Origin of the sequence: Flavobacterium tyrosinilyticum, from assembly GCF_023656565.1 — a bacterium.
Taxonomy (GTDB): Bacteria; Bacteroidota; Bacteroidia; order Flavobacteriales; family Flavobacteriaceae; genus Flavobacterium; species Flavobacterium tyrosinilyticum.
Map to the genome: position 1 here is coordinate 1 of NZ_JAMOKG010000003.1, position 57,671 is coordinate 57,671.

Here is a 57,671-nt window from a genome sequence, read left to right on the forward strand (position 1 = left end):
TGTCTACGAACGTGTCTTATTCTCTTTCCGCCTGTGTTTCAAAGCGGGTGCAAAACTAAAACTTCTTTTTGTTTCCTGCAAGAAAAATTTAAAGTTTTTTTTGAGATCTTTTCAATCCCGTTTTCTCCAATTTTCCTCCCAATCTCTCAATGAACTTTCCGTGTTGCGGGGTGCAAAAGTAGAACCTTTATTTAGTTTTCCAAGCATTCTGAATGAGTTTTTTTCTAACTTTTTCCTATATTTTTCCTAACTAACTGATAACACAATATTTAAATTTAAAAATTTCTTTACTAAAATAAAGTTTTTTCTTACTTTAAAGCTTTTTAAGCAAATATAGAGCCTGATAAAATCCGTTTTTATCAAATATACAGCTTGAAAAAAGCTACTTTCTTTGTCTTTTCAGGAAATGACTTTCCTGTAACTACTATAAATTCATTAATAAATCACTCGAATACGCAGCGAAAGCAACACTTAACTAACATAAATAAAAAAGCCTGAGAAATTCTCAAGCTGTTTTAAACAATTTATTAAAACAATTATTATTTGCTGAAATCGTAACTAAGTACGGCACCAAGTCCAAATTGAAATGTTGATGCATAATCAGTAACCGCTACTGGCCCCCAATAATAGTCCCAATAATAATCATATCCTACGGCTGCCGACATTGATTGCAGATAAGCATTTAGATTAATTGACAATGGTGAATTCGTTTTCACTTTTACACCAGCCTTAATTTCCCATGCAAAATAAGTTCCACTACCACTCTTTGGCGTTTCCAGAATGGCAACTCCTAAACCTGCTCCTAGAAATGGAAGCGCCTTTTGGGAGCTTGAGCCAAAATAATACGTATAATCAGCTAATATATAATTGATGGCACCTTTGTCATCTCCCGCATTTAGCTGAGTTCCTGCAGGAATAGTGTTAGCCCCATTAATTATAGCAACCTTTGTGTACAAAGGCATATTTGTATCAAGTCTGTTATACTTTAATTCTACTGAAGCATTATCCATTATAAAATATTCCAAACCTATACCATATTCAAAACCATCTTCTACTTTTGCGTAAGAGGAATCAAAGTCTACCCTATCAGAAAAGGTATACCCTCCATACAAATTAAGTAAAAATGACTGGGCGCTTTGTGCTGACATTCCCAGCGAAAAGAAAAAAACGACAACTAACAAATGATACTTTTTCATAATTTCAAGATTTAATTTATAATTATTGTTTGCATGGCGGCTACATTCGGGGATTTTTCATGATGTAGCACTTGTAATCTTCATAATCTATTAACTCGTCTCAAAGTTATCTTACAAAAACATTTTAACATAATAAAACAAGTTTTATCATGTTGCAAATTATAAAATGAAACCATTTTTTTTTAACTCACTTTTCCTAAACTAGGACTCAACCGTTGCCACAAAGCATAAGTATTCTATAATTATATCGAATAATATCCTGCTTACCTTACTTTATAAACAAGACTTTATAAACAAGATATGTATTCATAAAAAAAAGAAACAGATTATAGCACAACTACAATCTGTTTCTTTTTTTAGACCTTTTCTCAATTCTATCTATTCATATATAACAGAAAACCTTTTCAGCTGCGATTCCTTACTTTACTGCTTAGCTATTCAATTAAATCTCTTTCAAGTTCACCTCTTTTTTATCGCCATCCTTATCTATAGTCACCCTTTTCTCAATATTGGCTTTATCAGAATAGGATTGTTTTGCTGTACCATAATTTGTTGTAGAACCTTGATAACCATAATAATTGTAGTAGTTTGTATATCCAGATACGTATGAATAATTATAGGAGTTGGTAAAATCAAAGCTAACCATAACAATATAAGTGCCCGGCATTAAATCCATAAACTCGAAATGTCCTTGATCGTCATATACTTTAGTTTTTTTGATAGAATAGCCGAAATCACTATGCAAAGGCACTTCAGGCATTTTATTCTGCTTGCGAATTTTCTTATTGACCTCTGCCCATTCCTCATAATAAGCTGAACTTGGAAAAAGTGTAATTTCTGTACCTCTTGGTGCATATTGCTTCTTAGCTGTATTCACCAACCCGCCCAATCTCTTACCTGAGTCAGATCTTGCATAGGCTGTCCCAATTATAACACTATTACCATTGGAGATTTGCTTTGCAACTTCTTCCTTGTTAAACTTGTTTTTAATAGGCTGATAATCCAACTCTTCGTTAACTGTAATTTCCCACATTCCATTAGCCATAGACATTTCGCGTTGCCATAGGCGATGATCTTTTTTGTCTATAGCATAATTATAAGTAGCGTTGGTGCTTTCTTCCAAAACCGAAACAAGCCATGTCTCGTGCTTACCTGTTCTCGGAGAATTGTAGACAAAACTTTTCACTTCTTTAATAGTGTAGTATTCCACAAGTACATCTGACCCATCATTATAATAAAACTGTGGAAAACGTGCTTTGTATCCAACATCTAACGGTAGTGTTGTAATTAAATGATCGGACCAATTGAAGTCAAAATATTCTTCTTTAGGCTGAAGCTTTAGTTTTTTGTCTTTTTTGGTTTTCTTAGAATAGTAATTACCCGTAATGATTTCAGCAAAGTTCAGGTTTAATTTTGCATTCTTAGTCTCATCGGCATAACTTATAGCTCTAAGCGTTTGCGCATCTGCTGTACTAATACGCGTTGTAGGAGCTCCGTTGTCTTTTGGGGTAAAAGTATTATTCAACGTCAATTGGTTATTAGCCAAAGTAATGTCATAAGTCAATGCTCCCATATTCTTCCACTCTGTCCCTTTAACATAATAAACAGTGTAGAGTGATTTTTCTGGCTTAATATACTTTGTATTAATGTCCTTACCGCCAGGAACAAGTGCTTTTTGTCCGACTGCCATAAATGGAAGCAGAAACAGTACATAAAAAAGCTGTTTTAACAAACTGGATTTCTCATTTTTAAAGAAAACACCTTTTTTTGATGTAATACTATTTGGAATATTGGCTTTCATTGTGATTATTTTGATTGGGAACAAATTTACAGACATCATATACAAAATAAAATACCTGATTTCATGGTAATTTTCTATTGCAACTACCTTTAAATATATACTTATGAAAATATTTTAGCATTTCAATTTATCGAAACTAAAATAATTTTGGTAAGAGATTAATAAGCCCATTATTTCAATACTCATTAAGGCTTCAGATCAAAACAAAACAATAATTTAACGCAACATTATTGCGTTAAATTTTAAAATGTCTTTATTTTACCTTTCACTAAATTTATCTTAATGAACAGACGCAGATTTTTAAAAGGCTCCTCAGCACTAGCAGGGCTATTCACCCTTGGCCCTTCCGTTATCCTAGCAAACGATGTGGAGGCCATAAATAAGAAAGCTAAAAAAGCAAAAAACATCATTTTCCTGATCAGCGACGGAATGAGCTGTGGAACACTTCAAATGGCGGATCTCTACTCTCAACATATTTTAGGCAAAAATACAGAGTGGATCAACCTTTATAAAGAGAATAAAGTCTCAAGAGCCTTAATGGACACAGCCTCTGCCAGTTCTCCAGTTACAGATTCTGCGGCGGCGAGCTCTTCTTTTGGAGGCGGGCATCGCGTTAGAAATGGCGTGTTGAATATTGGTTCAAATGGCGAAAAATATCTTCCGATCTGGCAAAAGTTTAAAAATGCAGGAAAAAAAGCGGGTTGCGTCACTACGGTTACCATTACTCACGCCACTCCGGCAGGGTTTTGTGTGAACTCGGACAGCAGAAATGCCGAAAATGAAATTGCCGAAATGTATGCTGAACTTGGATTTGATGTTATGATGGGCGGAGGCGACGAATTCTTCAATCCATCAAAAAGAAAAGACAAAAAAGATATCTATAAGATCTATGAAGAAAAAGGCTATCAGGTACTAAAAGAAAAATCGGATCTAGACAACATTAAAAAAGGAGGAAAAACTTTAGGTGTTTTCGCTACTGGAGCTCTTCCCTACACCATCGATCGAAATAATATATCAGAATTACAAAAAACGCCTACACTTGCCCAAATGAGCGCTACAGCAATCGACCAGATGAAAGACCATAAAAATGGTTTTGTATTACTCATTGAAGGAGGAAAAGTAGATTGGGCTGCGCACGCCAATGATATTGCTGCGCTGATTCATGACCAGCTTGCTTTTGACGAGGCGGTTAAAACAGCTATGGATTTTGCCGAAAAAGATAAAGAAACTCTTGTAATCATTACAACCGATCACGGAAATGCAAATCCGGGACTTATCTATGGCGCTAATGCAAAAGAAAACTTTGACAGCATTGCAGACTATAAATACACCAACGAGTACATTTTAAATTCTATCCATGCCGATTTCAATCTGCAGCAGATTAAGGATTGGGTTAAAGAAACCAATAAAATTAGCTTGACAGATGATGAAGCAAAGCATTTAAAGGATTTCTATTCTGGCCTCGAAAAACAGGAAGATGGTCTGTATAATTACAAAAAGTTACCTTTTAAAGCCTATTCAGAAATTCAGAAAAAGCATAATAATGTAGGATGGATCAGTATGGACCATTCTGGAGATTATGTTGAGTTGGCCATGTACGGCCCTGGAAGCGAACTATTGAAGCCTTTTGTACAGAATAAAGATCTTCATTATCTAATGCTTGAAGCTTCTATTGAAAAAGAATCTTAAATGGAAAAATCAAAGTTTTGTTGGACACAAGCTTTATTAACGAAATAATATTAAAAACAAAAAGCTTCATAGAAATTTGAAGCTTTTTGTAACTTTCGTAATGATCAATTTTATTTTTTTCCTGTAAAAGGATTTACCAATGTCAGTTCGCGAGAAATATTAAATTCTCATTTACAACTTCCACCTAATTTTTGTTTAACGTTACAATCTTATATAAATGCAGGCAAAGATTACTTTTGAATCTTTATCTTCCAAATATTTTATAGTTTTAAAACGTCACCGATTACTTTAACAAACCCATGTTCCTCAAAACTATTCCAGAGAATCGGTACTGTCAGGTTGTATTCTTTCTCCTTTGCCCATATAAGTCTGTATCCGCTGTCTTCCATATAAATACAACCATAATCTGCTTCTGTAGCTCTGCAAAACTCTTTAAAGTATTTGTCAATTGATTTTGATTTAGCAAAAAGACGACTCATATCACTAGTGACAGCCCAAAATTGAAGTTCGATACAATCCTCTATTTTTGAAGAATAGTCATTAATGTAAATTTCAATATTACCTATCCACCATTTACCCTCTGCGCCTTTGTAAAAATCAATAAAGTCAGATTCATCAGCAGAATTGGGTGTATAATTTTGAGCCAAATCATAGAGATAATACTCTATTATCGTATCATCTTCTTCTACTAAAATACAGGTATCTACCCTCTGATTTATTCCTAAGTTTTCAAGTAATGTTTTGGATATTTCTCCATTAGCATAGCGGTCAATTTTGTGCAGCTGATTGTTGCTTATTTCAAATGATGCTCTCTCTTTTTCTGAATGCTCATAAATGAATTGTAAAGCTCTATTAAGCCTTTCTTTCTTGATGTATATTCTATAGTCGTAATCTAGTCCCATTTTTATAATTCGAATAAAATCAAATGTATTGCTTTTAACTTAAAAAAAATCAAACTTTAATTAATATTGAAGGATGAAAGACCTTACGTACATTAAGCTTAGCTTCAACAAATGTTAAATATTAGTAAAGCCCTGCAAAGTCTGATCTTTTTGCTTATTTTTGTTAGAAGCTCTTCAGAAAAAAGATTTAAAATTTCCTTGTAGTCGCTGATCAGATATTTATCTCCAGCTATCACAAAAGCAAGAAAACTTTATAATCAATTTTAAAAGAGCCAAAAAAAATACCATTACAAATAGCCCCAAGACTATGAAAAAAATTACTCTAATGATCTGTCTGCTACTTGCCGCAGGCGTGAACGCACAGCAGGAAAAGGGAATTATCGGATATGCGAACTGGCTGGACAACTGGACAGAATTCAAGCCGCAGAAAGCGGAGTCTAAAGATGCCAACCAAATACTGGCTGGAAATATCACACAGAACACCAAACTGATGAAAAAAAACGTGTACATTCTTCAAGGAAATGTATATGTAACAAATAACGCCGTTCTGACTATTGATCCAGGTACGGTAATTATTGGCGATGCAGCAAGCAAAGGAACTCTTATTATAACAAAAGGAGCCAAAATTATAGCAGAGGGACAGGAAACTGATCCTATCATCTTCACTTCAAACGCTAGTATGAAAAAAGCGGGCGACTGGGGTGGTGTTGTAGTCTTAGGAGATGCACCTATCAATAAATTTGGTGGAGCTGGATCTTATACTATGGATCTTGATCCTTCTCTTACTGCATATGGAGGAGACAATGCAGCTAGCAGCTCTGGAGTATTAAAATTTATTCGTATTGAATTTGCAGGCCGAAAAGTAAAAGGAGCAGATAGTTTTAATGGACTAACTGTTGCAGGAGCTGGAAACAAAACAGTTTTAGAGAATATTATGGTGAGCTTCTCAGGAGGTGATTCATTTGCTTTTTATGGAGGAGATCTTAATGCTTCTCAATTGGTTTCGTACAAATCTATAAATGATGATTTCAAAATGACGCAAGGAACGCAATGCCGTCTATATAATTCATTGGCAGTTAGATCTTCTTATTTGTCAAGTAACAGAGATGGTTCTAGATGTTTGGAAGTGAAAGCGTATGAAAAGAAAAGCGAAACAGACTTTACAAGAAAATCTACTTTCGTTTCTGCCTCAAACCTAACTCTTATAAATGATAGTGAAAATATCAAAGCCGACGTTCAGGCTGGTCTTATAAAAGAAGCTGTTTATGTAGCAGACAATGCTGCTCTAGAGCTTAAAAGAAGCGTGATTTCAGGATTCAACCCAGCTGTTTTACTAGATAGCCAGACAATAGTAAATGGTGAGAACTTAAAGAAAATCAAAATTGAAGAAATGTTTTTCAACCAGTGTACAGGTAATATCTTTACAGAAAACAAAGCCGACAATTCTGATTTAGAAAATTGGTATGGCAATACCATATTTTCAAATGTGTACTCACAAACCGATAATAAGGAAACTTTTGTTGACATTTATAATGCAAAAAGACCTGACTTTAGACTTCAACTAGGAAAAATTACTGCATCGAGTGGCAAATAATTTTTTTTAAAATATTAGAAATATAAAAGGAAACATCTACTAAGCTGTTTCCTTTTTTTTTGCATCTAAAACTTCCATTGATTACAAAAATTTTAAAAACAGGTAGAAATACTGTACTGTAAATCAAATTCTTGTAATAACTTTAGTATATATTCTCGATAGAAGCAATACTAAAAAGATAAAAGTATGAAAATAGGAATTATTGGCATTGGAAGCCTTACACTAGAACTGGCACAGAGAGCCTCATCTGTGGGTTATGAAATTCTTATAAACCATCCTCGCGGCAACTCCTTCATACAGCAAACGACCGAAAGCATAAGAAATGCTAGGCTAGTTTCGCTTCAGGAAGCAGCATTGGGAGATGTTATCATACTTTTTGTTCCGAGAGAAGATCTCGAGAAAACGATTGGAATGTTGCCGGATATGACTGGTAAAATCATCGTTCATACAAGCGGACTGATTTTTAATCCAAAACTTCTCGTATCAAGCATTACTAGCGCCCTTACTTTTCAGATTACAGCTTCACTGCTACCTAAGGCTTATGTGGTAAAACTTTTCAGCCCAGTAATGCTACAGCCTCAAAAAACGTCGCTCGTAACCAAAAGCAAAGATGAAATCTATTTTGCAGGCGACCATATACCTTCAAAAAATACTGTCAAAACTTTTTTAAAAGATCTCGGATTCGATCCTTTTGACCTTTCTTCAAGATTAAAATCTCAAAAAACTGTCCTCCTTCACAAAAAGAACAGTTTATTGAATGTCTGGTATCAGCATCATTACAAATCAAATTGATTTTTGCCTTGAAGATTTATAAGGCGAAATGAATACTTATTGTCTTAAGGATTTTCAGCATTTGAATGTGATGTGTTCAAAGAATCTTTTTCTCTAGGCCTGCGGCGTTCTGGACGCAAATTTTTCAGTTCACTCTCTTCTGCAAAAGTTGCATCTTCTTTAAACTTACCGGTCGAAATTTCGAAATCATCTGCCGTTCCGGTAATTTTCATCGGAATATTTATAAGTCCCATTGGCGGCAACCCTACACGAAACCCGACATTTATTTTACCATCCATAGTAACCTGACCTTCTAGCTTCGCCCTAAAACCAGCCATTTTCATGGTTGTCGGCGTTATGGTCATTACATTATTCTTTATGGCCGAATGAATGGCAATTTTATTAAAAGTTGCTTTCTCCAAATCAGCAGCATCTGCTTTTTTGGCTACGTGGTTTAAAATCTTGAAATTTTTAAATTTAATATCCTCTAAGGTCAATGTTCCTTCGCCTTCAATAGATTTAAAGTCAATATCCATATTCTGATCGATACTTCCTCCTAGCTGGTAATCAACCGATACCAAACCGTAAGCATCTTTAGCCATACTTACCAATTCGGCAAAAATCGGAATCTCAGCATAAGCACGTTGGATATCAAAATTGCTAGCTTTAAAATTTGCATTGTACTTCGCTAAACGACGATGCTGGGCTTTATAATCACCGGTCATGGCTATTTTAGTTCCAGCCATATTAAAAGCGGCTTCTGTTACCTGAACTTTACGATCATTAACCACTAGAGTTCCAACAAAATCTTTAATCTTATACGTATCAAATTGAAGATTATTGACTTTTGCTGCGATTTTTAGATCGGCGCTACTAGGAATTCTAATTACGTAGTTTTTATTCTTTGCATTGCTGTTTTTAGCAACTGCATTTACAGGTATAGAATCTGTTTTTTGAGCTACTTCTTCTTCGGCTTTTTGGTCTGTATACTTTGCAATCATATCAAAAAACTCGTTTGCATCAATCTGATTGCTCGATAGATTAATATCTGCCTTGAGTTTTTCGTTAGATTCGCGTAGATATTTTCTATTAAAAACATACCTTAAAATATTATGGATGTATCCATTTAATACAATATCAGATTTACCGTAAGTGACATTAAATTCTTCAAAGCGCATCTTATCTTTAAAAAACTTAAATGTCCCTTTAGAAATCTCAAAAGGTTCAGGAAACATAGTGCTTTTAATCACCAAATTGCGTGCTTCGAGCTTGCCTCCATTTTTAATATTCTCATAATTTTTCGCATCTATATCTTTTTTAGATCCTTTAGCAATAAGATTCGTCTGGATAACTCCTGAAATGCTCAAATCTTTAATGGGGAATATTTGAGTTAATTTACCAACGTCCAATGTTCCCTGAGTTTTTATATTGTAAACCAAATCGTAAAGATTACTAACCTCTCCTTGCACTTTAAAAGGAGATCCTGCTAAAACAAATTCCGCTTGTTGCAATTTCACATTTAAATCTTCTCCGGTACCTCTATCACTTGAGACCGTAGCATTTAGATTTATACTTTCAACTGGCATATTAGGAAATTTGAGCGATTTCAAATATCCATTCTTAATACTTGCCACTGCTTTTGACGAGGGATATTTTTTCTGTTTGCGGTTTAAAATTCCATGCATGCTTACCTTTAAATTTAAATCTCCCCTAACTTCTAAACTGTCTACAGGATAAAATTTATGCACTTCTGCCAGATTAATTTTAGATTCCAATTCGGTATCTACAGTAAAAGGATATAACTTATGAAGTTCAAAGCGTCCTCGAACAAAATTGCCAAGAGCTTCAGCATTCAAATTCTCTATTTTAGCCGAAACGTTTCGTAAAATACTATCTTTAGCTGTTACCGCTAGATTTAGGTTGATATTTTTAATTGCATCTTTTTTCTTTATGTTTTGAACATATCCATTTTTTAGGCTAAGATTCAGCTGAAATTTAGGAATGCTTTTAATGATCGTATCTACTTTATTTAAACGCGGACTAAAACCTAAATCTCTTAAAAAAATACCGTCGGCTTTTAAATCCAAGGCGATATCTCCGCGAATATCATTCTCGTTAAGATTTAAAGCCTCTTTTAATTTTGCCAAATCTAAATCAGCTTTTACAGCCGTTTTAATTTTTAGCTTTTTAAAACCTTCAGAATGAAAATTAACTGTCGTTTTCTTGTTATCCAGATTAAATGACAGATTATCTAAATCAAACTTTAATTTATTAATATCTAATTCTTTAACCTCTGCTTTGGCTGATATATTGATATCTTTTACTGGATCTTTTATTCTTTTATAAGCAATTGTACCGTTATTAATTTGTAAATCAGTAGAAACAATTGGCTTTTCTGAAAGGTCTTGCATATACCTTCCGCGCGCAAAAATCCTAAAATCAATATTACCGCTAATGGTCATCTCTTCACGCCACTTATCGTAAGCTGGAGGCACAAGGGAGAGCATTTCTTCTAACGTAGAATTTTTCGACTGCATACGCAGATCAAAGTCATATCCTCCTTTTATAAATGCAAAATGGCCATTAAATGAGAACGGAAAATTTTTAATGCGGATAACATTACGCTCAAATTTAAACTTAAGTGCCTTAGCGTCTATGTAGGTGATAATTTCAGCATTGACGGGTTTATTTCGAACATAATCGACACCGTTTAAGCTAAAATCGAATGATTTTATTTTTACATTAGAATCAAGATCAAATAAATCGGCACTTAAATCACCTTTGCCTTTATAGTTCAAATCCTGAACCTTAAATTTTAAAAGTGCGCTTCTGTCATTGTATGATATATTCGTTTGCTTTATAACAACCTTCTTAATATTAAATTCTGTCTTTGCTGTATCTACAGATTTAGATGGTTTGACAATATTAAAATTGGCGTTTCCTTTAGAGTCTATTTCAAGATTTAAATCTGCTTCATCAAGATATACGGCATCCAAAACAATCTTTCCCTTCAATAAACTGTAAAAATTCAGACCTGCCGACACTCTTCCTGCCTTTACAATACTTAAAGCTTCAAACTGTTTCTTTTTGCTCATTACACTGACATTTTTAGCATAAATGGTCAATGCAGGAAAATGTTTAAAAACGGAAAGTCCAATCTGATCAAAGCGCACTTCAGCATCTAGTTTCTCATTGGCTATACTTTCTAATTTCGCCGTTATTTCGTCTTTAAAAACATACGGAACAATTGTAAGCACAATTATTAAAAGTAGAAATAATGTCGCAATACTTATTGCCGTTTTCTTTAAGAACTTCTTAGTCATTTTTTTGGGGTATCGTTTTAAGATTTTAAAAATATAGATTTAGCTGTCAAGAAAAAATCTTGATTGAGATATTAACTCAAAAATAACAATTAAAAATTTTATTGATTATTCCTCAGGCACGCTTTCAAAAGAACATTTCGCTAAATTAATTATACTCACAGAGCAAGTTCTAGATTTCAACGACTCATTTTGCCTGTTTACCTAAAATCAAATACTCCACATGCATTTTCTGATGACCTTTACATTATAAAACAAAGCTGCAGAGCTTATAACTTAAAAACTTACGATTATGAAAGCAACCATTGGTATTACAGAAAAAAACACAAACGCTGTTTCTAACGAATTAGCAAAACTGTTAGCAGATGAATTTGTACTTTACACCAAAACCAGAAATGCACACTGGAATGTTACAGGCGATAATTTTCATGCGAATCACATCTTCTTTGAAAATCAGTACAAACAACTAGATGAAATCATTGACAGCGTTGCTGAACGTATGCGCAAAATTGGCCACTACGCACCCGCAACCTTAAAGTCCTATCTTGAATTGACGCATCTTACAGAATACAGTGAAAGAACAAACGATGGTTTAGGTTTTATGAAAGATCTATTGCAAGACCATGAAAGCATCATTGAATTTATTCGTGGCAACATTACTCCTTTTGCTGATGATTACAAAGATTATGGTTCAAGCGATTTTATTACTGGTTTAATAGAAATTCATGAAGAAATGGCATGGATGATACGCTCTTACTTTAGATAAAATAACAAGGAATAAGTATATTTGTCTAAACCAAAAACCAAATACCATGAAAGCGTTAATTGTTGATGACAATGATATTGCAAGAACTACTTTATCTCATTTGGCAAAACAAATTCCGAATCTTACTGTGGTAAATGAGTATTCTAACGCCATTGAAGCGTATCATCATTTACAGGAAAATCAGGTAGATTTAATTTTTTTGGATATTGAAATGCCCGAGATGACAGGAATTGAGCTGACAAAAAATCTCTCAGGTAAAGATATCATCATCATTTTTACATCTTCTAAAAAGGAATACGCGCTGGAGGCATTTGAATTGAATATTGCAGATTATATTCTAAAACCAGTTACTCCTGCCCGATTTTTACAGGCAGTAAGTAAAGCACAGTCTATCATTGAGAGCAGAAAAGAAAATATACAATTTGGTAAAGAAGAATTTTTATTCGTTAGAGATTCCAATATTACCAGACGACTAAAACTAGATGATATTTTTTATGCTGAAGCAATGGGAGATTATGTAAAGTTTTACACCAAAGAAAAAATGTTTGCCATTCACGGCAAAATGAAAACTGCCGAAGAACGTCTGCCAAAAGATGATTTCATTAGGGTACATCGTTCTTATATTGTTTCTATTGGTAAAATTGACACTTTACAAGACGGAGGCATTATGATTAACAAAAAATTTATTCCTGTTGCAGATGCTTACAGAAAAGCGCTTAACACTAGGATGAATGTATTCTAAATGTCTTTTTTCTGCTGCGCAAACTAGAATGCTATCTTATTGAATTAAGATCATACAATTTCATTTACACTTATTTATATGATAAATACGTCTACCGTAATGGGTAACAAACGCTTTAGTTATTTTATAATTAGCAGTTTTATTTTATGCAGTATATTATTGATTGCTGTACAAATTAATTCGGCTCAAAATACTAAAGAACTCATACGAAATAATAATACCCTTTTAAACGAATTGCGTTCCAGCAATCATTTAAGAGAAATTGACCGCGATATTCTGGGTGTCGAAAGCAGAATTCGAGCTTCGATCGCTACTAATGACACTACACATTTAGAAGGAATCGACCAAAAGATCAGGCAGATTAGAAATTTTCTCGATTCCCTTTCTGTGGATAATGCCGATCCTGAAGAGGAAAAGTTAATACAAAGACTCGGAGTTTTGGCTCAGGATAAAATGGTAACGAAAGGAAAATTGCTCCACCGTTACGATTCTTTAGGCAATATGGATGATGAGAGCTCCATTGCCAATCCCAAAGCCAGAATAATTTCTAATGAGATTACCGATATTACAGCTAAAATTTACCATAAACGTCAATTGCGCATGGTGGAGTTGCGGAATCTAAGTCTGGAAATGGGCCAAAGAGCAAAACTTTATGACATTTCACTATTAGTTTTACTAGTTTTGAGTGGTGCCGTTATAGGGTATCATATTATGCGCCAATTTAGAAGACAACATTTTCTGATTAAAGAATTGGATATTGCAGAAAAAAAAGCATCAATCGCCGCTCAGACCAAAGAAAATTTTCTGGCTAATATGAGTCATGAAATCAGAACGCCGCTTAGTGGTATTTTAGGATTTACCAATTTATTACAAAAAAGACCTTTGGATGAAACTTCCGCAGAATTTGTGAGTTCTATTCAGCGTTCGGGCGAAAATTTAATGACCATTATTAATGACATACTCGATTTATCTAAAATCGAGGCTGGAATGATGCGCATTACGTCAGGAATATTCAGCATCAACGGATTATTGGATTCGGTTGAAACGCTTTTTTCAGAACGTATAAAAGAAAAAAAATTAACCATTTCCAGTAAAGTCGATAATTCGATTCCTGATACTCTAATTGGTGATGCCACGAGATTAACTCAAATATTGGTCAACCTAATTGGAAATGCCATAAAATTTACCCATCAGGGAACTGTAAGCATTGAGGTCTATAACAAACTCCAACATGAAGATAAGGTTATTGTAGGCTTTAAAATTACGGACACGGGAATTGGAATTGATAAAGAAAAGCTAAATGAAGTCTTTGAAAGATTCAATCAAGGTGAAGATTCTACCACTCGAAATTATGGTGGGACTGGCCTCGGATTATCAATAGTAAAAAAACTGATTTTATTGCAAAACGGTGATATTGAAGTAAAAAGTGAACAAGGAAAAGGAACAACCTTTAGCTTTTATATTCCGTATGATATTGCTAAAGAACAGCTCAATTCTAAACCTATTGCTAATATTAACCACTTTAAAGATATCTCAAATACCGCTTTGAGAGTTTTAGTTGTAGATGACAATGCGATCAATCAAAGTTTAATGAAACATTTGCTTTCTCAATGGAATGTTGATTTTGAAATAGTTTCTAACGGTTTGGAAGCAGTCGAATATCTAAGCAAAAAAGATTGTGATCTGGTATTAATGGATTTACAAATGCCTCAAATGGATGGATATACGGCTGTTCAGCAAATTAGAGAAATCTTAAAACTAGATATTCCCATAATTGCCATGACGGCACATGCACTACCTGGCGAAAGAGAAAGATGTTTGAGCCGAGGAATGAACGAATACATTTCAAAACCTATAAAAGAAGAAGAACTTTTTAAACTGATTGCGGCTTTTGGACTAAAAGAATCAAATTCGGAAGAAACAAACGTTATACAATCTGATCCTTTTTTTCAACATATTGATCTTTCGTATATGCAATCTGTAAGCACTGGCAATAAAGCGTTTGAACAAACTGTCACCAAACAGTTTATTGAGAATGTGCCAATACATTTGGAACAGCTTAGCAAGGCTTATCAAAATCAAGATTTTAAAATGGTGAAACTTAGAGCACATGACTTGCAATCAAGTGCTGCTATAATGGGATTATTGCCACTTTTAGAAGAAAAACTCGATATTCTTGAATTGGCTACAGAACAAAATGCAACTTTACAGCAAATTTTAAATGATGTCGAAAAGATTTTGAATTTATCTCTTTCAGAAGCTAAAGTGCTTTTTGAATCGCTGTAAAATAAATAAGAAAAACAACTCGTTTTTAATAAAACAAATTATCTTACTATATATATATCAATTGAGAGACTGTCCCAAAAAAGGCAGTCTCTTTTTTCATTTTTTCTTTTCTGTTTTAGAACATAAAGTAAGGTCTCAATCTTGGAAAATATATCAAATTTACATTATGCAGATTTAATCTTCTTTGTGTCCCAGTGGTTGAAATCACTGGCTATGTTCTTTCAGATGGAGATTATTTTCCATTCACAACTTAAACATAGCCCGAGGTTTCAACCTCGGGAAACGTATTGAATTCAATTGTGATGATAATTACGTTTCAATAATGTACATAATCATCGTTACGTCCCAGTGGTTGAAACCACTGGTTATGTTCTTTCTGATGGAGATTATATTGTCATTCAATATTTCAAACTCAAAAACACCAAACGATTGATTTCGCTATTTTAACGAGTGCTTTTGCCTATTCGATGAATAGCAGAATGTTTCACCGTTTTATGGAGGTAAATTTACTTCAGTTAAACATTTAAAACCAAGGAATCATGGAAATCCTTCAAACCAAAGAAAATGCATTATCACATTCAGCAGTTACTGCAATTATTAATGCTCCAATAGAAAAAGTAAATATCGCAGACTGGCTTTTAAACCTTCCAGATGCAGAATACCAGCGTTGTTCTACCCAGCATATCGGCGCAGGAATTACGAGCAATTATGAAGGCGAACCAATGTCTATTAACGTAGAAACAATTGGCGACGCTTTAATGGTGCAGCATTATGTGGCAACAGTTCATCGTCCAGATTATTGCCGTATGTTGTCTATCTCAGATTCTATTACTAAAAACGGACGTACTAAAGTTCAGGTTTTATGGGAACTTAAAGTAACCAAAATTGATGAAAACACTTGCCTTTACACCAACGAAATTCATGCAACTGCAACACCAAAAATGTTTGAATACTTAAAAGAACACGGAGTAGATTTAGCCGGCGCTGCTGCTTCAAGACAAGCTGCTTCTGATGCACACAATCATGAAGAAACTCCAAATTTTGCTAAAAGTATAGAAAACAAAGCATTAACTGGAAAATACAATCAGCCTTTTTAATAGTATAGAAATCGAGCGCACCAATGTGCGCTCTTATTATTTTGAGTATTATGAAAAATAATTTGTTTGAAATACTAATCGGTTCTTGGACATTAGTTGAATTGATTGAAGTACCTTTAGGGGACGGAAAAATTACAAATCCGATGGGAACCAAACCAAAAGGCATTATTATTTATAACAGCGACGGCTATATGTCGGCACAAATAATGAATACTGATTTTGAACATTCTGATACAAAAGACAGTCCTCCTTATCTCGCCTATTCTGGTCCCTTCAAAACTGATGATGAAAAACAAATAGTCAGCCATACTATGTCTGTTTCACTTTTTGAAAATTGGAGAAATGAGACACAAAACAGAAAAGTTCTTTTTAAAGATGGATTGCTTCATTTAGAAACAGAGAAACCATTTATAAGCAATTCACGTTGGGTCATTCATAAACTTACTTGGAAAAGAATAGAACAATTAAACAAAAACCATTAATCGCAAACCAAATGAAAGCAATAGTTATAACTCAATTTGGAGCTCCAGATGTACTTAAACTGCAGGAATATCCAACTCCAGAAGTAAGCGGAGACAAAGTATTAATAGAAGTTAAAGCAGCAGGTTTAAATCGCTCTGATATCTTCCAGCGTGAAGGTAATTATCCTGCACCAACTGGAGTTTCATCTGAAATTCCTGGTTTGGAAGTTTCAGGAATTGTAGTCGAATGCGGACTAGATGTTACCGATTTAAAAATTGGTGATAAAGTCTGTGCTATTCTTGCTGGCAGTGGTTATGCAGAATATGTAAGCGTTCGGGAAGGTCAATGCCTGCCAATTCCAGCTGGACTGACTTTTGCCGAAGCAGCAAGTTTGCCTGAGACAGTTTTTACAGTGTGGTCAAATGTTTTTCAGAGAGGAAACCTAAAATCTGGAGAAACTCTTTTGATTCACGGCGGTAACAGTGGCATTGGCATTACAGGAATTCAGATCGCTCATTCGCTAGGCATTCGTGTAATTGTAACAGTAGGATCTGATGAAAAAGGCCAAAAATGTCTCGATCTTGGCGCTGCATCTTATATCAATTACAAAACCCAAGATTTCGAAACCGTTTTGCAGGAAGAAGGAGTCGATGTCATTTTAGATATGATTGGCGGTAATTACCTGAGTAAAAATGTAAATATCCTAAAACCCGAAGGCAGATTAGTCCATATTAATGCCGTAAGCGGCAGTCATGTAGATCTTGATATTTGGAAAGTAATGATAAAACGTTTAACAATTACCGGAAGCACTTTAAGAAGCCGAGATTATGATTTTAAAAAACAGCTAGCCAAAGAAGTGCAAAAAAATGTTTGGCCTTTAATCGAGTCAAAACAATTCAAACCGATTATTTTTAAAACCTTTCCCTTTACCGAAGCTCCTGATGCGCATCGATTATTAGAAGATGGCAGTCATACGGGTAAAATTATTTTAGTTCGATAATTAGTCCGAATAAAACTAAACCTCAACCAAAAATAAATAGTAATATGGAAAATCAAGGCGCATCTGTTGTTATTACGCACCATATTTTGGATGGAAAAGAACAGGAATATGAAAAATGGCTGGATGAAATTGTTCCCATTACCAAACACTCCAATGGTTTTATCGATTTGCAGATCGTACGGCCAATTCCGCATTTAACGTTTGTTTACACGGTTATTATCCGATTTGACACTATTGAAAACCTTAAATACTGGATGAAATCGGAAGACCGCAAAATGCTCATTAAAAAAGCAAATCCATTATTCAGAAAAAATGACAACTACCAGATAAAATCAGGTTTGGATTTTCTTTTTAATGCAGAAAACGAAGGAAACAAAGTTCCTGTTCGCTGGAAACAATTTCTTGTAACATGGTCTGCTATTTATCCATTGTCCCTTTTAATTCCTTTATTGGCACTCCCCTTTTTGAGATTTTTGAAAGTACCGTCAAATCATTATTTTGATGGATTAATAATTTCGGGCATCATAGTCTTTTTAATGGTATTTGTTGTAATGCCCAATTATACCAAACTGATCAAAAAATGGCTTTATAAATAATTAAAACTTCCCTCATTATAAAATCAAAAATCACTGTAGTTTGCAGTGATTTTTTTTTGCTTTAAACTCTAAAAAAACAAATCCTCTATAATCAGAAAGCTTCAAATTATTCCTAAAGTTTCTCTTACTAAATTCAACGACTGATTTTGCCCATTTAACGAATTCAAACTATACTCAGCATATATCTTCAATAGCTTTACAATAGAATTAAAAACCAATACAATTAATCATCAAAAAGCTATTATTATGACTACCGAATTATTAAGTTTCAAATACGAACTAGAAAAAAAAGAACCACGCACCAATGACGGCGGTACAACAAGAGGAGCTTCTGTTAAAGATTTTCCAGCTTCTATTGGCATCGCAGGAGTTTCCATGCGACTACAGCCGGGAAGTATGCGCGAATTACACTGGCACGCAAATGCAGCAGAATGGGCTTATGTTATTTCAGGAACCGTTCGCACCACTATTATTCATCCGAATGGTAAAAGCTACACAGATAATTTTGAACCAGGCGATGTTTGGTATTTTCCAAAAGGATACGGACATTCAATTCAAGCAACGGGAACAGAAGAATGTCATTTTATTTTAATTTTTGATAATGGTAATTTTTCCGAAGATCATACTTTCAGCGTTACCGATTTTGTGTCCTGTATGCCTCCAGAAATTGTTGCTCAAAACTTAGGAATTACTTTGGAAGAAGTGGCAGCATTACCTCAAAAAGAAGCCTATTTCGCAGCCGGAATTGTTCCTGACGAATTATCATTTACTGCCGCTTCACGACCTGAAGAATCAGATATAGAATTAACCAACTTACACCGTTATCCTTTGCATTCTCAACAACCTAGAATAATTCCAGGTGGCGGTTTGCAACGATTGGTAACCAGCAAAGAATTCCCTATCAGCACTACAATGGCGGGATCTATTATAGAATTACAGCCTGGCGCTTTAAGAGAAATGCACTGGCATCCCAATGCTGATGAATGGCAATATTATATTTCTGGTCAAGCCGAAATGTCTGTTTTCTTAGCAGAAAGTACAGTTGTTACCGAACAATTCAACGCTGGAGATGTCGGTTATGTGCCAATGGGTGCGGGACATTATATTAAAAACACTGGAAATACAGTTTGCAAAATCTTAATTGGTTTTAATAGTGGCACTTATCAATCTATTGATTTAAGCGAATGGCTTGCTGGAAACCCGAAAGATGTGGTGGTAACCAATTTTGGTTTGGAAGAAGGCGAAATTGAAAAATTTCCTAAAAACAAACTGTTTATTCAACCGTAATCATAAGTATTGTGGATGCCCAAACACAGTTCATAGATTCGTCTGAACAAACTAGGTCACAGGAGAAGCTAGCCATATTTTTAGCCTTTATTGCAGGCTATCTTGATACTACTGGTTTCCTGAAATGGAAAGTATATGTCTCTTTTATAAGCGGAAACAGCACGCAGTTGGGAATTGCTTTATCCAGTGGCAAACTAAATGTACTTCTTTCGTCTTTAACGGTAATTTGCTGTTTTGTCTTCGGAATATATGCTGGAACCTGCATTTCTTTGTGGAGAGAATCCAAAATTCAGACACTGCCATTTTATATTGTTTCAGTAATATTGATTGGCTACACAATGGCATCCAATTATTATACGATAAACAACGGATTGTCGATACCTATCATTCTATTTTCAACTGGTGTTATGAACACTATTGTAACGTCTGTTGGAAGTCAAAAAATAAATACCGATTTCGTGACTGGAACGTTGAATAGTCTGGCTAGAAATACAGCCATGTTAAGTCTTTCCCGAAATAAAAACAGTCGGAAGTTTTATAAACTCAATGCTCTTCGGCTTTTACTATTATGGATTGGCTTTTTGTTAGGGGCATCTGTTGTGCCACTTATACTTCCGTTATTCAAAAATTGGACACTTATTTTGCCTGCTGCATTACTACTTGCTTGTGCATTATTACTGCCGATTACTGACTTTAACCTTAAAAATAAATCTTATGCTGAAGAAAAATGACGTTGCGCCAGATTTTACCTTATTTGCAACACCCGATCAAAAAATCACTTTATCAGAATTTAAAGGGAAAAACGTGATTTTAGCTTTTTATCCTGCCGACTGGAGTCCAGTTTGCAGCGACCAAATGGCACTTTACAACGAAATGCAGAAATATTTCAATAAATATGATGCTACAATTTTCGGTATTTCTGTAGATAGTAAATGGTGTCACATGGCCTTTTCTCAATCAAGAAATCTGCATTTTCCTTTACTGGCTGATTTCGAACCAAAAGGAGACACTTCAAAAAAATATGGCGTATACAATGAGAAAGAAGGTGAATGCAATCGTGCCCTTTTTGTAATTGACAAAGAAGGAATTATACAATGGAGTTATCTCTCGCCAATGGCTATCAACCCAGGAGCAGATGGAATTCTTGAAGCTTTAGAAAAACTATAAAAACCAATCAATTATGTCACTAAAACCAGCGGTCAGTAAAACTGATCATATACAAGGAAAAAAAGATGCTGATATAGTAATCGTAGAATACGGAGATTATCAATGTCCCTATTGCGGTGCTGCCTATCCAGTTCTTAAAGAAATGATGAAGAAATACGGCAAACAGATAAAATTTGTTTTTAGAAATTTTCCGTTATCAGAAATGCACCAATACGCCCGTCCTGCAGCAATTGCGGCAGAAGCCGCAGCATTGCAGGGAAAGTTCTGGGAAATGCATGATGCTATCTACGAAAATCAGAGAACTTTAAGCGAACCTTTTTTATTAGAATTGGTAGAGAAATTGGATCTAGACCCGCATCAGTTTAATACTGATATTAAAAAATCTGAGCTTGCTGCAAAAGTAGATTCCGATTTTGAAAGTGGCATTTTAAGCGGTGTAAATGGCACACCTTCTTTTTTTGTCAATGGTAGAAAATTTAACGCAGGCGCAGAAGATCTCTTGCAACTGATGAGTGAAATCGTGAAATAAATAGTTCAAAAATTAAATCTAAAAATCGAATAGTATGCTCTCAATTAATGAATGAAAGTATATTTTTTGAATCTATTTTTAATTAAATTTACGTAACAACTTCAATTACAACGCCATGGAAATAAACTATACGGAATTAGTTTCCATCAAACACGTAAGTGTTCAAAGAATAGAAAACAACGAAACCTCATCGTTCTTAGATACGCTATCTGTTGAAGAACCTCTTGAAATCAGGCTTTCTTACGGTTCTAATTCAGAGAGAATTCAAAAGAATATTTCGGTTACCATGCGAACTCCAGGCAATGATATTGATCTTGCGATTGGTTTTCTGTTTACAGAAGGAATTATTACTTCTTTTGAAGATATTCAAGATGCTTTTTCAATAAAAATGAATTGCTTGTCACAAAAACAAAACATTGTTCAGGTTGATCTTAAAGAAGGTTTTACTCCAAATTTGATGCAGACAGATCGAAATTTCTATACGACTTCAAGTTGTGGCGTGTGCGGAAAAAGTTCTATTCAATCTATAAAAACGGTAAGCCCATTTGTAAATTTGATGAGACCGCAGATCCAGATTCATGCATCTATTTTTTATCAATTACCCGAAAAATTAAGAATTGCTCAAAGCGATTTTGAATCCACCGGCGGTCTTCATGCCTCAGGGCTTTTTAATACTCAAGGCGATTTGATTCTTTTAACTGAAGATGTTGGAAGGCATAATGCATTAGACAAATTAATTGGGAGATCTCTTGCTGATCAATCACTGCCACTAAATGAACATATTTTGCTTCTAAGTGGAAGAGCAAGTTTTGAGTTAATCCAAAAAGCGGCAATGGCGGGCATTTCTATTATTGCTTCTATTGGCGCTCCATCCAGTTTGGCCGTCGAACTTGCGACTGAGTTTAATATTACACTTTTAGGATTTCTAAAAGAAAATCGATTGAATATCTACAACTCATCGCAACAAACCGTAATCGTAACACAATAGCCATTAAACCATAATACAATGAAGAAAGATCCACAACAAAAAACAGATGATTTAACCCATAAATTACCTGAAGCAGAAAATCCGTACCAGCTTTCGAAACTTAAACTAACAAAAGTAGAAAAATGGGCTGCCGGCGTTCCTGCGGTTATGGCTGCGGTAAGCGATCTTATAGAAGATAAAACCATTCTAAGAGGCGGAAAAGCTTTATTTAAAATGAATCAAATGGGCGGTTTTGACTGTTCCAGCTGCGCATGGCCAGATCCTGATGATGATCGATCTCCTTTGGGCGAATATTGTGAAAACGGAGCAAAAGCCTTGGCTGAAGAAGCTACAACCAAAAAAGTTGATGCTGCTTTCTTTAAAGAAAACTCTGTGTATAGCCTTTCAAAATTAGACGACTACCAAATTGGAAAAATGGGAAGATTGACTGAACCGATGTATTTGCCTATTGGCGGTACACATTATCAGCCCATAAGTTGGAATGAGGCTTTTAAAAAAATTGCTTCACATTTAAATACGCTTGAATCTCCAAATGAAGCGGCTTTTTATACTTCGGGAAGAACCAGTAATGAAGCTTCCTTTCTTTATCAGCTTTTTGCAAAAGAATTTGGAACCAACAATATGCCAGATTGTTCCAATATGTGCCACGAAACTTCTGGAACAGCTTTGAAAACTACAATCGGAATTGGAAAAGGAACGGTTACTCTAGAAGATTTTTATGATACCGATGTGATTGTGATAATCGGACAGAATCCAGGAACAAATGCCCCGAGAATGCTGAGCGCTTTAGAAAAAGGCAAAAAAAATGGCGCAAAAATTATTGCGGTTAATCCATTGCCCGAAGCTGGTTTAATGGGATTCCATAATCCGCAGGCTATAAAAGGAATAATTGGATCAGGCGGAAAACTTACAGATCTTTTTCTTCCGATAAAAATAAATGGCGATATGGCACTTTTAAAAGCTATTGAACTTTTGCTAATTGAATTGGAAAAGAAAAACCCAGGCGAAGTTTTTGATCATGAATTTATTAAAAACAAAACAACTGGTTTTGAAAATTTTGAGAAACAGTTTGAAAATTTAGACTTAGATCATCTTGCTTTTCTATCTGGAGTTCCCAAAAATCTAATTATAGAAGCGGCAGAAATACTGGCTTTCAAAAAAAGAATTATTGTTTGCTGGGGAATGGGACTTACCCAGCAGCCAAATGGTGTCGATATGATCCGAGAAATTGTCAATATTTTATTGATTAAAGGAAGTATTGGTAAACCTGGCGCAGGAGTCTGTCCCGTTCGCGGACACAGTAATGTTCAGGGAAATAGAACCATGCTTATTGATGAAAAACCTACAAACGAGCAATTAGATCGTCTTCAAAATTACTTTGGATTTAATCCGCCGAGAAATCACGGTTATGATGTAGTTGGAACGATAAAAGCGATTCATGAAGAGAAAGTAAAATTTATGTTCTGCATGGGCGGTAATTTTCTATCGGCGGCACCAGATACGACTTATACCGCAGAAGCATTTCGAAAACTGAAACTGCTGGTGTGTGTATCGACAAAACTCAACAGAGGCCATTTGATACATGGAAAAGAATCACTTATACTTCCTACGCTTTCCCGAAGTGATATGGATATCGTTAACGGCGAAGTGCAGATTATTAGTACAGAAAATTCTATGGGCGTGGTACAGTCTTCAAAAGGTGTGCTTAAACCTATCTCGGATCAGTTGATAAACGAAACTCAAATTGTCTGCCGAATGGCGATGGCGGTTCTTGGAGAAAAATCAGTTATCGACTGGAGGCGATACCACGACAGTTATGATGATGTGAGAGAAACTATTGAAAATTGCATTCCTGGTTTTGAAAATTACAATAATAGAGTTCGCGAAAAAGGCGGTTTTTATTTGCCTAATGCTCCTCGTCATGGTCAATTTACGGCCAAAGAATCTGCTGATCGTGCGGCATTTACTTTGACTGAAATTCCGAATAATGAATTGGAACCAGATGAATACATGATGGCCACAACTCGTACGCATGACCAGTTTAATACTACTATTTATGGTATGGATGACCGCTATAGGGGAATAAAAAATGAACGACGTGTTATTTTCATGAATCAGAATGATATTGATAAAGCAGGATTTAAAGCGGGAGATAAAGTAGATCTCTTTAATTATAATGATGGCATAGAAAGAATTGCACCTTTATTCCTTATTGTTTCTTATCAAATTCCAGAGCGAAATACAGTCACTTATTTTCCGGAAACCAATGTTTTAGTTTCTGTAAATAATGTGGTGAAAGAAAGCAATATGCCAGCTTCTAAATACGTAAAAATAAAAGTAAAAAAACACGATCCTGCCATTTATGAAAAGATAAAACACATGTAATTCTTTTCAAATAAAAAAAAGTTAGCGAAGACTTTTGAGGCATTTATCTAGATTAAAAATAGTAATAGCGCTGTTACAATTCATTACTTAATCTAGGTTAATCGACTGCTCTACTCTTCCTATATAAATTTGTCAAAGAAATCTAAGTCAAATAAAAAATGATAAAAACTTAGAATTTAACGACAATACCAAAATTAGGATACTCTTAATTTTATTAATCTTAAAACCAAAAAAATGAGCACAATTACAGTAAAAGACGGAACAGAAATTTATTATAAAGATTGGGGAACAGGACAACCTATCGTTTTTCACCACGGATGGCCTTTATCAGCAGACGATTGGGATGCGCAAATGATGTTTTTCTTAAAACAAGGATATAGAGTTATTGCTCACGACAGACGCGGACACGGTCGTTCTGGTCAAAGTTCTGAAGGCAACAATATGGAAACGTATGCTGCAGACGTAGCAGAATTGACTGCTGCGCTAGACTTAAAAGATGCGATTCATATTGGCCACTCAACCGGCGGAGGCGAAGTAATTCGTTACGCATCAAAATATGGAAAAGAACGTGTTTCTAAAGCCATTATTATTAGTGCTGTTACGCCAATCATGATCAAAAATGAGGCAAATCCTGATGGTGTCCCATTGTCTGTTTTTGATGAAATTAGAGAAGGAACCGGATTTAACAGAGCACAATATTTCTATGATTTCCCAATCGCTTTTTACGGATGGAACCGTGAAGGAACAACAGTTCAGGAAGGTATCAAACACAATTGGTGGCGTCAGGGAATGATGGGGTCTGTACTAGCTCATTATGAAGGAATTAAAGCTTTCTCTGAATCCGATTTTACTGAAGATTTGAAAAGTTTAGACATACCTGTATTGATTCTTCACGGAGAAGATGATCAGATCGTTCCATATAATCAGGCACCTAAAGCTGCAGCTCTTTTGAAAAATGGAAAATTAATTTCTTATCCTGGATTTCCTCATGGTATGCCAACAACAGAGGCAGAAACTATCAATAAAGATATTTTAGATTTTATCAAAAAATAAGAATCGCAAGTAAAACAGGAATAAAAGGCCATTAGATGTAATGTTTAATGGCTTTTTTATAGCACAAAAAGACATCGTTTGAGAAAATCCCATCATTACATGAATTACTCCTATTCAATGCAAGAAATCTAGCATTTTTACTTTAGAATAATATCGAGAACCCTTTAGTATATTTTATAAATAAATCTATTAAAAGTAGTATCGCGATCAGAACAATAAGAACTAGCAAATATGTAATTGTCTGGGCTTTTCTATTAAATTCAAAAGTTTCCGGATTAATAAAATAGTCCGCATAGACCGTCGGGGAAATCTTAATGTGCGGGCAAAATAAAACGACGCCCTGCAGAAAATGACCAATCAGCAGATATTTATTTTTAGGGATATAAGTCATCCCGTTATCAGCTCTGGAAAAATGAATGGGAATCTGCTTCCCGTCCTTAAATCCAAAAATATAACTAGGCGAATATTTTGTTCCTATTTTTCTATCGATATCACTTACGTAAGCCTCGCTGCTCTTTTCCAGATCCTCATATAGAATGCTTTCGACATTGCCACTATACTGGTGTTGGTGCATTCCGTAACGATCTACAGAAATTGAAATGACCTTCTTCTGTTTCTGACGCTTGTAATTCTTAAATAAAATCCAGATCGCCCAAAGCAGTAGGGGAAAATATATAAGGTCAAAGATTAGCTCTCCTTGAGACAAAGGACTGTTATGCTCCAACTGCATACTCAAAGGTATTGCAATAAATAAAGAAAGCATTGCCAAGCACAATAATCCAAACATCGAATACATTAACAGAGTAGCTGAGATATGGCGTTCCGAAGATACTTTTGGAAAATTTTCTTTATTATAAATCATTTCGTAATAGTGTTAAAAAACTCAAAATCAAAAACTTTTAAAATTAAAACCAAGCCATGCTTTTCTTATACTGCAAAAAAAATTCACTTAAGATTTACAGCGTACTATTTTCGCAGTTTGAAACTCTTCGTAAATTATCCAATCCTCACGAAAATACAAAAAAAAATACCACACGATTTACATTTAACCGCATAGAATATATCTAGTATTAACGTTATCCCCTGCTCTCTTATGCTATGCAAGCAAATGAAAATTCTAGTAATCGATAAGATATTATATAACTCTACAGCAGAATTGTATAACTAAAAAGATTGAAGTGCACATTATTTTTGGCATATACAATTTATAGAAAACAAAATGAATTACATTATGAAAAAAGCAACAGCAATCCTTCCGGTTGTTATATCAGTTTCTCAATCCGGCACACAATCTGACATGAATTTCACAAATACAGCAATTCAGCACAAACAAAATTCAAAGCTTTTAGGCGATTTATACCATAAAAGTGAAGATGAACCGGACTTTGACTGCGAGTTTTTGCATGCAACCCATGACCTAAACGAATACGAAAGCATAATTGATCCAGAATCTGACGATCAACTTTTGGATGAGTTTAATGATAATCAATGGGATGCAGATATCTACGATCCATATGTAGAATCAACCTATTATTAAACAGAAGGGGTAAAAATAAAAAACGACAGAATTATCGGTGGAGAAATCTATACTCAAGCATATTAAACAATTACTGTGTACCATATTGGTATCAGTTTTTTTTCTATAAAACTCCGTTCAGCATCAGAATTGACTCCTATTATTTGTGATCAGCTTTTAATTTTTATCTAGGATTTGTTCGATAATTATTTTTTGAATTTCTTCAGGCTTTTCCATAAGTACAGAATGTCCAACATCTTCAAACAGGAATATTTTCTTCTTTGGCGCTTTGAGATGTTTAAAATAGTCTTCTGCAATCACATGATTAGTCTGGAAATCTTTCTTCCCGATGAAAAAATAAACCGGACAATTAATTTTTGGAAGTTCTTTTGGAAGATTTTGAGTGACGGCCTTATCCCAGGTAGGAAGCCATATTTCAGACCAGCTTTTTAGATACTCTTTGACGGCTGTGGTGTCTTTATCTGCTAATGGGTTTCCATCGTAATGGAACATCCATTTTCTGGAATAATACACCGATTCGTATTTTTCAAAAGGAATTTTAACTCTATTCAACTCTTTTTCAGCTGTCAGATTTCCTTTTTCTTTTGCATCTTCCTTCAGTTTGCTAAGCAGTAATTGTTCACTTCTGTTCTGATTCACTACAGGACTGAAAGCGATATAAGCATTTAGCAGCTCTGGATGTTTTTCAGCCATTTTAAAACCAAGAACGGTTCCCCACGATTCCCCAACAAGATAGAGCTTCTTTTTATTGAATTTTTTCAAAAGAAGCTGTAGGAGTTCATAAGTATCATTTTCCATTAATTCCAATGTAATAGGTACAGACGATTGGTTTAAAGCAAGTGTCCTGCCCGTTTCCCTTTGGTCCCACTGCACAACCGTAAAGTAATTCTGAAGTTTGCCTGAGAAAACATCGGACTGGTTCATTCTGGAACTGCCCGGACCGCCATGTAAAAATAGGATTAAAGGCAAATCATTATTTCCTTTATATGAGATTACCTGTTTTATCTTGCCAATTGACAGAGTATCATAATGGGTCTGTGCAAACGATTTGCCTAACAAAAGAACCATAAGAATGAGTATCAGATTTATTTTATTTTTCATTAGTTTACAATTGGGTTTACTGAATAATTCTTTCCAACTAAAATAATGATTTTTAAGGCTTTAATACATAAAAAAAATAAAAAAAATAATGTTGGTAATAAATTTTTTCATCTTTTTAAAACCAAATTAGTGCTACTGCCCGCCTCCATTTAATTAAAGGATTCTTCACCTGTAGCTGTACAAAAATGAAATTGTTTTTATTTAAAGTTAATTAAAACATAATTTTAAAAAAAACCTAAGTTGCTATTATTTAATAGAGTACATTTGACCAAATTAAATATTTAATATGCAAGAAGGTACAGTAAAATTTTTCAATGAGGAAAAAGGATTCGGATTTATAACTCCTAATGATGGAGGAAACGAAATTTTTGTCCATGCCTCAGGTCTATCGGAAAACATCCGTGAAAACGATTCAGTTCGATATGACATCCAAGAAGGCCGAAAAGGTCCAAACGCAGTAAACGTAATCGTAGCATAATATATACTATAGTACAAGTTTATAAAGCACCTGTCCAAAAACAGGTGCTTTTTTATTTAAATGATTTCTAAATAATTATTATGTGGTCCACAGGAATTTCATTTGTGATTGCAACTTTTTCGCTTAAAAGAGGAGTTACTCACAAATCTCTTTTAAGCATACGGCGAAACTGCTATTCCGGAACGCTGCTGTTTTTAATATCCTCTATAATTTCATCCACGCTTTTCTGATCCGTTGCCCAAGAAGTGATTAAACTTATTGCTGCCCTGCTCTCCTCAATCTCTTTCCAGACATAAAATGCAAACTTTTCATGTAGCGAGGCAATCACAGTTTTAGGTAGAATCGGAAAAATCTGGTCGGTGGCAGATTCGGTTAAAAATTCATAACCGACCTCTTTAATCGCTTCAGCAATCTGCGCAGCATATTTATTGGCTTTTTCAGCCAGAACAAAATACAAATCTTCCTTAAAGAGCTCATAGAACTGGATTCCTAACATCCTTCCTTTTGTCAGAAGCGCACCACGTTGTTTGAGAACATAGTCAAACTCACTGCACACCTGTGAATTCTTAAATACAATAGCTTCACCGAAAAGAGCACCATTTTTTGTCCCACCTATATAAAACACATCAGTAAGATTTGAAACATCAGATAAGGTAAGATCATTAGCTTGAGCAGTAAGCGCATGGCCGAGTCGGGCACCGTCCATAAAAAGAAATAAGTTAAGCTGTTTTTCCAACATTCTTCTGACAATGATCAAAAATATTTTTAAAAATAATATATTAGCTTTTCTATTTTAATGACAATTAGTGATTCTAAAATAATTTAGATTCGATTGTAGCCGATGGAAAAATAGCAATTAAATAAAATCTTTCATAAATGGAAAAAACTTTTGAATTTACTGTTGAAAATTGTGATGGAAAAAGCACAAAAAAAATAATCGATGGAATTATTGAATACAATTTAAGTAAAGTTTCAGCAACTAATCATATTTACACTCCATTAGAATTTACAGTCAAAAATGAAAAAGGAACTGGGATTGGCGGAATATTAGCAGAACTTGGATATTGGAATGACCTTGAAATAAAAGTTTTGTGGGTAGAAGAAAGTTATAGAAAAAGAGGGATCGGAACTTTACTTTTACAATATGCTGAAAAAACAGCAAAAGAAAAAGGAGCCGAAATCTCAATGCTGGATACATTTGACTTTCAAGCAGAAAATTTCTATTTAAAAAACGGATATGAGCCAATTGGTGAAATTAAAGATTTTCCAAAAGGGCATCGAAGGATATATCTATCAAAAAAACTACACTGATAAAAACATGAAAACGAAAGTTTTTTTTGCGAAAGTGCACGACAGAAAAGCTATATTAATCTAAGGTAAGCTCATTTATTCCTACAAATTTAATGAAATAATTTAAGTCTGAAAAAAGATAGATCGAACTTGAAATACAGCTGGATTTTAACCTCTTACAAGTATATACGAATACTCTTTAAAAACAAACATTAAAACACTAAAAATCAATACTTTGAAACATAAAATAGAATAAAAAAAAATCAAGATCTTTTTTGATCTTGATTTTTTTACAATGTTATTTAAAATAAAACCCTATTGATTTACTCTACTAATTCATAATCTCCTTGGTCAACATATTTAAGAACCGCTTTATAGTTGCTTCCTATAATTTGTGCCGTGTTATTGCCATTAGCCAGTACCACAGGATTAGTTAGAGAAGTACTTGTTGTAAAAGTCATTGTATACACCGTTCCATTTACAGAATAATCTACTATAAAAGGTCGGTTTATATCAACGAAATTAGTTTCAATCCTTATTCCATACTTTACATTGGGACTGATGCATTCGTTTTCAGACAGTTTTGTTCCATCAGCATGTACAAAAGAAATACCTTTAGTATAAATAGGTGTTTCTTCATGTTCAGAGCAGCTCAAAAACAGAAATAGTACTAGTGCTAAAATATAGTATTGCTTAATTTTCATTATTATTGTTTTTGATTTATTACTATTTCTTTATTCGTACTGCCTATACTCACAGTATATTTACCAACTTCTAAATTATCAAAAACAGCCTGGCCGTTTTGAATGTTCTGGCTTGCAACTTTGACACCGTTTTTCGCTAAATCGGCTTGAACATTATTTTCATCGTACAAAACTTTAATAACGCCACCAGCATAACATACAGCATCTTTTTTATAAAACGTCGCACTGCCTAATTTAACCGTTACTGTCCATTGCTTTATTACCGACTGATCTTCAGAAAGCACTTGAAACTGCACGGGATTTGTAAAATCTATACTGTTTGATCCTGAAATTTTATTAGCAGTTCCGATAAATAACTTGGCTCCTGGACTTAATTCAAACACCGCGTTTAATGCCGATACGTTGACTCCTTTAGATACATACATTGTTATCTGTGAGCCTGTAATCGTTTTAGATGTTTTTAAATCCTTAAAATCAAAATTTATAATTTCAGATTCTGTTTTTAATGAAGGACTTGCAAAACTATAAGACTGGAACAAGTCGCCATAATGTTTGTTGTTTTCAAATATTTTTGTCTTTTCAACATTTTTGACAGCATTGTTTGCGGCATCGTAAATTTTGAAACTGACTACCTCATTATCTGTATTCGAAAAAACAGTCAAATAAACCATGTACTTTTTTTCGCTTGCAACATAAATCGGACTGGCAATACCGCGGCATTCTCCGTCAACAAAAGCAGCCAGTTTGTCGCCAGGGCTTGTTAAAGTTTTTCCATCAACAGTCAGAAAACCTTCAAACGACATGGTATATTGAAATTTATTTTCATTTACAGACCAGTTTGGCGCTTGGCCAAATACAGTACTGCTTAGTATAAAAAACAATAGTGTTATATGGATATAATTTTTCATTTTTAATTAATTATAAACTCCTAAAACAAACCTTTACAGCTGTTTTAGGAGCTCAATTTAGTGTTTGCTTAGTTTTTAATAACTTTAGTTCTTATTAGTTTTCCATCAACGGTAACCTCAATAATATATACTCCTTGAGCGATGTATGGAGAAATTGAAATCAGATTGAGGCCGTTTTCAATAACAGCTCTTTGGCTGAATACCAATTGACCATTTATAGAATAAAGCTGCACATTTACTTCCTGCTTTTTAGAAGCATTAAGTTCCAGATTCAGAATTGTTCCAAATGGATTCGGATAAATACTGTTTTCTGTTTTCGACACATCTTCTAAAATTACGGGATTCGCAATTGTACCTAGTACTTCGTTTCCTTTAAAAGTGAATGATTTAGAAGTTTCTTTTTTATTAAATCCATCTCCAAGCGTAAATGAAAATTCTTCGGTATCGTCACCAAAAATGGTTATGAAACTCAACTCTTTTCCATCAACCATCTGATTTCTGGTTTTTCCTTTTAAGACACCTTTAGTATCATAAACAAACAATTCATCATATCCTTCTGGAAGTAAAACAACAGCATTCATGTTTTGAGAATATTGTGTAAACTCTGATGCGATTGTTTCCTGTTCACCATTTGAAACCGATTTTCCTGTTTTGCTTTTTTCTAAATTATCAGGATATTTAAAAGTTTGAATTTTACTTGATTTAATCATGTAACCTTTGCCAGCTTCCAAGTATTTTAAGGTTCCGTTCCACCCGATGACTGGGTCGTAAATAGCAAACAAATTCTGCGATTTGATAACATCTCCATCTGCAGCATCAAAATAAGCCAAAGCCTCATTGGTAGTCTGGTTTGATCCTAAAGGATAAGCAAGCCAGTTCCAGTTTTCTTTAATAGGGAAACTCCATGTTGCAACATCTACACTTTTTCCTTTTACTTTTAAAGTCTGTTCTTCGGTTACATTTATTTTATACATTTTAGAAGAAGAAAGTCCTCCATTTGCACTGATAGTTCCAGACCAGCCACTATTTGCAGGGTTTGAACTATCTTTAAAATAAGTTTCCAATAAAGCTGGAGAATGGCTTAAAATACGGTTTGAAGTTTCTAATTTTAGATTCTTCGTTAATGCATTTAGATCTGAAAAATTAGCATCATTGGTATTTAAAGAAATCCAAGTCCATCCTTTGTTTAGTTTAATTTCTTGCTCTATTAAACCTGAATTAGCAAAAATGTAAGGTTTGCTTAAAGTTCCTAAGACTTCATTATTCATAAAAGTAATAGACGGATTAGTCTCTACTGAAGCTTCTAAAATTTTACCTTGAGAAGCATCCCATATTTTAAATTTCAGATTTTCACCAGAATTTGTATTACTGTAAATGGTTAAAAAGGCAAAATATTCCTTATAAGCTTCATTGTAAACCAGTTTTGCAGATCCTCTTGTTTCGTCATTATAAAAAGCAGCAATCTTATCATAAGAATCGGCAGAAAGTACACCATCTACTTTTACTTTTCCGATAATATTCATACTGTAATCAAAATGAGTCGGATCAACAGACCAATTAGGTTCTGGTGCCAATACTCTTAATTTGATCTGTAGTTTTTGATCAAAACCAAAATCAGTTTGCAAGTATAAATTTTCAAGGTATTCTCCAACAGCAAAATCTTGATCAACAGTTGCTTTGATGATAGTTTTACTATTAGGATCAATACTTCCAGATGTTTTACTTAAACTTAACCAGCTTGGCACATTGCCAATTACGTAAGGCTGCTGTTTTCCTCCTTTGTTTACCAATGTAATATCAAAACTTTTGGTTTCGCCACTATTCTTAGTAAGATCTACAATATCATTATATCCTTCGGCAAACCAACTCACCTCGTTACGATTTACATAAGCAGTCCAAGTAACAGGAGATTCCTGCATATTATTGGCGCTGTCAAACATTCTATGAACGGTAATATCTAAGATTTGTCCTTCTAATGATGCCCAATCTGTAATAACTGGCGCAATAATCATTTCGCCGTCTTTAATAACATTTGTGGTTACAAATTTAACCAGCTGGCGTTCTGGTTTTATTGCCGGTGTATCATTAGAATAATTTACATTTCCGCTGCTTAAAAGGGCATTGTTCACCACTACAGTCTGATTGGCGTCTGCATGATAATATCTCGGTCCGTTTGCTGTAACCGGATCTGGAACATTCATTCGTGAGTACAATAATAAACCAATGCTTTCAACATCAACTTCATTATAACTGTCTCTATTGATTTGTTCGACATTACGAAGTGTATTCCACAAACGGAATTCGTCTATTTTACCAGTAAAAGTACGATCAACTGTTTCTTTTCCTGCAAGATCACGAGCTCCTCTCGCTCCAAGCCAAATTTTATTTCCAGAGAAACCTCCAATAGCCGTCATTTGGTTAGAAGATACTAATTGCGTATCTACATACGTTCTTAGCGATCCCGTTCTGTTAAACAATAGCGTTACATGATGCCATCCGTTATCAGAAAGTCCTTTTGTGGTTAAAACATACGATTTGCCTTCGCTGTTTAACAAAAGATTTCCAGAATTATTCATATCAACAGACCATTTATTAGAAAGTCCGTTGCTTTGAACAACATCAGAACCATCGCCTTTTCCGTTTGAGAAAATAGTAGCTTCTTGTGAAGTTCCAGTTTTAATCCAAAACTCCATCGTAGCGTCCATTTCTTTGGTTATTTGAACAAAATTTACATGGTCCATCGCTAGGTATTGTCCGTTGCTAAAGTCGTAAGAAGTTCCTTTTGGTTTGATATCCCATGAAGCATTTACAGTCGCATGTTTAAATCTTGCTAGATCTTTAGACAAAGCGTCTCTTCCTTCATTCATTGGCCAGTAGCCAACCAGATTAGCTTCGTTACCCATTAATTTAGCGTACATTTTTGCGTACGATTCTTCTCTGGTTAATGTTTTGTTCCATAAACGAAGATCGTGCATATTTCCCACAAATGTATTGCCTCCAATTACCAAAGCATTGTTATTGGCAAATTGTGCGTTGGCTTTACCGCTTTTAGCACCAATTTCGACATCATCTTCAAAAATTCGATAATCACCGTTACTGCTGTTGTATGTAAAAGCATAATGGTGGAATAGATTATCATTTTTAAAACCACCTTGAACAGTAACATCTCCTAATGAGAAAGAAATATTTCCGCTTTTCAATCCAATGTTTAAACCTCCGTCCTGAGAGATAATCGAAGCGCTTGAACTTTTCGTTTCGTTATTCATCCAGAATTCAAAACTTAAATTTCCAGCACTCATTTGAGGGCTATTGATGACTGCTGTATTGTTGCTTCCTTCGAAACGTAAACTTACATTGTGATCAATTTTTAACTGATTCGTCTGCCCTTTTATCTCAATTGTGCTAACCGCAGGGTTGTAGAAAATTTTTTCGTTAAAGCTTACTTTCAAGTCTTCGCCCGCACTCAAAATACCATTTGTAGGCAGAGGCGTGCCAAATAACTGAGGCGCACTTAAATCGACCAATCCAGAAATAACTTCAGATATAAACTCGGTATTATTGCTACAAGTACTTCTTGCTCTAATTTGATAATTTCCATTTGCTAATTGTAAAGCAGCAATGTCAAAATTGTACGTTAAGCTTGTTGCAGCACCAATAGATGAAATTTGAGTTTCATTATTGCTTACTGCTTCATTATAAAATTCTGGAGTACCATAATATGTATGAAGGCGAATCCAATTTGGACTTGTCGCTAATTTATACTCCAAATCAATTTTTTTGAAGCTTTTAAACTTGGTATTGTATCCATTCAAGTTTATTGCCAACGGCTTTGTTGTACCGTCTACATTTAGCGCTTTTTCTCTATTATAAACCCAATTATTCAGCGGCGCGTTTACCGTTACGCTTGAACATGATGGAACGAAACTTGCCGAAATAAACACTTCAGAACTTACATCTTCTCCATCGCATAATGACTGCAGTCTGATTTTGATGTCCTTATATTCATAAATATCTGAAATAGATTTTCCTAAAGTCAGTTTATAAATAACTTCTTTTCCATAAGGCACGTGTACAATTGTTCCGTTTGGTTCAATATTAATTAAGGCATTATTCGGATTAGTAGTATTATCTACAACTAATAAGAAATCAGCATCAGAACCCGAAACACTGTTGTTTTGAAGCTTTAATTCAAACTCAGCATTTTTAGTTTCAACTACATTTGTAATATCGTTATCTGTTACGGCAAGTACCGGAACTTCAACTTTTTGAGTAGCAAAACTTAACTTTTCACGTTTATCTTCTGGCAGTTCATTAATAACAGCTGCTGTGGCACTGTACTCACTTTTATTATAGAAATGAGTTAATTCTGCATCTTCATACGGACAAGAAGTTCTACCTCCTTGATTAATAAATATTGGACCATTACCATCGAATGCATCGATTACGTTAACACTTAAAAAGTTGGCTTTATCATTATCTTTAATCGTGTAACTTATGTTTGTAGTAGTTGCTTTTTCTTCTGATAATGTAGAATTAATATCCTGTTGAAAGAAAGAGTTTGTCTTACTAACAACTCCTACTTTATTAAAAAGGAATCCAAGCTCTGCAGCTACAGATTGATCTATCACAAGATTATAAGATGTAGGCTCTGCTGCTACAATACTTGTTTCAACACTTTGTGTATAAGAACCCAAACCTGCATCAAATGAAACATTTTTTAGGAAATTAGATTCCAATAAATTTTTAATCGTATTGGATTGATTTAGTTGATTTGTTAGTTTTTGTTTAGCAACTGGATCATTTACCTTATCATAAACGCTGCTTATTTCATTCTTAAACTTGGTTACAACTCCGGCTAAACCTGCTTTGTATGTCTCAGGTGAGTTTTTTGCAATATATTTATTCTTTTCGTTTTCCAGTATTATCTTTCTCCACAACCTGATTTTTTCAGTATACTGATCCCTTTTTCTTTTATTTTCTTCTGAACCAGGATTTGGTCCATTTAGATTTGCAGTAATAAATTGCTCATATTCTGGAATTAATGTACTCAAAATATGTTTTTGCGAGTATACGAAAAATGTAGGACTGTTTTGATCATTTAAAATCAGTGCTTTTTGCTTGCTTACATAAATAGGATCAATAGCAGTTCCTAAGTTTATATATTCATTAGCTCCCAATTCTACTGTAACTCCGTTTACCGTTTTTACAGGTATTTTTTTAGATGCTTCAATATTATCAAAAGTACCATAAAACATATTTTTAGAGTTTCCGATGTATAAATCACCATCTGAACCTACATAATCTGTTGCATCACTAGTTGATATTGCCTTGCTGAAAGTAAAAGTACTTGTGACGCTTTTACCATCATTAGAAGTATTGTTAAGTCCAACTCCAACATCTGCATTATTTGTTGCTGTTGCTTCTACTACTGGTGTCGGAACTATACCGCCGCTAACTTCAAAATGCAATCCTGCATGAACACTAACGTTTTGGGTAAATCCTTCCTGATGTGACAAAGATGCTTCAGAGGTAAAAGAAATACTTTCTCCTTTTTCTATAGTCGCAAAACTATTTGAACCAGGTGGGTCTCTTAAAATGATGGCAGGAACATCTGGAGCCTCCGTAACAAAAGTTTGGCTGCCATCTGATGCACCTCCTAAAATGATTCCGGTATCATTAAAGTTCTCAACAGGATAATCTACTTCGTTTAATCGGTATTTTAAACTGTTTTTGATTTCAAATGGAGGTGTAATTGAAGGTACGCCTGCTTTAAAAGCGTACGTTAAAGTACTTCCATCTGCTGTAATGGTTTCAGAATCTTGTAAAGCAAGATTATTTGTTTTCACCAATTCACCATCCTTTACAGGAACTTTTACTTCAACGGCTGTTCCTGAATCATTATTGGTGTAACGTTCAAAACGATTCATTACAATTTTGTACGCCATAAACTGCGTGTAAATTGGTTTTGCAAAGTTTTCTGTAGATACTTTTGTTCCTGCAACATCGATCGTTTTATCAGAAGTTTGTTCGATAACCTGCAATACAGGAGTCGATCTGTACGTAAAACTTTTCTCGTAATGATACGGCGTTCCTGTTAACGTTTTATCGATATTATTCTCCTTGTATTTAAATTCAGGTGTTTTAGTAACCGGTATTTCAGAAAAATCAAATGCTTCTGTAGTTCCTGCTTTTAATAGCGAAATGCCCGAATTGCTTTTAATCACCAAATCATTTGCTTCCAAATTATATTTTAAAGGCATTACTGCAATTCTATACTCTCCTGAAGCCGTGTTAGTCGTATAATTAAATTTGGTATAATTGGTCACATTGGCTCCAACTGGCGCGTATCCTAATGTAAAATCCGCCTTACCAATATTATTTTTAGCGCTTACTTCAAGATTTTTTGTGATTCCAGAATCGATTATCGTTTTGGTCACTACGCCTTCACCACCAAAACCAATAGGCTTTTCGGCTTCAACAGAACCACCAACTACTTTACCTACTACGGTTACTTTAGTGTTGTTTACAAAGTAAACTGGCTCATTCGCATCTTCAAAAAACTCTTTAAACTCAGTTGTAGCAGCAGGAAAACGCCCGTTATACACAAACTGATGCCCGTCTTTTTTGATTGTAATATAATGTTTGCCAATAGGAACACTTACATCAAAATAACCATTATCGTCTGTAACAACCGGAATGTTATTGGCATCCAGAACGATGTTTCCGTCAATATATACATTTGCTCCAGTTGTGTAAATTGAAGCATAACGATCTAAATAATCGTCTGATTTATCATTTGGAGTTCCCGCATCATTTTTCCAATATTTAGCTTTAGGAAATTTTTCGCCATTTATTTCATAGTAATTATAACCTTCATCAAGAATATTAGCTCCTCCGCCAACCCATGCATCATTTTCGTTTTGGGCAGATTTGCCGTCTACAGAAACATAAGATGGGAAAACGCCTCTTGTATCAAAAGCTACAACACCTTTGAAGCTGAACGAAGACTGATCGACAAAATCAATTTTATTAACCACCTCAGAACCCAAACCTAAATAAACCAATTGCTGGTTAGGTTCAAATTTATGCTGGCCGTACATTGGAGTAATGTTATAAGATTCTCCTGTACCAGAATACTGAATGGCACTAATTTGGTAATTTCCTTTACTGTCTGTTACTCCTAAAACACCCAATTGAGAAGTTGTTGGGTAATTATCTGCTTCTGTTGCCCATAATACTCTATTGCCTTGTGCTGTATTGGCATCCCAAAGCTTACCGTGATTTTCATTATAATTAAAACCGCTTCGAGACAAATCATAAGCAAATCTTCCTGCTTTTTCATTGGCTCTCAAGTAAGTAACCAAACGAGAGTCGTTTCCGCTTATAAATCTTGAATAATCTGTTCTAATAACAGACGATTCTAATGCGGCTTTCCAAATTCTGATTTCGTCAATATAACTAGATTTTCCACCGCCCACTTTAGCATTATCCCAAGTTATGCCAGAAAGTCTTACGGTGCCCGTTGGAATTACGGCACTAAAATAAGGCGCAGTATAAGACGCATCAATACCTCTTAATTTACTGTCAGCTTCTGTTACATAAGATTGTGTAATCTGTCTTCCGTTAACGTATAACAACGGAACTTGATTATCATTGATTACAACAGAAAAATGAACAAAAGACCTATTAAATTCTGAAACAGGTACAAGCAGATCATTTCCTCTTGAGTTTAAATTACCCGAAGGAAAATAATTTCTCAATGTATACTTTCTGCCGCCTATTGTAACATCAATAGATTTGCTTACCGCGTTTAATTTTACAGTAACATCAAGATTATCTGCACTTGTCGAACTCGAAATGTTAAACAATCGAATCGCTGTTTCAGAATCACTTGTATAAGCGCTAGATGGTTTTACCCAAGCCTCAAAAGTAGCCGAATTTGAAATTAATGTACTCAAACCGCTTAAATCTACAAAACCAGAAGCAGGAACATTTAGACCACTTCCTTTAACAGCGCCGCTGCCATTTGGAGTTGCGGTAACGACAACATCTTTAACTGGATTTCCGCCTTTATAACTGATGTTTCCTGTTACAACCGCCGTAGGATTTCTGTATCCAATTCCGGTAATATAAGTACTGTAAAGAATTGGAGTTGCAGCAATTCCCTGCGCTTCTAACATATATTCATACAAAACTCCCCCTTCTACATATTTATCTTCATAATTTGTTTCTGTTGGAGATAGACTGACTACTAAATTGTAAGGAAGATTTCCCGTTTCTGTGTAGACCCTTCTGTAAATCTTAATGCTTTTTACCAAATTTTCATTGGCTCTTAAATTCCAAGCAATTAAAACCTTATCACCATAAAAACCTTTTGAAACACTAAAAGATTCTTCTGCAAATGTGTGATACAAATACAGCGTACTCCATGGAAAGCGAATATCTGCAGGGTTTGTTTTCCTTGGTCCAGTCTTATTTTGCCCTAAAAATGGAAGTCCAACCTGTATGTTGAATCCATTTTTTTGAATGGCCTGCGAAACGGGTACAACTTTAGCTCCTTTATTGTTTTGAGCATAAAGTCCCGCTCCCAGAACAAACATTCCGAGAACTGCAATTATTTTTTTCATAATTACAGCTTTATAATTTAATGATGTAATTTACACCGTAACTAACAGGTCTAGTTTCTGTTCCTCCAGTATCTGCTGTTGAACCAGTTATGTTATGTGTATGATTACCAGTAGTTGGCATTGTTCTTGCATAACCAAGATCCGGTTGAACTAATTGACTATCACCATCTACTGCATTAACAGTATTATTTCCAGTAATACTCATAACTTTATCAAAAATTCCATCTGCGTGGTTATGGTTACCGGCTGCATCGGTACTTAATGAACCTTTTGCGTGTGAGTGGCTCTGAATTTCATCGTTTTGTGTTCCTTTTAAAGCCGGTCCAGGTTGATTATTTACAGGACTTGTTCCAGTACCTCTTAAAAACATACCTTGTAGGTTTGGCGCATTACTTCCGACCAACGCAATCAGAGCTTTAGCAGTTGTAGGAAGAGCGGCTCCGTTGCAAAGCACCCATCCTTCTGGAGCAACAGTTCCTATAAAAGGCATAATTGAACCTGTTGGAACACCGTTGTTGGCAGCAATTGCATACGGTACATGACGAAGTTTTTCGTCAGAAATAACTTCTGAACCTTTCTCAATTCTCAGATAAGCAGTATTGTTGGCAATTAGGCTGTTATTCACTGCAGTTGGATCTATTACATCAGAGAATACTCCAAACGCATCAGTAGTCACATTTCTAGTAACTTTGTTGATCAACTGCTCGATACTTGAAGCGTCTAGATAATACAGCGTAAACGTAAGATTAATTGTCTGATTTGTTAAGGCTGTATTGTTTGCATCTCTAGCAATTCCCTGTACTGCAATTCCGGACTGCGAAGCAGAACTTTGGGCATAATTTGAAATAGATGCACAAAAAAGACATAACATTAAGAGTAATTTTGTTTTCATAGATATCATTTAAAAAATTAAAATTTTAAGGGGTTGGTTAAGGAGCGAATTTATTTTAAAAAATAAAATTCCTTAAATAATAGGGAGAGACAAAAAGGGGACAAATCAATGGGTCTAAAATCTTAAATCATTAATATTAGCCATTTAAAAAATATCCTTTTGCATCTTGCACCTTGCAAAGAGATTTCAAAGCAAAAAAAAGACTTGAGTTGCCATACAAAACAATGATTTCTTTTCGGCGAGATTAGATTGAAATTTCTTTCAAAGAATTAGGAGAACATTGAAAAAGTTTTTTCTTTAAATTGGTACAATGCTTACCAGATTTTCAGAACTTATAAGAAAAATTTTATATTTAAGATTTTCAAGGCATTAGTTTAAAAAAACATGATTTTCTCTTTAACTTTTTTTTAGTAAAACGTTTATTTTTTTTAGTTTAGCAGCCTATAATAAGCCCCCATTCCAAAATGATTTTCTGTACAAAAAAAATTATTTTCTTTTTTGTGTTATACACCTTTGTTTTTTGTACACAATTGCACGCTCAAAAACTATCATCGTCTAGTGCAGAGTCAATTAAGAAAATAGAAGCTATCATTATCAAAGAAAATAATTCTAAAAAAGACACTGTAGAACTACAAAAACGACTGTCTTTTTTAAAAAATTCTTCAAGCAAAAACGAACAGATTTTACACAGTGCCTTACTGGCAAATGGCTTTTCTCTATTCTTCGACAAAATAAACAGCAGAAGCGAATATTATTACTTAAAATCTATTCAAGAAGCTAAAAAAAGCAATGATTTAAGTCTTATAATCTGGACGCAGGTAAATTATTCCAAGTACTTGTATTTTTACTGCCAGATAGATAAACTTATCCCGATCGTTCTCAAAACGATGGACGAAAGCAATCAGATTGGTCCTTCGGAAATGATTTTGCCTGAAGAGACTTTTAAATTCTTTGGCTGGATAATGTCTACGGTCGAAGATAAATCTGCTATAAGTTATTATAAAAAAGCGCTGCAGTATATGCAAAACCCTTCTTCAGAATCTGCGGGAGTTTTAAACGCAATTGGGAGCAGTTATTTCAGAAACAAAGATTTATCAAATGCCATGTATTATTTTAATAATGCAGAAGCTATGGCATTAAAAATAGGCGACAGTATCAGGTATGCAAAAATTTTAGGAGACAAAGCGCTTATTTACCAAGAAAAAGGAAATTTAAAAGATGCTGTGCGCTTTTTAAAACAAGATATTCTCTATTCTCAAAAATTTAAAATTGAAAAGAATGAGATGTATGCTTCTATTTTATTGGCTAAAATTCTTTTAAAAGTCAAAGACACTGCAGAACTCGAGGAGATTTTAGAAAAAGCGGGAAAAATTGCAAGCTCAAAGTCCTACTACAGAAGTTCTTTAAAAGAAGTAATAGAGTTAAAACTTATTGTTCTAGGAGGTAAAGATCCTCAGAAAGAGCTATTACTAAGACGACAGCTTAAACAAATTGAAGAATATCTTCTTAATACCAATGGCAATACGGTACTGCAGCAATCTCATTGGCTTATTCAAAAAAAGAAATATGAAACTGATAATGAGAAAATTCGATTGCAATTAGAGAAAGGCGAAAAAACAAAAAGTCTAATTATTCTAATACTCATCCTCACTATTGTGCTAAGTCTGGTTACTTACACCTCATTGAACAAAAAATTAAAAACAAAGAAAATAACACTTGAAAAAGACAGACTTCTTTTTGAACAGAAGCTTAGTGATGCTAGTTATAATATTGAAACCTTCGACGAATATCTTAAAAACAAAAACAAGCAGATATCTATTCTAGAAACTGAACTTGAAGAAATTAGAAACTCTGTCGCGGTACAGTCTGAAGAAGAAAAAACAAAACTTGACAAAATATTAGACTCCCATTTGATGACAGATGAAAACTGGAAGAACTTCAAAAAAGAGTTTATAAAACAGCATGGTGAATTTTATAATTATGTAGTCAAAAATTTTCCAGAATTAAAAGAATCTAATCTTAAGATTATAATGCTGCAAAAATTAGACCTTAACAACTCCGAAATATCTAACTTATTAGGAGTTACAGTCGATGCCATCAAAAAAAGCAAACAGCGATTAAAGAAAAAATTAGGCGAGAGATATGATTTATTATTCGAGATCATAGAATACAAATGACATGACGATCTGAGCCAAACAGATATTCAAAAAAAATCAATAAAAAAAGAACTAAAATATTATTTACCAACATTTTAGCTCTTTTTGTTATTTTTATTTTGTATTTCTTTGCTCCTTCTATTTGCCGATGCAAAAATTAGCGAAGATATTCCCAAGTAATTCGTCATTAGAGACCTGACCTGTAATAAGTCCAAATTGGTATAAAGCTTCACGAATATCAAGCGCCATAAGATCACTTGAAAGTCCAGATTCTAAACCGTATTTTACTTTTTGTATTTCATCTAAAGCTTTTAATAACGAATCATAATGTCTTGTATTCGTAACAATTGTTTCATTATTGCGAAGTGCTCCTGTATTAACAAAAGATAACAATTCATTCTTTAAATCCTCTACTCCTATTTTTTCTTTTGCAGAAATCAATAAAAGTTTTGCATTTAAGTTTTCTAGCTGATTGGTAATATTGGCTACTTCATCAGCAGACAAAATATCTTTTTTGTTTACCACAATAAGCAAAGGCTTCAGCGGATATTTATTCTTAATCTGCTCAATCTCATTTACGAATTCACAACTTGAAGCCTGAAATTTCAATCCGTCAAATAAATAAATCACAACTTGCGCTTGATCTATTTTTTCGAATGTTTTCTTGATTCCAATACTTTCTACAACATCTTTAGTATCACGAATTCCAGCCGTATCAATAAATCTAAATCCGATACCGCCAATTACCAATTCGTCTTCAATAGTGTCACGAGTTGTTCCAGCAATGTCCGAAACAATTGCTCTTTCTTCATTCAACAAAGCATTCAATAGCGTCGATTTACCAACATTTGGTTCACCTACAATTGCAACTGGAATTCCGTTTTTAATCACATTTCCAACAGCAAACGAATCAATTAAACGTTTTAAAACAAATTCGATTCTGTTTAATAGCTCGTGAAACTGCGTTCTGTCAGCAAACTCTACATCTTCTTCTGCAAAATCCAATTCCAATTCAATTAAAGAAGCAAAATTTAAAAGCTCTTCTCGAAGTTTTGCAATTTCATTACTAAAACCACCACGCATTTGCTGCATCGCGATTTGGTGAGAAGCCTCATTGTCTGATGAAATCAAATCGGCCACCGCTTCTGCCTGCGATAAATCTAATTTTCCGTTTAAGAAAGCTCTTAACGTAAACTCACCTGCATCTGCCATTCTACATCCATTTCGAAGCAATAATTGAATAATCTGCTGCTGAATATAAGTTGATCCGTGGCACGAAATTTCGATAGTATCTTCGCCAGTGTAAGAGTTCGGACCTTTAAACACCGAAACCAAAACTTCGTCTAGCGTTTTGCTTCCGTCTACAATATGCCCTAAATGAAGTGTATGCGTTTTCTGTTTGGTTAAATCTTTGTTTTTAATAGATTTAAAAACCGAATTACCAATTGTAATAGCTTCAGCTCCAGAAATACGAATTATGGCGATAGCTCCAGCTCCCGAAGGTGTAGCCAAAGCAACTATAGAATCTTGATTTATCATGCTGCAAAGGTATAAAAAAAGGCTTAATTTCTTTTCTGTACAATCTTGTCCTAAATCAACCAATAAATCTTCGCAATAATTCATATTAATAAATCATTAAGTGTTAAAATACTGATAAATGTCAGGTTAATTTCTATGCAGAATGAGTAAATTTGAGAGACAAACCTTAATCTTAAATACTATGAAAAAGATATTATTTCCAACCGATTTCTCTGACGCTGCTACCAATGCATTTGTTCATGCTTTAGAATTTGCTAAAGTTGTAAACGCCGAATTAATCTTACTTCATACATTCGAGATACCTGTTTACGACAGCCAATTCTTTCCAGAGAATTATGCTTCTATATACAGCTCAATCGAGCTAGCAAAATTTGAAATGTTTAAGGATGAAATTCCAAAACTACGAACTATTGCTGCCGAACGTAATCTAGAAGATATTGTAATCAAACACCGTTTAATGGATGGTGATCTAATTTACAATCTTAAAAATGCAGTCGAAGAAGACCAAGTCGATTTTGTAATTATGGGAACCAACAGCGCTTCTGACTGGACTAAATTTTTCACGGGTTCCAATACCGAATCTGTAATTTCTGGGGTCGAAGTTCCTGTTTTATGTGTTCCTATCGACGCCAAATACAAAAAGGTAAAAACAATTGGCTTTACGACACGCTACCGAGAAAAAGACAAAAAAGAACTTAAAAAAATCTTGAAGATTGCTAAAAAAACTGGTGCTAAAGTAAAGAGTTTATACGTTAAAACGTCTAATTCTGATGTTACAGAGGAAACTAGAAAAGAATGGGAAAGAGATTTTGCTGAAGAAAATGTGGAATTTTTAGTTTTACCAAGTGATGATGTCAAAGAAACCATTCTTGATTTTATTCTTTACAAAGACATTGATGTTCTAACCACAATAACACATAAACGTTCGTTCTTTGAAAGTATATTTGACTCTAGTTTTTCAAAAAAAATAGCCAAAGAAGTAACTATTCCTATTTTGGTAATGCACGAAGATTAATTTCAATCCTTGATGATTTTGCAACTTAAAAGCTATATTTGTATTTCAACCAAAATAATAGAATGAAAGCATATCCAGAAAACGTTGCAAAATACTCAGAACTCTATAATAAAACCAACAAAAAATACAACAGCATAAGCCTTTTGAGGTTATTAAGTATTTTTCTTTTTTTGTTTTTTATGTTTTATTACATTAAAACAAACGAAATACTTTATGTTATTCTAGCTGTTTTATCTTTTGCTGGTTTTATTTTTTTAATGAAAATACATTCTCGAGTATCTTTTCAAAGATTGCTTGCAGAAACACTTTTAAAAATTAATCAGAATGAAATTTCTTTTTTGAAAAGAGAAAAAACTTCTTTCGAAAATGGAGTTGAATTTATCGATTACCATCATCCGTATGCTTACGATTTGGATATTTTTGGAGAACATTCGTTATTCCAAAATCTAAACAGAACAGCTTCTTTTATCGGAAAAAAAACACTTGCTGAACTCTTACTTCATACACTTCCTGAAAATGAAATTTTAGAAAATCAAGAAGCTATAAACGAATTAAAAAGTAAAATCGATTGGAGACAGGAATTTCAGGCTTTGGCCATCATTAGTCAAGATTCTAAACAATCTTATGAAGCGATAAAGCATTGGACTTCTTTTACAAATAATTCATTACCTAAAGTTTTAGTTGCATTATCATTTATTCTTCCAATAACATTTTTTGGATTCCTGACTGCGTATTTTATTACATCAAAAACCATTATACTTTCTTATTTGACTTATATTTTTATTGCCAATTTGATCGTTTTAGGAAGAGCTGTAAAGAGAATTCAATCGGAAATAGCAAAGGCAGATAATGTCACTAACATCATAAAGCAATATGGTTTATTGATTGAAAAAATTGAACGCGAATCTTTCCAATCTAATAAACTAATTCGTTTACAAGAACAGCTTAATTTTAAGAATGCCAAAGCAAGTCAGCATTTAAAACAGCTTTCAGAGTTGTTTTCGAGAATGGATACGATAAACAATTTTGTGACAGCGACTTTGTTTAATGGAACTTTTTTATTCAATCTCCACGTTTTAAGAGCGCTTTTAAAATGGAAAGAAGATTATGCTTCTGAAATGAATCATTGGATTTCTATTATTGGCGAAATTGAAGCATTAAATAGTCTGGCAAATTTGGCGTATAACAACGATGATTTTGTTTTCCCTGAAATCAATTCTGAGTATAAAATCGAATTTAAAAATCTGAGTCATCCGCTGCTTAATCCTGCTACAAGAGTTGGAAATGACACGCAATTTTTCCCGCAATCTTTTGTGATTCTAACTGGATCTAACATGTCTGGAAAAAGTACGTTTTTAAGAAGCTTGGGAATTAATATGGTGCTAGGCGGAATTGGCTCTGTTGTTTGTGCATCAGAAGCTAAGATTCATCCACTTCCAGTATTAGTTTCAATGCGATTATCCGATTCTTTATCCGATTCTGAATCTTACTTTTTTGCTGAAATTAAACGTTTAAAACAGATCATGGATGCTCTTGAAAATCAGCCTGCTTTTGTTTTATTAGATGAGATTTTGAGAGGTACAAATTCCGACGATAAAAGAAACGGAACAATTGAAGTCGTGAAGAAAATAATTTCTAAAAAAGCAATCGGAGCCATCGCAACACACGACATAGAAGTTTGTCTGACTACGAATGAATATCCTGAAATTTTAACCAATCAATGTTTCGAAGTTGAGATTCAAAACAACGATCTTCACTTCGATTATAAACTCCGAAACGGAATCTGCAAGAACAAAAGCGCAACATTTTTAATGCAGAAAATGAACGTAATTTAATGGTGAAATGAAAGATTTGAGATGTAAGGTGTAAGATGTAAAAAAAAGCTTTGTCAAAGTTTAAAACTTTGACAAAGCTAGAAATACTTCCCATTTTGGAATTTGGAATTTAAAAAATTGGAGTTTAAAAAAATTAGTTTTCCTCGTACATTTCCATCCACAAACGCGTTTCTTCCAAATCGAGTTCTTTTTCTATTTTACGAAAGATTTCTTCGTTTACAGAACCCAATTTATGCATCGATTCTAATTTTGCTCGTTCTACATTTAGCAGATCGATTTGAATTTTAGTAAAATCATTAAAGATTTCGCCTCCAAGAAGCTTTCCATTTCCGAAGAAATTGGCAGGAAGTTCGGTCTTTTGCAGACGGTTGAATTTTACTTCATATTTACTTTTAATATTATGAAGCAATTCATCATTCAGCAAGGAGAAATTATCTTCAATATGGGCGATAGTTTCAGAGACAATCACATTTCTAATATTATACTCTTCTGCGAGTATCGAGTATCTCTCAATTTTCAGTTTTTTGATAAGCCATGGAAGCGTAAGTCCTTGTATTACCAAAGTCGAAAGTATAACACAGAAAACCAAATAGATAATTAAATTTCGAAGCGGAAATTCTTCTGTTTTATTCAACATTAAAGGAAGTGCCAGCGCTGCAGCCATAGACACCACACCACGCATTCCAGACCAGCCAAAAATGATCATATTTCGGTAATCAAATTGCTCTTTCTCCCGAATCTTTTTACTGATCATTCTTGGAATCATCGTTGCTGGAATAACCCATAAGAAACGAACCAAAATCACTACTATACTTATAACTGCACCCCAGATAAGTAAAGAATTTCCCGAATAATTACTGATTCCTTCAATAATCTGCCTTAATTGAAGTCCGATTAAAATAAATATCAAACCGTTTAGAATATTATTGAGTACATCCCAAATTGTATTCGTCATAATTCGGCTTTCATGAGAAAAAATGGTTCCCGATCTCGCCGCCAGAAAAAGACCTGTCGTTACCACAGCCAAAACTCCTGAACCTTCAAAATGCTCCGCAAGAAGATAAGAAGCAAATGGAGTTAATAATGTTAGTGTTACCTCGATAATATCATCACAAACAAATCTTTTATGAATATAGAACATGATGTAACCAACCGCTAAACCTATTGCTATACCCAAAACCGACATTAAAACAAAATTTAATCCTGCCTGCCATAAAACAAAATTTCCTGCTGTGATTGCCGTAAGCGCATATTTGTACGCCACAAGACCACTAGCATCGTTTACTAAACTTTCTCCTTCTAGAATAGCAATTAATCTCGGATTAAGCCCTAAACCTTTTGTAATGGCTGTTGCAGAAACCGCATCGGGAGGCGAAACAATTGCGCCAAGCAAAAAGGCTAACGGCCAAGACATATCATCAATAAGCCAATGTGCAAAAACAGCCACTAATCCTGTCGTAAAAAAGACCAAACCCACAGCGGCAAAAGTTATCGGACGTATGGATTGCTTAAAGTCAGACCAGCTTGTATGCCAAGCAGCGTGATACAAAAGAGGCGGCAAAAATATAATAAATACTATTTCTGGACTTAGGGCAATAACTGGAAGTCCTGGAACAACACTAATAATAACGCCACATAAAACCAAAACAATCGGAATTGGAAAATTGTATCTTTTACTAACAAGACTAAGAAATGCAACGCCAAAAAGCAGCATTATAATTAAGGTAATATTCTCCATTTGAGGTGGTATTTATTAAATTTTGGGTTGTAAAATTTGACGCTAAATTAAGATTTTATGACAACTAAATTAAATTAGCATTAAAAAAATAGAACATCCATTTATTGACTTATATCAAAGTTTTTGGTTTTAAGGTGCTTTAGATTTGTTTCTTATTACTTCTAAAAAAAATTTATGATCAGTACAGAATTAAGTCCGTTAGTGCAATTTGGGATTTCGAGTAAAGAACGAGTTGAAAATGCTTTAGAACAGCTTAAAAGCGGAAAAGGCGTTTTGGTAACCGACGATGAAAACCGTGAAAATGAGGGCGATCTTATCTTTTCTGCACATCATATCAACGTTCAGGATATGGCATTAATGATTCGCGAATGCAGCGGTATTGTCTGTCTTTGTCTTACTAATGAAAAAGCAAACGAATTGGAACTACCCTACATGGTAAAAGAAAATACCAGCAGTTTTCAAACTCCTTTTACCATAACTATTGAAGCTAAAAACGGAGTGACAACTGGAGTTTCTGCAAAAGACCGAATTACCACTATAAAAACAGCGATTGCAACAAATGCAAAACCAGAACATTTAGCAAAACCGGGACATATTTTTCCGCTTAGAGCAAACGATAATGGCGTTCTAGGAAGAAATGGTCACACCGAAGGAAGTGTCGATTTAATGAAACTAGCAGGTTTACAGCCTGAAGCCGTTCTTTGCGAATTGATGAATGAAGATGGAAGCATGGCTAAACTAGACAAAATCATTAGCTTTGCGCAAGAACACGATTTGGTGGTTTTATCTATTGAAGATATTATTTATTACCGTAAATTCGTTAGAGATTATAACTAGCCCGTTTTAGTAAATTATTTTTAACACATAGAAACATAGCTTTTAGGAGTCTAAATAAGGCGTTTTACTTTTAATAAAACACATAGAGCTATGTGTTTTTATTTTAATCTTAAACAAAGCAAGACAACCTATGTTTCTATGTGTTAAAACTAAAATTTATTCACTTCCACGGGTATTGCAACTACATTATGATATATGAACAGCTTAGCAATTCTATTCGAAAAAGCATTGACGTTTCTGATGAAGATCTAGAAACCATTCTCTCTTATTTCAAACTTATAAAAAAAGGAAAAAATGAAATCTTGTTAGCTCAAGGTCAAATTAGTCATGAAACTTTTTTTGTTGCAAAAGGCTGTTTAAGAATCTTTTTTATAAATGAAGAAGGAAAAGACGTTACACGATATATTGCTTTTGAAAATCAGTTTGCTACCGCTTTGGTTAGTTTTATTACCAAAATGCCTGCGACCGAAAACATTCAGGTTATTGAAAAATCTGAACTATTAAGTATTTCACACGAGGATTTTAATCATTTAATGAAAATTATTCCAGAATGGAGAACATTTTACAGCAATTATTTGGAGAAAGCGTATGTAAATAATGCCAATCGTTTAATGTCATTTACCACTATGGATGCTTTGGAAAGATACCATCAGCTTTTGAAAATTAATCCTGCAATTGTAAAAAGATTGCCGAACAAAATTGTAGCTTCTTATATTAATATTTCTCAGGAAACTTTGAGTCGGTTGAAGTCGAAAGTTTAGAGTTATTTTTAGCCACTAAGACGCTAAGACTCTAAGTTTTTTTTTTAGCCATGACCCGAGCGATAGCGAACAGGTGAAGCAATTCACGAATTTAATTGAATTATTTTTTAAATATGAATTGCCTCCAGCTTTAGCTGGAGGTAAAAAAGGAGAGCAAGAAGGCTTTAGCCAAACTTTGAATTTGGCTAAAGCCTTTTACAATTTAAAACAAAAAACCTCCAGCTAAAGCTGGAGGCAATTCATGTCTATCTTAATCATCTGAAATCTTTTAAAATCTACGTAAAACCATTTGCGTTTCTTGCGAGTAAATCTTAGCGAATCTTGCTCTAAAAATCAGAATAAAAAAACCGAATCTAAAAGATCCGGCTTTATGATTTTATGATTCACAACTGCTGCAAGAAACAAGACTTGTTACCAGTTCTTTAGAAACACTTTGGCTTCTTTGGTAGTACAAACTTTTAACTCCTTGCTGCCAAGCTTCGATCATTAAACGGTTTACATCTTTAATGGCTAATTCTGCTGGAATATTAAGATTTAAACTCTGTCCTTGATCAACAAATTTTTGGCGAATTCCAGCTTGCTGCACAATTTCTAACTGACTGATTTCTTTGAATGTTTTGAAAACATCTTTTTCCTGCTGAGTCAATTGTTCCATATGCTGAACACTTCCTCCGTTTAGCATAATACCTCTCCAAACTTCTTCGTTATCTAAACCTTTTTCTTCCAACAGTTTTTTAAGGTATTTATTTTTACGCATGAAATTACCCTTGCTTAATCCAGCTTTATAATAATTACTGCTAAAAGGTTCAATCCCTGGCGAAGTTTGACCTAAAATTGCAGAAGATGAAGTCGTTGGCGCAATTGCCATTGTGGTGGTATTACGTCTTCCGTACCCTTTTAACAATTCTGGCTCACCATAAATCCTAGCCAATTCTTGACTTGCTTTATCAGCTTTATCGCTAATATGCTTGAAAATCTCTGTAGTTTTCATTTTAGCTTCCATTCCTTCAAACGGAATCATGTTTTTCTGTAAATAAGAATGCCATCCTAAAACTCCTAAACCTAATGCACGGTGTCTTTTAGCAAATTTATTAGCTGCAGAAAGATAATAGTTTCCTTCTGTTTTTTCGATGAATTCCTGTAAAACAGCGTCTAAGAAAAAGATCGCTAACTTTACTGCTTCCGTATCTTTCCACTCTTCATATAACTCTAAATTCATTGAAGAAAGACAGCAGATAAATGATTCATCATGAGTTGATGGAAGCATAATCTCACTGCACAAATTACTGGCATTGATTCTTAAATTCTGATCTTTATAAACTTGTGGTTTATTTTTATTTACGTTGTCACTAAAGAAAATATAAGGCAAACCTTTTTGCTGACGGCTTTCTAATACTTTTGCCCAAATTTGTCTTTTTTCTGCATCACCATCAATCATTTCTTGCATCCAGTAATCTGGCACACAGATCCCTGTAAACAAGTTCTGAATTGGGTTTCCAATACTTTTAATTTTCAAGAACTCTTCGATATCTGGATGATCTACATCCAAATAAGCTGCAAATGCACCACGACGAACTCCGCCTTGCGAAATAGTATCCATAGCGGTATCAAAAAGCTTCATGAAACTTACTGCTCCACTACTCTTTCCGTTATCAGTTACAGCGCTTCCACGTTCACGCAATTCACCAAAATAACCAGAAGTTCCACCTCCGATTTTAGTTTGCATGATTACTTCTCCAAGCTTATGTGTAATTCCTTCAATTTTATCTGGAACATGCACATTAAAACAAGAAATTGGCAAACCTCTTTCTGTTCCCATATTTGCCCAAACTGGCGAACTGATACTCATCCAACCTCTTTCGATCATTTCCATGAAAGATTCTTTCAATTCTGGTTTGTAAAGCCTTCTAGCTGCGGCAGTACAAATTCTATCGATTGCTCCTTCTACAGTTTCTCCTTTTAAAAGATAACCGCGATTTAAAATCTGTTCACTTTCAGAATTTTTCCACCACATTTTACTATCGTTTTGCGGCTCAAAATTGTTATTTGCTGGGTTTGTGTCTATCGTATTCATATGTATTATGGGCTTGTATTAGAAAAGATCGTTTGCTGTGATACTCTTGTCGTGTTTTGTATATTCTACTGGACGTTTCGCAAAGAAATCATCTAAACTGTTTGCAAAAACTTCTTCTTCAAACCAAGTCATTTTTGAATATTCTTCTGGAGAAACATTAAAGATAGTTTCGATATTGATTTGTTTCAAACTTTCATCAATTCTAAATTTCATGAAGTTTACCAAATCTTCTTTGTTGATTGTTTCTATCGCTCCATTTTCAAAAATCCAATCTAAAATATCTGCTTCAACAGAAATTGATTCTTTAACCGTTTCTCTAATTAATTCTAGAGTCTCTGCATCGAAATATTCTGGGAATTCTTCACGAATTTTGTTAATGATATAAATTCCGCCATTAGCATGAATTTGCTCATCAATTGATGTCCAAGCAATAATATTGCTCACATTTTTCATGTATCCTTTGAATCTTGTGAATGACAATAAAATGGCAAATTGGCTGAAAAGAGAAACGTTTTCAATCAAAATACTGAACAAAATCAATGATACCATGTATTTTCTATTGTCCTGAGACTTTGTATCTTTCAATACATTCGAAAGATAATCTACACGTCTGCGAATTACAGGCACATCCAATAGCCTTTCAAATTCGTCATTATATCCTAATACTTCCAACAAACGAGAATAGGCTTCAGAATGTCTAAATTCGCATTCTGCAAAAGTAGTTCCCAATCCGTTAAATTCTGGTTTCGGAAAATGCTCGTATATATTGCCCCAAAAACTTTTTACAGCTACCTCAATTTGTGCAATAGCCAATAAACTATTTTTAATTGCTGTTTTTTCTGCCAAATCCAAATGTGCATGAAAGTCTTGCGTGTCGGCAGTAAAATCTACTTCAGTGTGTACCCAATAAGCTTTATTAATAGCTTCGGTAAATTGCAGAACCTCAGGATATTCAAAAGGTTTATAATTGATTCTTTTATCAAAAATTGACATATATATAGAGTTTTAAGTGACTATTTTGAAATAGAAATGCGAGCGCTTATTTTGGGGAGGTATTAGCGTGATTTCTATATTTACAAATTTAGCCCACAGTTATTCTTTTGTCTACTTTTAGATGTTAAAAATCTGCTCAATTATCAACAGTTTTAAAACTTCTAAAAAGCAGGATGAAGCAAATTTTATCAACATGAAAATATTGCTCTGTAATCTACATTGAGCTAGCAGTTTCCCTAAAAATAATGCTGAGTTATCAACATGAAAAAAAGTGCTTTTTAAGGTCAAAAATCAAAACAGTTATCAACATCCGATTTGAAAAAAGGGAAATTTCAAATCGAATTTCAAATTAAAAAAACGCTGTTTATTAATAATAATTCTAAATAATAGAGACACTATAAAAAATCATAATATACTTTATTACAAATATTTACAGTAAAATAAATATTAAAAGTGCAAAATATTCTAGTAAAATCAACATCTCAGAAATGAATTAGTAGTGCAAATCCTAGCTTTCAAACTTATTACCTCTATAAAGTTGAAAAACCATCTTGAAAGCATTTTTTCTTATTATAAAAAGAGACCGAATTAAAACAAAATTAAAATTTACTTAAGGGATTCTTAATTTTTAGAAAAATAGCATCAAATTCCCCTTTTACAGCAAATTATTCTTGGTTTAAGAATATTAATTTTTACATTTGCTTTTATTTTTATTTATTCTAAATAGAATAAATAATTCCCAAAAATAAATTTAATCTTGTACAATTCAATAACCATAAATTATCGAAATATGAAAAAGAATCTTTTCGTTTCTTTTGCATTTGCTGTTACTTTCTTTGTGAGTGCTCAGCAAAAAAACGCGTTGCTAGATGCCGCTTTCTGGAAAACCTCACCGACTGTTGAAACGGTTCAGGCAGAAATCGCTAAAGGAAATAATCCTGCTGAAGCTAATGCAAACGCATTTGATGTTACAACGTTGGCCATTAATAATGATGCTCCCTTTGCAACTATCAAGTTTTTAGTGGAGCAACCTGGAAATTCAATCACAAAATTAACGCACGATAATCGTATCTACCTGCACTGGGCAGCCTATAGAGGAAATACTGAATTGGTTCAATATTTAATTGGTAAAGGTTCTGATGTAAATTTTGAAGACAGCCACGGAACTGCTCCTGCAGATTTTGCCGCTTCAAACGGTCAGTCAAATGCTGCGATGTACGACGCTTTCTTTAAAGCTGGACTTAATCCGACAAAAAAATATGCAAATGGAGCAAACCTTTTACTTCTAGCCATTGCTTCTGATAAAGATCTAAAAGCTGCAGACTATTTTGCTACAAAAGGAATGTCTTTAAAAGATGTAGACAATGACGGAAACACTGCTTTTACATACGCTGCAAGATCTGGTAATATTGCTCTTTTGAAAAAACTTTTAGAAAAAGGCATTAAACCAACTAGCAATGCACTTTTATTTGCTGCGCAAGGAAGCCGTAGAGAAACTAATACTCTTGAAACTTATAAATATTTGGTTGAAGAAGTAAAAATTAAAGCGACTTCTCAAAATAAAGCGGGACAAAATGTATTGCACTTTTTGGCTGGAAAACCAAATCAGACAGAAATTATTCAATATTTCTTAGGAAAAGGTGTTGATGCAAACATCGCCGATAAAGAAGGAAATACCCCCATTATGGTAGCAGCTGGAGCTAGAGAAACTGCTGTTTTGGAATTGTTTCTTCCGAAAGCTAAAAACATAAACGCACAAAATTTAAAAGGAGAATCGGCTTTAACTTTTGCTGTTAGAAACGGAACTCCAGATGCTGTAAATTTACTTCTGTCTAAAGGTGCAGATGTAAACGTAAAAGACAAAGACGGAAATAATTTAGGTGTTTATTTAGTACAATCGTATCGTCCTGCAGGAAGAGAAAAAGCGGCCACAGATCCTTTTGATGCTAAAGCAAAATTACTTCAAGACAAAGGATTAAATCTTGCAACTCCTCAAAAAGATGGAAACACTTTATATCATATAGCGATTACTAAAAATGATGTTTCTCTTCTTAAAAAAATCAATGATTTAAAAGTAGACATTAATGCTAAAAATAAAGATGGTTTAACGGCTTTACATAGAGCGGCAATGACTTCTAAAGATGATTCTATTCTAAAATATTTAGTTTCTGCTGGAGCTAAAAAAGACATCAGCACAGAGTTTGACGAAACGGCTTATGCTTTAGCAAAAGAAAATGATCTGCTTACAAAAAATAATATCTCAGTTGAGTTTTTAAAATAGCTTTTAAAAAGTTAGGAGTTATGAATTATGAGTTAAAAATCTAAGTCTACAATTCATAACTCAAAACGAATAACTAATAACTCAAAACTCATAACTTAAAACTCATAATTCATAACTTATTTTCATGAAATCAATATTAAAAATTGCTCTTACCAGCGCTTTTATCTTTTTAGTTTCTTTCCAATCTCAAGCGCAATCAAGCAAATACAAAATCATGCTTCAAATGAATAACTATATGGGAGAAGGTGCTTATATCGTTGTTTCTCTTGTTAATTCGGCTGGTGAGTACGAAAAGACACTTTATGTAATGGGCGATGATAAAAAATGGTACAAATCATTAAAAGAGTGGAATAAATTCCATACTCAGAAAAATGACGATATCAGTGCTAAAACTGGTGCTTCTGTAACTGGTGGAGACCGCAGTGTAACAACGATCGAAATCGAAAATTCTAAAATCAATAAAGGCTATAAACTTCGTTTTGAGTCGGCTGTTGAAGACCAGAAATACTATGTAAGCGATCTTGAAGTTCCGCTTACAACCGAAGGTCTAGCTGAAAAAACAGATGGAAAAGGTTACATCAAATATGTAAGGTTAAACAAAATATAATCTTTAGTACATTATTTTTTAACCTTATAATGAGTACAAATTTTATTTTTGTGCTTAGAATTAAAATCTGAGCTTTGTCATCGTTTTAAACTTTGACAAAGCTTTAAATGTTTTATAATAGAATAACTCAATGACTCTTTCTTTTTGGCGTTACGCGCACTTGGCTTTAGCCTTATTTTCTTCTATTTTTTTGCTTTTGGCTTCGGTAACAGGAATCATTCTGGCAGTCGATGCGGTTCAGGAAAAAACACTTCCGTACAAAGCAGAAGATTTTAATAAAATAACTTTGGGCGAAACGCTGCCAATTTTAAAGAAAGTGTATCCAGAAATTACAGAATTGAGTGTCGATTACAATCAGTTTGTAACACTTCAGGCGATTGATGCAGATGGAAATGACGTTAAAGCCTACATTGACCCAAAAACGGGAAAAACACTCGGAAATCCTGCAAAGAAAACCGAATTCATAAATTGGATTACGAGTTTACACCGTTCGCTATTTCTTCATGAAGCAGGACGATTTTTTGTGGGTGTAATTTCTTTTTGTTTATTTCTAATATCAATTTCAGGTTTCGTGCTAGTTTTAAAAAGACAGCGTGGCATCCGAAATTTCTTTTCTAAAATAATCAAAGAATATTTTGCGCAATATTATCATGTGCTTTTAGGAAGA

At 34.1% G+C, this 57,671-nt stretch carries 44 protein-coding genes (1 of these 44 running past the window's edge); 29 read left to right on the top strand and 15 right to left on the bottom strand.

Annotated features, from left to right (window positions below):
• On the top strand, positions 1 to 250 hold a 250-nt coding region (locus NCC77_RS14760; protein ID WP_250836265.1), incomplete at its 5' end, for a hypothetical protein.
• Positions 251 to 539: 289 nt separating this feature from the next.
• Here NCC77_RS14760 and NCC77_RS14765 read toward each other — a convergent pair.
• On the bottom strand, positions 540 to 1,196 hold the full coding sequence (locus NCC77_RS14765) for an outer membrane beta-barrel protein (RefSeq protein ID WP_095930423.1): 657 nt from the start codon (positions 1,194 to 1,196) through the stop codon (positions 540 to 542).
• A 442-nt stretch (positions 1,197 to 1,638) separates the two neighbouring features.
• Positions 1,639 to 2,997: a DUF3108 domain-containing protein gene (locus NCC77_RS14770; protein WP_250836266.1), complete on the bottom strand. Its 1,359-nt coding sequence runs from the start codon at positions 2,995 to 2,997 to the stop codon at positions 1,639 to 1,641.
• A 282-nt stretch (positions 2,998 to 3,279) separates the two neighbouring features.
• Between NCC77_RS14770 and NCC77_RS14775 the strand changes: the two genes are divergently transcribed.
• Positions 3,280 to 4,686, top strand: coding sequence for an alkaline phosphatase (locus tag NCC77_RS14775; protein ID WP_250836267.1), 1,407 nt, complete (start codon positions 3,280 to 3,282; stop codon positions 4,684 to 4,686).
• Positions 4,687 to 4,946: 260 nt separating this feature from the next.
• Here the strand turns inward: NCC77_RS14775 and NCC77_RS14780 are convergent, their stop codons facing one another.
• Positions 4,947 to 5,588 (bottom strand): hypothetical protein, encoded by a 642-nt coding sequence (locus tag NCC77_RS14780; RefSeq protein WP_250836268.1) that lies wholly within the window; start codon positions 5,586 to 5,588, stop codon positions 4,947 to 4,949.
• 307 nt (positions 5,589 to 5,895) lie between these two features.
• On the opposite strand from NCC77_RS14780, the gene NCC77_RS14785 reads away from it, so the two are divergent.
• The gene (locus tag NCC77_RS14785) at positions 5,896 to 7,182 is read left to right on the top strand and encodes a hypothetical protein (protein ID WP_250836269.1); all 1,287 of its coding nucleotides are present in this window, start codon (positions 5,896 to 5,898) and stop codon (positions 7,180 to 7,182) included.
• A gap of 186 nt (positions 7,183 to 7,368) precedes the next feature.
• Positions 7,369 to 7,974, top strand: coding sequence for an NAD(P)-binding domain-containing protein (locus NCC77_RS14790; protein ID WP_250836270.1), 606 nt, complete (start codon positions 7,369 to 7,371; stop codon positions 7,972 to 7,974).
• A gap of 44 nt (positions 7,975 to 8,018) precedes the next feature.
• Here NCC77_RS14790 and NCC77_RS14795 read toward each other — a convergent pair whose 3' ends face one another.
• The gene (locus NCC77_RS14795; protein WP_250836271.1) at positions 8,019 to 11,276 is read right to left on the bottom strand and encodes an AsmA family protein; all 3,258 of its coding nucleotides are present in this window, start codon (positions 11,274 to 11,276) and stop codon (positions 8,019 to 8,021) included.
• A gap of 289 nt (positions 11,277 to 11,565) precedes the next feature.
• Here NCC77_RS14795 and NCC77_RS14800 point away from each other — a divergent pair, with 289 nt between their 5' ends.
• From NCC77_RS14800 to NCC77_RS14865, 14 genes are all read left to right on the top strand, one after another.
• Positions 11,566 to 12,039, top strand: coding sequence for a Dps family protein (locus NCC77_RS14800; RefSeq protein WP_250836272.1), 474 nt, complete (start codon positions 11,566 to 11,568; stop codon positions 12,037 to 12,039).
• Between the two features lie 46 nt (positions 12,040 to 12,085).
• Complete coding sequence (locus NCC77_RS14805; protein ID WP_111289323.1) at positions 12,086 to 12,781, top strand: LytR/AlgR family response regulator transcription factor; 696 nt, start codon at positions 12,086 to 12,088, stop codon at positions 12,779 to 12,781.
• 78 nt (positions 12,782 to 12,859) lie between these two features.
• Positions 12,860 to 15,067: a hybrid sensor histidine kinase/response regulator gene (locus NCC77_RS14810; RefSeq protein ID WP_250836273.1), complete on the top strand. Its 2,208-nt coding sequence runs from the start codon at positions 12,860 to 12,862 to the stop codon at positions 15,065 to 15,067.
• A 539-nt stretch (positions 15,068 to 15,606) separates the two neighbouring features.
• Positions 15,607 to 16,164, top strand: coding sequence for a hypothetical protein (locus NCC77_RS14815; RefSeq protein WP_250836274.1), 558 nt, complete (start codon positions 15,607 to 15,609; stop codon positions 16,162 to 16,164).
• A 50-nt stretch (positions 16,165 to 16,214) separates the two neighbouring features.
• Positions 16,215 to 16,646 (top strand): lipocalin-like domain-containing protein, encoded by a 432-nt coding sequence (locus NCC77_RS14820; RefSeq protein WP_250836275.1) that lies wholly within the window; start codon positions 16,215 to 16,217, stop codon positions 16,644 to 16,646.
• An 11-nt stretch (positions 16,647 to 16,657) separates the two neighbouring features.
• Positions 16,658 to 17,626 carry an NAD(P)H-quinone oxidoreductase gene (locus tag NCC77_RS14825; protein ID WP_250836276.1) on the top strand — a complete coding sequence of 323 codons (969 nt, stop codon included), beginning with the start codon at positions 16,658 to 16,660 and terminating at the stop codon, positions 17,624 to 17,626.
• A gap of 44 nt (positions 17,627 to 17,670) precedes the next feature.
• Positions 17,671 to 18,222 (top strand): putative antibiotic biosynthesis monooxygenase, encoded by a 552-nt coding sequence (locus tag NCC77_RS14830; RefSeq protein ID WP_250836277.1) that lies wholly within the window; start codon positions 17,671 to 17,673, stop codon positions 18,220 to 18,222.
• A gap of 246 nt (positions 18,223 to 18,468) precedes the next feature.
• On the top strand, positions 18,469 to 19,509 hold the full coding sequence (locus tag NCC77_RS14835) for a cupin domain-containing protein (protein ID WP_250836278.1): 1,041 nt from the start codon (positions 18,469 to 18,471) through the stop codon (positions 19,507 to 19,509).
• An 11-nt stretch (positions 19,510 to 19,520) separates the two neighbouring features.
• Positions 19,521 to 20,240, top strand: a complete 720-nt coding sequence (locus NCC77_RS14840) for a YoaK family protein (protein ID WP_250836279.1) — start codon at positions 19,521 to 19,523, stop codon at positions 20,238 to 20,240.
• A complete protein-coding gene (locus tag NCC77_RS14845; protein WP_133524055.1) occupies positions 20,224 to 20,676 on the top strand; it encodes a redoxin domain-containing protein in 453 nt (150 codons plus the stop codon). Before NCC77_RS14840 ends, NCC77_RS14845 begins: the two co-directional genes overlap by 17 nt.
• A 13-nt stretch (positions 20,677 to 20,689) precedes the next feature.
• Entirely contained in the window at positions 20,690 to 21,205 is a 516-nt protein-coding gene (locus tag NCC77_RS14850; RefSeq protein WP_250836280.1) for a DsbA family protein, read from the top strand.
• 115 nt (positions 21,206 to 21,320) lie between these two features.
• Complete coding sequence (gene fdhD / locus NCC77_RS14855; protein ID WP_250836281.1) at positions 21,321 to 22,193, top strand: formate dehydrogenase accessory sulfurtransferase FdhD; 873 nt, start codon at positions 21,321 to 21,323, stop codon at positions 22,191 to 22,193.
• A gap of 18 nt (positions 22,194 to 22,211) precedes the next feature.
• Entirely contained in the window at positions 22,212 to 24,578 is a 2,367-nt protein-coding gene (locus NCC77_RS14860; RefSeq protein ID WP_250836282.1) for an FdhF/YdeP family oxidoreductase, read from the top strand.
• 234 nt (positions 24,579 to 24,812) lie between these two features.
• Positions 24,813 to 25,631 carry an alpha/beta fold hydrolase gene (locus tag NCC77_RS14865; protein ID WP_250836283.1) on the top strand — a complete coding sequence of 273 codons (819 nt, stop codon included), beginning with the start codon at positions 24,813 to 24,815 and terminating at the stop codon, positions 25,629 to 25,631.
• Positions 25,632 to 25,773: 142 nt separating this feature from the next.
• Here NCC77_RS14865 and NCC77_RS14870 read toward each other — a convergent pair whose 3' ends face one another.
• On the bottom strand, positions 25,774 to 26,493 hold the full coding sequence (locus NCC77_RS14870; protein WP_250836284.1) for a hypothetical protein: 720 nt from the start codon (positions 26,491 to 26,493) through the stop codon (positions 25,774 to 25,776).
• A 369-nt stretch (positions 26,494 to 26,862) separates the two neighbouring features.
• Between NCC77_RS14870 and NCC77_RS14875 the strand changes: the two genes are divergently transcribed.
• Positions 26,863 to 27,168, top strand: a complete 306-nt coding sequence (locus NCC77_RS14875) for a hypothetical protein (RefSeq protein WP_250836285.1) — start codon at positions 26,863 to 26,865, stop codon at positions 27,166 to 27,168.
• 156 nt (positions 27,169 to 27,324) lie between these two features.
• Here the strand turns inward: NCC77_RS14875 and NCC77_RS14880 are convergent, their stop codons facing one another.
• Positions 27,325 to 28,269 (bottom strand): alpha/beta fold hydrolase, encoded by a 945-nt coding sequence (locus tag NCC77_RS14880; protein WP_250836286.1) that lies wholly within the window; start codon positions 28,267 to 28,269, stop codon positions 27,325 to 27,327.
• Between the two features lie 286 nt (positions 28,270 to 28,555).
• Between NCC77_RS14880 and NCC77_RS14885 the strand changes: the two genes are divergently transcribed.
• Positions 28,556 to 28,747: a cold-shock protein gene (locus NCC77_RS14885; RefSeq protein WP_095930400.1), complete on the top strand. Its 192-nt coding sequence runs from the start codon at positions 28,556 to 28,558 to the stop codon at positions 28,745 to 28,747.
• 172 nt (positions 28,748 to 28,919) lie between these two features.
• Here NCC77_RS14885 and NCC77_RS14890 read toward each other — a convergent pair whose 3' ends face one another.
• Positions 28,920 to 29,486 carry a threonine aldolase family protein gene (locus NCC77_RS14890; protein WP_250836287.1) on the bottom strand — a complete coding sequence of 189 codons (567 nt, stop codon included), beginning with the start codon at positions 29,484 to 29,486 and terminating at the stop codon, positions 28,920 to 28,922.
• A gap of 137 nt (positions 29,487 to 29,623) precedes the next feature.
• Here NCC77_RS14890 and NCC77_RS14895 point away from each other — a divergent pair, with 137 nt between their 5' ends.
• The gene (locus NCC77_RS14895; protein WP_250836288.1) at positions 29,624 to 30,058 is read left to right on the top strand and encodes a GNAT family N-acetyltransferase; all 435 of its coding nucleotides are present in this window, start codon (positions 29,624 to 29,626) and stop codon (positions 30,056 to 30,058) included.
• A gap of 302 nt (positions 30,059 to 30,360) precedes the next feature.
• On the opposite strand, the gene NCC77_RS14900 is transcribed toward NCC77_RS14895, so the two are convergent.
• From NCC77_RS14900 to NCC77_RS14915, 4 genes are all read right to left on the bottom strand, one after another.
• A complete protein-coding gene (locus NCC77_RS14900; protein WP_250836289.1) occupies positions 30,361 to 30,693 on the bottom strand; it encodes a hypothetical protein in 333 nt (110 codons plus the stop codon).
• A gap of 50 nt (positions 30,694 to 30,743) precedes the next feature.
• Positions 30,744 to 31,649 (bottom strand): SGBP N-terminal domain-containing protein, encoded by a 906-nt coding sequence (locus tag NCC77_RS14905; RefSeq protein ID WP_250836290.1) that lies wholly within the window; start codon positions 31,647 to 31,649, stop codon positions 30,744 to 30,746.
• Between the two features lie 68 nt (positions 31,650 to 31,717).
• On the bottom strand, positions 31,718 to 40,276 hold the full coding sequence (locus NCC77_RS14910) for a LamG-like jellyroll fold domain-containing protein (protein ID WP_250836291.1): 8,559 nt from the start codon (positions 40,274 to 40,276) through the stop codon (positions 31,718 to 31,720).
• Positions 40,277 to 40,286: 10 nt separating this feature from the next.
• The gene (locus NCC77_RS14915) at positions 40,287 to 41,168 is read right to left on the bottom strand and encodes a tail fiber protein (RefSeq protein WP_250836292.1); all 882 of its coding nucleotides are present in this window, start codon (positions 41,166 to 41,168) and stop codon (positions 40,287 to 40,289) included.
• A gap of 500 nt (positions 41,169 to 41,668) precedes the next feature.
• Between NCC77_RS14915 and NCC77_RS14920 the strand changes: the two genes are divergently transcribed.
• On the top strand, positions 41,669 to 43,345 hold the full coding sequence (locus NCC77_RS14920) for a tetratricopeptide repeat protein (RefSeq protein WP_250836293.1): 1,677 nt from the start codon (positions 41,669 to 41,671) through the stop codon (positions 43,343 to 43,345).
• A 117-nt stretch (positions 43,346 to 43,462) separates the two neighbouring features.
• On the opposite strand, the gene mnmE is transcribed toward NCC77_RS14920, so the two are convergent.
• A complete protein-coding gene (gene mnmE, locus NCC77_RS14925; protein ID WP_250837172.1) occupies positions 43,463 to 44,863 on the bottom strand; it encodes a tRNA uridine-5-carboxymethylaminomethyl(34) synthesis GTPase MnmE in 1,401 nt (466 codons plus the stop codon).
• Positions 44,864 to 45,044: 181 nt separating this feature from the next.
• Here mnmE and NCC77_RS14930 point away from each other — a divergent pair, with 181 nt between their 5' ends.
• Both NCC77_RS14930 and NCC77_RS14935 read left to right on the top strand, forming a co-directional pair.
• Positions 45,045 to 45,878, top strand: a complete 834-nt coding sequence (locus tag NCC77_RS14930) for a universal stress protein (RefSeq protein WP_095930397.1) — start codon at positions 45,045 to 45,047, stop codon at positions 45,876 to 45,878.
• A 62-nt stretch (positions 45,879 to 45,940) separates the two neighbouring features.
• Positions 45,941 to 47,713: a MutS-related protein gene (locus tag NCC77_RS14935; protein ID WP_250836294.1), complete on the top strand. Its 1,773-nt coding sequence runs from the start codon at positions 45,941 to 45,943 to the stop codon at positions 47,711 to 47,713.
• Between the two features lie 133 nt (positions 47,714 to 47,846).
• Here the strand turns inward: NCC77_RS14935 and NCC77_RS14940 are convergent, their stop codons facing one another.
• Positions 47,847 to 49,451 (bottom strand): Na+/H+ antiporter, encoded by a 1,605-nt coding sequence (locus NCC77_RS14940; protein WP_250836295.1) that lies wholly within the window; start codon positions 49,449 to 49,451, stop codon positions 47,847 to 47,849.
• 174 nt (positions 49,452 to 49,625) lie between these two features.
• Between NCC77_RS14940 and ribB the strand changes: the two genes are divergently transcribed.
• The gene (gene ribB / locus NCC77_RS14945; protein ID WP_250836296.1) at positions 49,626 to 50,288 is read left to right on the top strand and encodes a 3,4-dihydroxy-2-butanone-4-phosphate synthase; all 663 of its coding nucleotides are present in this window, start codon (positions 49,626 to 49,628) and stop codon (positions 50,286 to 50,288) included.
• A 188-nt stretch (positions 50,289 to 50,476) separates the two neighbouring features.
• A complete protein-coding gene (locus NCC77_RS14950; RefSeq protein ID WP_172426917.1) occupies positions 50,477 to 51,049 on the top strand; it encodes a Crp/Fnr family transcriptional regulator in 573 nt (190 codons plus the stop codon).
• Between the two features lie 376 nt (positions 51,050 to 51,425).
• Here NCC77_RS14950 and NCC77_RS14955 read toward each other — a convergent pair whose 3' ends face one another.
• Positions 51,426 to 53,123, bottom strand: a complete 1,698-nt coding sequence (locus tag NCC77_RS14955; RefSeq protein ID WP_095930393.1) for a ribonucleoside-diphosphate reductase subunit alpha — start codon at positions 53,121 to 53,123, stop codon at positions 51,426 to 51,428.
• Between the two features lie 18 nt (positions 53,124 to 53,141).
• Positions 53,142 to 54,116: a ribonucleotide-diphosphate reductase subunit beta gene (locus tag NCC77_RS14960; protein WP_250836297.1), complete on the bottom strand. Its 975-nt coding sequence runs from the start codon at positions 54,114 to 54,116 to the stop codon at positions 53,142 to 53,144.
• Positions 54,117 to 54,906: 790 nt separating this feature from the next.
• Between NCC77_RS14960 and NCC77_RS14965 the strand changes: the two genes are divergently transcribed.
• The 3 genes from NCC77_RS14965 to NCC77_RS14975 form a co-directional block, all read left to right on the top strand.
• Entirely contained in the window at positions 54,907 to 56,397 is a 1,491-nt protein-coding gene (locus tag NCC77_RS14965) for an ankyrin repeat domain-containing protein (protein ID WP_250836298.1), read from the top strand.
• A 124-nt stretch (positions 56,398 to 56,521) separates the two neighbouring features.
• Entirely contained in the window at positions 56,522 to 57,004 is a 483-nt protein-coding gene (locus NCC77_RS14970) for a DUF2271 domain-containing protein (protein ID WP_250836299.1), read from the top strand.
• A 130-nt stretch (positions 57,005 to 57,134) separates the two neighbouring features.
• Positions 57,135 to 57,671 carry the 5' portion of a PepSY domain-containing protein gene (locus tag NCC77_RS14975; RefSeq protein WP_250836300.1) on the top strand. Its footprint extends 1,647 nt past the window's final position, so the window shows 537 of its 2,184 coding nt (coding positions 1–537); it begins with the start codon at positions 57,135 to 57,137; its stop codon lies beyond the right edge, outside the window.

Excerpts from the sequence above, each read along its gene's own strand:
- NCC77_RS14765 (WP_095930423.1), bottom strand. The coding sequence starts at position 1,196 with ATGAAAAAGTATCATTTGTTAGTTGTCGTTTTTTTCTTTTCGCTGGGA.
- NCC77_RS14770 (WP_250836266.1), bottom strand. The coding sequence starts at position 2,997 with ATGAAAGCCAATATTCCAAATAGTATTACATCAAAAAAAGGTGTTTTC.
- NCC77_RS14775 (WP_250836267.1), top strand. The coding sequence starts at position 3,280 with ATGAACAGACGCAGATTTTTAAAAGGCTCCTCAGCACTAGCAGGGCTA.
- NCC77_RS14780 (WP_250836268.1), bottom strand. The coding sequence starts at position 5,588 with ATGGGACTAGATTACGACTATAGAATATACATCAAGAAAGAAAGGCTT.
- NCC77_RS14785 (WP_250836269.1), top strand. The coding sequence starts at position 5,896 with ATGAAAAAAATTACTCTAATGATCTGTCTGCTACTTGCCGCAGGCGTG.
- NCC77_RS14790 (WP_250836270.1), top strand. The coding sequence starts at position 7,369 with ATGAAAATAGGAATTATTGGCATTGGAAGCCTTACACTAGAACTGGCA.
- NCC77_RS14795 (WP_250836271.1), bottom strand. The coding sequence starts at position 11,276 with ATGACTAAGAAGTTCTTAAAGAAAACGGCAATAAGTATTGCGACATTA.
- NCC77_RS14800 (WP_250836272.1), top strand. The coding sequence starts at position 11,566 with ATGAAAGCAACCATTGGTATTACAGAAAAAAACACAAACGCTGTTTCT.
- NCC77_RS14805 (WP_111289323.1), top strand. The coding sequence starts at position 12,086 with ATGAAAGCGTTAATTGTTGATGACAATGATATTGCAAGAACTACTTTA.
- NCC77_RS14810 (WP_250836273.1), top strand. The coding sequence starts at position 12,860 with ATGATAAATACGTCTACCGTAATGGGTAACAAACGCTTTAGTTATTTT.
- NCC77_RS14815 (WP_250836274.1), top strand. The coding sequence starts at position 15,607 with ATGGAAATCCTTCAAACCAAAGAAAATGCATTATCACATTCAGCAGTT.
- NCC77_RS14820 (WP_250836275.1), top strand. The coding sequence starts at position 16,215 with ATGAAAAATAATTTGTTTGAAATACTAATCGGTTCTTGGACATTAGTT.
- NCC77_RS14825 (WP_250836276.1), top strand. The coding sequence starts at position 16,658 with ATGAAAGCAATAGTTATAACTCAATTTGGAGCTCCAGATGTACTTAAA.
- NCC77_RS14830 (WP_250836277.1), top strand. The coding sequence starts at position 17,671 with ATGGAAAATCAAGGCGCATCTGTTGTTATTACGCACCATATTTTGGAT.
- NCC77_RS14835 (WP_250836278.1), top strand. The coding sequence starts at position 18,469 with ATGACTACCGAATTATTAAGTTTCAAATACGAACTAGAAAAAAAAGAA.
- NCC77_RS14845 (WP_133524055.1), top strand. The coding sequence starts at position 20,224 with ATGCTGAAGAAAAATGACGTTGCGCCAGATTTTACCTTATTTGCAACA.
- NCC77_RS14850 (WP_250836280.1), top strand. The coding sequence starts at position 20,690 with ATGTCACTAAAACCAGCGGTCAGTAAAACTGATCATATACAAGGAAAA.
- fdhD (WP_250836281.1), top strand. The coding sequence starts at position 21,321 with ATGGAAATAAACTATACGGAATTAGTTTCCATCAAACACGTAAGTGTT.
- NCC77_RS14860 (WP_250836282.1), top strand. The coding sequence starts at position 22,212 with ATGAAGAAAGATCCACAACAAAAAACAGATGATTTAACCCATAAATTA.
- NCC77_RS14865 (WP_250836283.1), top strand. The coding sequence starts at position 24,813 with ATGAGCACAATTACAGTAAAAGACGGAACAGAAATTTATTATAAAGAT.
- NCC77_RS14870 (WP_250836284.1), bottom strand. The coding sequence starts at position 26,493 with ATGATTTATAATAAAGAAAATTTTCCAAAAGTATCTTCGGAACGCCAT.
- NCC77_RS14875 (WP_250836285.1), top strand. The coding sequence starts at position 26,863 with ATGAAAAAAGCAACAGCAATCCTTCCGGTTGTTATATCAGTTTCTCAA.
- NCC77_RS14880 (WP_250836286.1), bottom strand. The coding sequence starts at position 28,269 with ATGAAAAATAAAATAAATCTGATACTCATTCTTATGGTTCTTTTGTTA.
- NCC77_RS14885 (WP_095930400.1), top strand. The coding sequence starts at position 28,556 with ATGCAAGAAGGTACAGTAAAATTTTTCAATGAGGAAAAAGGATTCGGA.
- NCC77_RS14890 (WP_250836287.1), bottom strand. The coding sequence starts at position 29,486 with ATGTTGGAAAAACAGCTTAACTTATTTCTTTTTATGGACGGTGCCCGA.
- NCC77_RS14895 (WP_250836288.1), top strand. The coding sequence starts at position 29,624 with ATGGAAAAAACTTTTGAATTTACTGTTGAAAATTGTGATGGAAAAAGC.
- NCC77_RS14905 (WP_250836290.1), bottom strand. The coding sequence starts at position 31,649 with ATGAAAAATTATATCCATATAACACTATTGTTTTTTATACTAAGCAGT.
- NCC77_RS14910 (WP_250836291.1), bottom strand. The coding sequence starts at position 40,276 with ATGAAAAAAATAATTGCAGTTCTCGGAATGTTTGTTCTGGGAGCGGGA.
- NCC77_RS14915 (WP_250836292.1), bottom strand. The coding sequence starts at position 41,168 with ATGAAAACAAAATTACTCTTAATGTTATGTCTTTTTTGTGCATCTATT.
- mnmE (WP_250837172.1), bottom strand. The coding sequence starts at position 44,863 with ATGATAAATCAAGATTCTATAGTTGCTTTGGCTACACCTTCGGGAGCT.
- NCC77_RS14930 (WP_095930397.1), top strand. The coding sequence starts at position 45,045 with ATGAAAAAGATATTATTTCCAACCGATTTCTCTGACGCTGCTACCAAT.
- NCC77_RS14935 (WP_250836294.1), top strand. The coding sequence starts at position 45,941 with ATGAAAGCATATCCAGAAAACGTTGCAAAATACTCAGAACTCTATAAT.
- NCC77_RS14940 (WP_250836295.1), bottom strand. The coding sequence starts at position 49,451 with ATGGAGAATATTACCTTAATTATAATGCTGCTTTTTGGCGTTGCATTT.
- ribB (WP_250836296.1), top strand. The coding sequence starts at position 49,626 with ATGATCAGTACAGAATTAAGTCCGTTAGTGCAATTTGGGATTTCGAGT.
- NCC77_RS14950 (WP_172426917.1), top strand. The coding sequence starts at position 50,477 with ATGATATATGAACAGCTTAGCAATTCTATTCGAAAAAGCATTGACGTT.
- NCC77_RS14955 (WP_095930393.1), bottom strand. The coding sequence starts at position 53,123 with ATGAATACGATAGACACAAACCCAGCAAATAACAATTTTGAGCCGCAA.
- NCC77_RS14960 (WP_250836297.1), bottom strand. The coding sequence starts at position 54,116 with ATGTCAATTTTTGATAAAAGAATCAATTATAAACCTTTTGAATATCCT.
- NCC77_RS14965 (WP_250836298.1), top strand. The coding sequence starts at position 54,907 with ATGAAAAAGAATCTTTTCGTTTCTTTTGCATTTGCTGTTACTTTCTTT.
- NCC77_RS14970 (WP_250836299.1), top strand. The coding sequence starts at position 56,522 with ATGAAATCAATATTAAAAATTGCTCTTACCAGCGCTTTTATCTTTTTA.